A 56,176-nucleotide genomic window follows, 5' to 3' on the forward strand; every position below is an offset into this window, starting at 1 on the left:
ATCCCCATAAATATATAAGCCGGTCTGACAACATGTCGGTATGACTCTAGAGGACGACTCACTGGAGTATCACGAGGCCGATCCGCCGGGAAAAATCGAGATCGCGACCACGAAACCGACGAACACGCAGCGTGACCTCTCGCTCGCGTACTCGCCCGGCGTAGCGGGGCCGTGTCGGAAGATCGCGGAGTCGCCGGAGAAGGCGTACGACTACACCGCGAAGGGGAACCTCGTCGGTGTCGTCTCGAACGGGTCGGCGGTGCTCGGACTCGGAGACATCGGTGCCACGGCGTCGAAGCCCGTCATGGAGGGAAAAGGCGTGCTGTTCAAGCGGTTCGCTGACGTCGACGTGTTCGACGTGGAACTCGACATCGACGACACCGACGCCTTCTGTGAGGCCGTCGCCGCGATGGAGCCGACCTTCGGCGGGATCAACCTCGAAGACATCAAGGCACCCGAGTGCTTCCAGATCGAAGACCGACTCCAAGACGAGATGGACATTCCCGTGTTCCACGACGACCAGCACGGAACCGCCATCATCAACGGATCCGGGCTCATCAACGCGGCCGAGATCGTCGACAAGGACCTCGGCGACATGAAGATCGTGTTCTCCGGGGCCGGCGCATCGGCGCTCGCAACCGCACACTTCTACATCTCGTTGGGAGTCGACCCCGACAACATCGTGCTCTGTGACTCGACGGGCATCATCACCGAGGAGCGCGCCGAGGCCGGCGACATCAACGAGTACAAACAGGCCTTCGCTCGGGATATCGAGGGCGGCGATCTCGCCGACGCAATGGAAGACGCGGACGTGCTCGTCGGGCTCTCAGCCGGCGGCATCGTCTCGCAGGACATGGTCCGATCGATGGCTGAGAATCCGATCATCTTCGCGATGGCGAATCCCACCCCCGAGATCGGCTACGAGGAGGGGAAAAACGCCCGCGACGACACGGTGATCATGGCCACGGGCCGCTCGGACTACCCGAACCAGGTGAACAACGTCCTCGGGTTCCCGTTCATCTTCCGCGGCGCACTCGACGTGCGCGCCTCGGAGATCAACGAGGAGATGAAAGTCGCCTGCGCGGAGGCGCTCGCGGAACTCGCCCGCCAAGACGTTCCCGACGCGGTGTTGAAGGCGTATGGTGACGAGCCGCTCCAGTTCGGCCCCGAGTACATCCTGCCGAAGCCCGTCGACCCGCGCGTCCTCTTCGAGGTCGCGCCGGCGGTCGCCGAGGCGGCGATGGAGTCCGGTGCGGCGCGAGAAGAGGTCGATCTGGACGAGTATCGCGACGCCCTAGAGGCGCGCGTGGGCAAGTCCCGCGAGATGATGCGGATCGTCTTCAACAAGGCCAAACAGGACCCGAAGCGCATCGCGCTCGCGGAGGGCGAAGACGAGAAGATGATCCGCGCGGCCTACCAACTCTCCGAGCAGGGGATCGCAGAGCCCGTACTGTTGGGCGATCAGGACGCGATCACGGCCACAATAGACGAGCTTGGCCTCGACTACGAGCCGGCGGTTAACGACCCGACGACGGCGGAGTACGACGCGTACGCGGACCGACTGCACGAACTCCGCAAGCGCAAGGGGATCACCCGGAGTGAGGCGGGCGAACTGGTCCGGACCAGCACCAACTACCTCGGCAGTGTGATGGTCGACCAGAACGACGCGGACGCCCTGTTGACGGGCCTGACACACCACTACCCCTCGGCGCTTCGCCCGCCGCTACAGGTCATCGGGACCGCAGACGACGCCGAGTACGTCTCCGGCGTCTACATGCTGACGATCGGGAACCGCGTCGTGTTCTTCGCGGACGTCACCGTCAACCGCGACACCGACGCCGACGTGCTCGCCGAGACGACGCGACACACCGCGGAACTGGCCCGGCAGTTCAACGTCGAGCCGCGCGCGGCGCTACTCTCGTACTCCAACTTCGGGAGCGTCGAGGGCGAAGAGACACAGGCACCGCGGGACGCCGCGGCCATGCTCCGTGCGGACTCCGCGGTCGACTTCCCGGTCGACGGCGAGATGCAGGCGGACACGGCGCTCGTCGAGGAGATGCTCACCGACACCTACGAGTTCTCCGACCTCGACGAGCCTGCGAACGTCCTCGTGTTCCCGAACCTCGAATCCGGGAACATCGGGTACAAGCTGCTCCAGCGGCTCGGCGACGCCGAGGCGATCGGTCCGATGCTCGTCGGCATGGACGAGCCGGTCCACGTGCTCCAGCGCGGCGACGAGGTGAAAGATATCGTCAACCTCGCCGCCGTCGCCGTCGTCGACGCTCAGGAGCGCGAGTAATCGGCGCTCGCGGATCCACCGGTTCCGGATCTCGGATCGCGATATCCCTTTCGTCGCGGCTGGAGTGCTCGTGTCGGTCTGCCTGGTGCTCGCCGTCGACACGTGGAACTGTCTCGTCTGTCGCGGCGGTCGGTCACGCTATCGGTGTCTGTTGACGCGTAACATTCATACCTCCACCACACCGAGAGACGATAATACGACCGAGATACAGATGGCTTCCAAGAACACACCTCCCGATCCATCCACAGATCCGCGAACGAACTACGACTACCGCAGCGAAGACGGCACTGACCCGGGGCTCGTCTCGGCCCTTGACGGGCTCGTCGAGGGCGACGTACGCTTCGACGAATACTCGAAACAGATGTACGCCACGGACGCCTCGGCGTACGAAGTGACGCCCATCGGGGTCGTGTACCCGACCTCGACCGCCGACGTGGCGGCCGTAATTGAGTACTGCGCCGGTGAGGAGATCCCCGTGTTGCCCCGCGGCGGTGGGACGAGCCTCGCCGGCCAGTCGGTCAACGAGGCGGTCGTCCTGGATTTCACCCGGTACATGACCGACATCCTCGATGTCGATCCCGACGGCCGCCGGGCCCGAGCGATGACCGGGATCACGCTCGGCGAACTCAACCGCACGCTCGAACCGCACGATCTGAAGTTCGCTCCCGACCCGTCGACCGCGGACCGGAGCGCGCTCGGCGGCGCGATCGGGAACAACACGACCGGCGCGCACTCGCTGAAGTACGGGAAGACCGACGCCTACGTCGAGGAGGTCGAGGCCGTGCTGGCTGACGGGAGCGTCGAGACGTTCGGCGAGATCGCGGTGTCGGAACTGCGCGAGGGTGCAGACCCCGACGGCGAACTGCTCGAACGGATCTACGCCGAAGTCGTCCGGATCCTCGACGAGGAGGCCGACGAGATCGACGACCGGTACCCGGACCTCAAGCGGAACGTCTCGGGGTACAACCTCGACGTGCTCGTTGAGGAGTCCGAGTCCGGGACGGTGAACCTCGCAAAGCTTCTCGTCGGCAGCGAGGGGACGCTCGCCATCGTCACCGAGGCAGAGGTGAGCTTGGAGCCGATCCCGGAGACGAAGGGGGTCGGCCTCCTCACCTATCATAACCTGCTCGACGCGATGGAGGACGTCGGGCCGATCCTCGAACACGACGCGGCCGCGGTCGAGGTGCTCGACGGCGTGCTCGTCGACCTCGCGCGGGATCTGGAGGAGTTCAAAGACGTCATCGGCATGTTGCCCGACGAGACGGACACGTTCCTCTTGGTCGAGTTCTACGCCGACGACGACGAGGAGGCCAAACAGCAGGTCGACGATCTGCTCGACGACCGCGTCGGCGATCTGGCGTTCGACGGGATGACGGCGTACGACGAGGAGACGCAAAAGAAGTTCTGGAAGATGCGGAAGGCCTCGACGCCGATCCTGCTCTCGCGGACCGGTGACGACAAGCACATCGCGTTCATCGAGGATCTCGCGATCCCGCCGGAGCACCTGCCCGAGTACACGAGAGAGTTCAAGAAGATCTTCGAGGACCACGACACGTTCGGGAGCTTCTACGCGCACGCCGGACCGGGATGCATGCACGTCCGGCCGCTCATCAACACGAAGACGGCCGAGGGGACGGAAACCATGGAATCCATCTCCGACGCCGCGACCGATCTGGCCGTGCGCCTCGGTGGGTCGGTGTCAGGCGAACACGGTGACGGCCGCGCGCGGACCCAGTGGAACCGGAAGCTGTACGGCGACCGGCTCTGGCACGTGTTCCGGAACCTGAAGACCGCCTTCGACCCCGACTGGCTGCTGAATCCCGGAACCGTCTGCGGAGACCACGACATGACCGAGAACCTCCGGTTCGGCGAAGAGTACGAGTTCGACGCCGGGTTCGAACCCGCCTTAGAGTGGGAAAACGAGAACGGGTTCCAAGGAATGGCCGAGCTCTGTCACGGCTGCGGCGGGTGCCGCACGAGCCAAGACGGAGACGGCGGCGTGATGTGCCCGACCTACCGCGCCTCGCAGGAAGAGATTACGAGCACGCGTGGCCGTGCGAACCTCCTCCGGCAGGCGATGAGCGGCGACCTCGACGACGACGAGCAGTTCGACACGGAGTTCATGCACGAGGTGCTCGACCTCTGTGTCGGCTGTAAGGGCTGTTCGATCGACTGCCCGAGCGAGGTGGATATGGCGAAGATGAAAGTCGAGGTCGAGAACGCCCATCACGAGAAACACGGCGCGGACCTCCGCTCGAAGCTGTTCGCCAACGTCGAGACGCTCTCGAAACTGGGGAGTGCGACCGCACCGCTCTCGAATCTCGGGACGAAGATTCCGGGGGCACGCGCGGTCATGGAGAAGACGATCGGGATCGCCAAGGAACGCTCGCTCCCGACGTTCCATCGCGAGACGTTCGTCGACTGGTGGACGGCCCGCGGCGGGTCGACGGTGAGCGAGGCGGCCGCGGAGCGCCGCGTCGTTCTCGTACCCGACACGGTCACGAACTACAACAACCCCGACGCCGGCAAGGCCGCGGTGCGAGTGCTCGAAGCCGCGGGTGTCCACGTCGAGGTCGCCGAGGACATCGCCGACAGCGGCCGGCCAGCCCACTCGAAGGGGCTGTTGACCAAGGCGCGCGAAACCGCAGAAGCCAACGTCGAAGCCCTAGCACCGCGCGTCGCGGATGGCCGCGACGTGGTCGTCGTCGAGCCCTCCGACGCCGTCATGTTCCAGTCCGACTACCTCGACCTCCTCTCCTCTGACGACGCGGCCAGCGTCGCGGACAACACCTACGGCGTGTTGGAGTACGTCGACGTGCACCGGCTCGACGAGTCGCTCGACGCTGACGGCGGCGCGGAGCGGCTCACGTACCACGGTCACTGTCACCAGAAGTCCGTGAAGAAGGACCACCACGCGGTCGGGGTGCTCCGCCGAACCGGGTTCCGGGTCGACCCGCTCGATACGAGCTGCTGCGGGATGGCGGGGACGTTCGGCTACGAGGCCGAACACTACTCGATGAGTCAGGCGATCGGGTCGATGCTGTTCGACCGGATCGACGACAGCGACGGCGAGAGCGTCGTCGCGCCCGGCGCGTCCTGCCGGACGCAGATCGGCGACGAGTACGACGAAAAACCGCCGCACCCGATCGAGAAGCTCGCCGACTCGCTCGCGTAGGACGCGAGCGGGGTCGTCCGTTTTCACACACAGACGAGCGACAGCGATCGTGGTCAATCGATCGAACGCAAAAAAAGCTCGTCCGCCTTACTCGTCGCCGAACGCGCCGTCGTCGCGCCACTCGTCGAGCGTGGTCTGGTCGCCGGCAACTTCGGCAAAAACAGACTCCGTGTGCTCGCCGAGCCGCGGTGCGGGCGAGCGCACGATGTCGTCGTGGTCGGGGAAGTTGATCGGGTGGCCGGGCAGGAGACACTCACCCCAGTCGGGGTCGTCGTGTTCGACGACCAGATCCCGCGCCCGCGTCTGGTCGTAGTTGACGACGTCTTCGACGTCGTTGATGGGCCCACACGGGAATCCGTACTCGATGAGGCGATCGAGCCAGTACTCCGTGGACTCCGTCTCAAACTCCTCTTCGATAATTCCGACGACGGTGTCGGCATGCTCGAACCGGTCGTCGTTCGTCGGGTACTCGGCCAGTTCCTCGCGTCCGACGAGTTCGACGAAGTCGTCCCACCGGTCATCGCTCGGAACGCCGGTGACGAGCGCGCCGTCTTCGGTCTCGAACCGCTGGTAGGGCACGAGCGTCTGGTGGGAGGTCCCCTGCGGTCCGGGGACCGACCCGTCCATCGAGTAGGAGGTGAGGTACTCGTTCATCAGCGTCACGATCGAGTCGAACAGCCCCACGTCGAACTTCCCGTTGAACGACTCTGCGTCCGCGTCGCCGAGATGACCCCGCTCGTAGAGCCGGGCGAGCAGCCCGATGGCGGTGAACATCCCCGTCGTGAGGTCGCCGATGGCCTGTCCGACCTTGACCGGTTCGCCGCCCTCCGGACCGGTGACGCTCATGATCCCGCCTTCCGCCTGCAGGATGAGGTCGAGACCGGCCTGTTTCTTGCGCGGGCCGGTCTCGCCGTAGCCCTTAATGCTGGCGTAGACGATCTCCGGATTCCGATCGGTCACGTCCTCGTAGCCGACGCCCAGTTTGTCCGTGACGCCGTACCCGAAGTTCTCGATGAACACGTCGGCCTCCTCTAACAGCGACAGCGCGGCCTCGGTGCCGGCGTCGGATTTGAGGTCGAGCGTGACGGAGCGTTTGTTCCGGTTGTTCGCCATGAAGTAGCCGGACTTGCCGTCGGGTCCGATACCTTGGTGACGGGCGGGGTCGCCCACGCCGGGTCGTTCGATCTTCACCACGTCGGCACCCATGTCGGCGAGCAGCGCCCCGCAGAAGGGGCCCGCTCGGTGACCGGTCATCTCCACGACCGTGAGGTCTGCGAGTGGTCCTCCCGTCATTCGTCGTTGAACTCGTCCACGAGGCGCTCTCGTTCGTCGGTCGCGAACTGTTCCCACCAGACCTCGGATTCGAACTCGCGGTTCTCCTCGGCATCGTGAGCGTCGACCGCGTAGTTGAACGCGCGCTTGGAATTCTTCACCGCCGACCGGCCCGTGCTCTGGATCGCCTCGACGATCTCGTCGACCGTCTCATCGAGTTCCTCCCGCGGGACGGCGTGGTTGACGAGACCGATCCGCTCGGCCTCGTCGGCACCGATCATGCCGGCCGTGTAGACGAGCTCTTTCGCCTTCGCCTCACCGACGAGTTCGATCGCGCGCCACGTGGAGTTGCCCGTCGGGATCTGTCCGATGTCGGTTACCGGAACGCCGAACTTGGCGTTGTCGACCGCGATCCGCATGTCACAGTACATTGCGAAGATGAGTCCGCCGCCGACGCAGTAGCCGTTAACCTTCGCGATCACGGGCGCGTGGCACTCGAACGGTTTACGGTACATCTCGTAGAACAGCTCTTGGCGGTCCTTCTGTCGCGGGTCGTGTTCCTCAGCCGTTCCCGCATACTGGGAGATGTCTGCACCCGCGGAGAACGCGTCATCGCCCTCGCCGGTGATCACGACAACATCGATGGACCGGTCGAGCTGAATCTCGTCGAACGCGCGGAGCAGGTCCAGCATGACCGTATCGTTGAGCGCGTTGTACACATCGGGCCTGTGGAACTCGATCGTCGCCACGCCGTCCGTGACGTCGAGCGAGATACTCTCGTAGGCTGTCTCGCTTACCATGCACCCACATACCATGAAGGTCCTAAAAAGGATTGTGAGTCTCGGACGCTCCCGGGCAAATCGTGTCACGTACCAAAGTATTTACTACATGTGACCGAATTCCGAAGGCATGTCGTACAAGATAGCGACGATACCAGGCGATGGTATCGGACCAGAAGTCGTCGATGAAACCCTGCCACTGCTCCATGAAGTCGCGTCGCGACACGGCGTCGACATGGAGTTCACCGAGTACGATTGGGGCACAGAACGATATCTGGAGACGGGCGAAATGATGCCTGACGACGCGCTCGATCAGATCGTCGACGCGGACTCGATTCTACTCGGTGCGGTCGGTCACCCCGACGTTCGGGATCACATCACGCTTCACGGGCTCCTCCTACCGATTCGGAAGGGATTCAACCAGCAGGTGTGCAAGCGGCCGTCGATCCTCTTCGACGGCGTCGAGAGCCCGCTTCGAGGGTACGAGAGCGGCGACATCGACTTCGTCGTGTTCCGTGAGAACACCGAGGGCGAGTACTCCGACGCGGGCGGACGGATTCACGAGGGGTTTGAACACGAGGTGGCCGTCCAGAGCGCGGTCCACACGCGCGAGGGCACGGAAACGATCGTCCGAGCGGCGTTCGAGGCCGCGACCGAGCGCGACGGACACCTGACGAGCATCACGAAGTCCAACGCGCAGGCGTTCAGCATGACCTTCTGGGACGATGTCGTCGGAGAAATCGCGCCGGAGTACCCCGACGTGGAAGTCGAATCGCTGCTCGTCGACGCCGCGAGTATGGACTTGGTGCGTCGGCCGGATCAGTTCGACGTGCTCGTCGCCTCCAACCTGTTCGGCGACATCCTGACCGATATTGGTGCGATCGTCAGTGGCAGCATGGGGCTCGCCCCGTCCGGCAACATCAACGTCGACGACGAGTATCCCTCGATGTTCGAACCGGTCCACGGGAGCGCCCCCGACATCGTCGGCCAAGGCGTCGCGAATCCGATGGCGACGGTGCTGTCTGCGGCCATGATGTTCGAGAATCTCGGCGAGGACGCGGTCAGCGACGCACTCTGGAGCGCCGTCCGAGCGGTGCTGGCGGACGACGATGCGCCGGTGACGCCGGACCTCGGTGGATCGGCGTCGACCGGTGAGGTCGTCGACGCGATCGAAGAACGGCTGTAAGCGTCGGCGAACCGCTGACAATCGGGTGTTGGATCGATCTCGCGATCACGCTTTTGGAACAGTTCGAGTCTCGTGATCACGCGCGGGCGAGAGGAGAGCACACGGTAGCGTGACAGTGACGGCGCTGAACGAAGGGTCGGATCCGACGCTACTCTTTTGACGACGCGAAACGTTCGCTACCGTTCGTCACCACGACGCCGAGTTTCCCGGGCTCGAACCCTCGGTTCTTTCGTTTGACACACGAGGCCCCCACGAGGCCTCTGATCGGAACCGGAGTTCGAACAGCGCGGCTTTCTGCTCTCGAGTTTGCGTTACTCGGCGCGGATCGAGACGACGGGAACGTCCGATTCGAGCATCACGGTCTGGACGGTGCTGCCGAAGAGCGCCTTTCCGACCGGGGACCGCTTGCGGCCGGCGATGACGAGGTACCGGGCGTCGTTGGATTCGGCGTAGCTGACGACTTCCTCGGCCGGGTCGCCGAGGAGGCCGACGGGCGACACGTCGACCGCGGACGACTCGTCGATCACTTCCTGTGCGATATCCTCGGCGATTTCGAGGATATCGTCAGTCGGGATCGTATGTCCCGTGTCGCTGACGCTTGTTCGTTCGAGTTCGACGAACCGCTGTCGTGTCAAGACGTGCACGACCTCGACGGGCTCGTCGAACGCCTCACCGAGTTCGACTGCCTCTTCGACAACTGACGGGGCCCGTTCTGACCGATCGACGGCTGCAACGATAACCATACGAACAGTATTCAACCCTGATATATAAAATATGCCACCGGCCGCCGACGCAGTCACCGACGGCCGAACTTGTCATTTGCGCGGCAGCCCGCGCGATCATCTCATGAGATCGACGCTACAGCGTTCGACGCTTCGCGCGTTGATCGAAGACCTCCATATCTCTCGGCACACCCATGTACTGGTACCGCAATGTGGGGAAACATTTATGATAATCCCTTCTAATGTCACTGTTGGACACGGCAAAGGCAATCCCAAGAAGGCAGTTCCGGCCGAGAAACCAACTATCGAAACCACGTGACAAGATGACAGAAGACACAGTAGACGACATGGGCGAATCGAGTTCGAACACACGACGGCGGTTCCTGCAGGCGGTCGGTGCGACGTCGGCCGTCTCCCTCGCCGGCTGTTCCGGAAACGGCGGCGATGGCGGCGACGGCTCCGACGGGAGCGACGGATCTGACGGAAGCGACGGCTCCGACGGGAGCGACGGATCTGACGGAAGCGACGGCTCCGACGGTGGCGACGGATGGTCGCCGGACGGAACCGTTCGCTACATCGTCCCGTACGACGAGGGCGGCGGAACGGACACGTACGCTCGCGGTATCCAGGAAGGGTTCCAAGAGGAACTCGGCGAGTCGCTGCAGATCGACAACATTCCGGGTGCCGGCGGACTGAACGGCCTCGGTGAGCTGTACCGCGCGGACCCCGACGGAATGACCATCGCGGGTAACGCAGGCCCGCTCGAAGTGGCTCCGCAGCTGCTCAACGAGCCGAGCTTCGACATCCGCGACCTCACCGGACTCGGCGTGGTCGGGCAGTCGACGTGGACGCTCGTCGTCAACGAGGAATACGAGGGCGAAGTCGAGACCTTCGACGACGTTCTCGCGAAGTACGAGAGCGGCGAGTGGGAGGACATCGGCGTTCAGTCGTCCGGGAGTTCCCAGGACATCATTGTCCTGCTGTACAAGTACCAGTACGAAGACGAAGTCGGCTGGAACTGGCAGAACCGCGTGCAGTACACCGGAACCGGTCCGGTGGCGCAGGCGGTCGCGAGCGGAGAGGTCCCGTGTGGTATCGGGACCGACGCCGGTACCCAGTCCGTGGTTAACACCGGCCGTATCTTCCCCGTCACGACGTTCTACGGGCCCGGTACGGAGGTCTACCCGGACATCGACTCCGTCACCGACCTCGGCTACCCGCAGATCGACTTCGTCGGCGGTGTCTGGCGTGGCATGTACGGCCCGCCGGAAATGGACCAAGAGATCGTCGACTTCTACGCCGACGTGCTGGAGCGCACCACCGAGAACGAGGCCACGCAGGCGTGGAGTGACGAGACGGGGAACCCGGTCGTGTTCGAAGGGCCGGAAGCCGCCGAACAGAACTTCGAGGACGCCTTCTCCCAGTACGAGGAGCTCGAAATTCTAGACTTGGTCAACGAAAACCAGCCCTGAACCGGTCGGGGCCCTGCGGCGCGTCGGTACTTAATTTATTTATACTTGGAGTACACCGGTTGAGACACCACTGTCATGGTCAATTACTCAAAACGCCTTGAAGGCATTACAGCAGAGCACGTACTGCTCGTAACGTTACTCGGGCTGTCCGTCGTGTTTTACGTCGACCCGATTCTCAAGGACTATCCGACCAACGCGACGGTCTTCCCACAGCTGATGGCACAGGTCGTCGGGATCGGATCGTTCCTCCTCCTCATACAGAACTACCTCCCGGGACCGATCCGGACGTTCGTCGCTGAGGAGGTGAGCATGACGGAGAGCCTCGAGGAGGAACGCACCGAAGGCGTCGAGGCCGTCGATGAGAACGACGACAACGATATCGACGAGAAGTACGTCGACACCGGCGGCGAGGACGCCGACGAAGCAGACACCAAACGCCCGCCGCTCCACGAGAAATGGGGCGTCAACATCAACAACACCGTGATCATGATCGTCTTCTCGAGCGTTTACTTCGCGCTCGGGTGGGCGGCTGGGTTCCTCTACGTAACGCCGCTGTTCGTGTTTTCGTACACGACATGGTTCAGGGTGAACGTATTCAAGGGAGCGTTCCTCGCCGCACTCGCGACGGCCATCGTCTACGGATTCATCGTCTTCCTGCTCATGCCGTTCGACCAAGGAGCCATAGTCTTCACGGGGGGGCTCTAAATGGCGGTCGGTAGCCTCGTCGAAGGGATCCAGATCGCGGTCAGTTGGCCGGTCATCGGGTGGATGGCCGCCGGGCTGCTCGCCGGGATCGTTCTGGGAGCACTGCCGGGGATCGGGTCGCCGGTCGGGATGGCGATCGTTCTGCCGCTCACCGTGCCGCTCGATCCGACGCCTGCCCTCATCCTCCTGATATCCATTTATAGTGGTGCGATGTTCGGCGGGAGTATCGCCGCGATCCTGTTGAACGCACCCGGTACCGAGTCGGCCGCCGCGACGACGCTCGACGGTTATCCGATGGCGAAGAAGGGACTCGCGAAGAACGCACTCGCGATCGCGACAACCGCCTCCGCGCTGAACGGGTTCGTCGCCGCGATTTTGTTAGTGCTCATCTCACCGGTCCTCATCGAGGTTGTCCTCTTGTTCGGATCGGTCGAGTACTTCTTGCTCGCGATCTTGGGGATATCGCTCATCACAATCGTCGCGGACGGGTCGATCGTCAAGGGAATCGTGGCGGGCGCGTTCGGCTTCATGATCTCGACGATCGGCGTCGCGATCATGGCACCGACTCCCCGCTACGCGTTCGGACAACTCGCGCTGTACGAGGGGCTCAACTTCGTCGCCGCCCTGATCGGGATGTTCGCCTTCGCGGAGATGATGAAGCTCGCGGTCCAAGACCAGATCGCGGAGGACGCGGTCGGCATCACGGGCAGCATCACCGACGGGATCAAGACGGTGTTCCAGTACCCCAAGACGACGATAAAAGCGGGTATGATCGGGATGCTGATCGGTGCGGTCCCCGGTTCCGGTGCGACCACATCGACGTTCGTCGCGTACGCGGAGGAGGCGCGTTCCTCGGCGGCCGACGGTATCTTTGGTGAGGGTGACCCCCGCGGGATCATCGCCCCCGAAGGAGCGAACAACCCGACTGTCAGCGGATCGCTGGTTCCGACGCTCTCGTTCGGTATTCCCGGGAGCGGATCGACGGCGGTGTTCCTCGGTGGCATCCTGATGCACGGGCTCCAGCCTGGTCCGCAACTGTTCGGCGAACAGCTCCACATCACGTACGCGCTGTTCGTCTCGGTATTCCTCGGCAACATCCTCATCCTCGCGGTCGGGTACTCCGTCATTCCGTACGCGAGCGCGATCACGAAGATCGACACCGACGTCATCATCCCGATGGTCATCGTCCTCTCCTTTATCGGAGCGTTCAGTCTCCGACGGAACTGGTTCGACGCCTTCGGTGTGCTGGCACTCGGGATCATCGGCTACTACATGGTGAAGTACAAGTACTCGGTCATCGCGTTCGTCCTCGGGATCGTTCTGGGGCCGATTGCCGAGGAGAACTTCTTCCGCTCGCTACAGCTGTCTGGCGGCGGGTACGGGATCTTCGTCGATCCGAGCCGACCGCTTACGCTCAGTATCTCTATCCTGATCATCGTGGTGCTGATCGGGCCGTTCGTCGGGCCGTACGTGAAGGATGCGGTGAACAATCTCCGGTAGCACGGCGTGAGTCGTATCGCCTCGGAGCAGTCGGCTCCGAGCGACTGGCCGAATCTGTTTTTAGTTCTGCTTTCGCGCGACACGCGGGAACGTTTCTCCGACGAGGCGCAGTCCGTGCGGAAGGTGTCCTCTACGTAGACCGTCACAGCGGAGACGACGGACTGGCTCTCCGCCTGTAACTATCAGAGACAATAGTGATTGACCAGCGTAATCCAGTTGTGGGGATTCTCCGATGGACTCCCGCAACGGCCACTCATATCTACGACTGCACACGCGTCAGCCGACGAGCCGGTAGTAACGATCCGTAACGATCCAGAGGAATATAACCACATACGTATAAATACGTGTCGACGACTGACGATTCAGTGAAGGCGACCGGCGCGTGCACGGGCGTATCTGGCTGCGCCAGTAAACAATAGAGGCCTCTCGATGCCTCAGTTCGCGGTGCTACGGCGGTCCATTCTGAAAATACCAGTCTGGCAGATACCGCAGTCGTGAACAATGACGACAGCGCCGATAGCACACGTGAATTCTGCGCCACGCGACCTGTTGTTGCCCGCGGTGGCACGAACAATACTTATATACATACTTGGTTGCAACTTCCGTATACACGATGACTGCCCAGCACCGAGACGCCGGGGTGCCAGACGCATCACCCGCTCTCGATGACCCCCCGGGTATCGCCGGCGTCGGTATGACGGAATTCGCGAGCGCGGACGACCGCTCACTCGTCGACCTCCTCCTCACCGCCGCCGAACGCGCGCTCTCCGACGCCGAGCGCGACGCGTCGGCGGTCGACTCGGTCCACGTGGGAAACATGGCCGCGGAGGCGTTCAACGAGCGCTCGGGGCTCGCCAACGCGCTCACCGGCAGCCTCGGACTGACCGGCGTCACGGCTCGCCGAATCGAAAATACGAGCGCGAGCGGCGCGAGCGCCGTCCAGAGTGCGTTCGAGGCGGTCGCCGGCGGACACAGCGCGTGTGCGCTGGCCGTCGGCGGCGAGAAGATGTCGAGCGCGGACACCGCGACGGCGACCGAGATAATCAGCCGGATCACGCACGACCGCGAGTACGAGCAGGGCGTCACGCTGCCGTCGTTCGGCGGGCTCGCGGCGGCCGCGTACCTCGACGCCACCGACGCGGACCGACGCGATCTGGCGCAGGTCTCGGTGAAGAACCACGCTAACGCGTTCGAGAACGACTACGCGCAGTTCAGAAAGCAGATTGACGTCGACGATGTCCTCGACTCGCCGGCGGTCGCCGCGCCGCTGCGGCTCTACGACTGTTGCCCGACGAGCGACGGTGCCGCCGCGGTGCTTTTCACTGCTGAGCCGGCGGCCGACGCGGTGACCGTGGCGGCCTGCGAGAGCGCGACGGGCACCCACGCGGTGGCGGACAGAACGGATCCCCTCGAAATCGAGAGCGTCCGACTTGCCGGCGAGTACGCGTACGATACCGCGGGGTTTGGCCCGGAGGCCATCGATGTCGCCTGTATCCACGACGCGTTCAGCATCCTCGAATGGCTGGAGATGGAAGAGTTGGGGCTCGCGCCCGCAGGCGAGGCGTGGCGTCTCACCCGTGAGGGGCAGACGACACTCAACGGGACGCTTCCCGTCAACCCCGGGGGCGGGCTGAAGGCCCGAGGGCATCCACTGGGTGCGACCGGCGTCTCGCAGATCGTCGAACTCGTCTGGCAGCTCCGCGGCGACCTTCCCGACGAGCGAGCCGTCGGCGAAGCAGAGCACGGACTAGCGGTGAACGTCGCCGGCTTCGGGAACAACGCCGTCTGCACGCTCTTGGAGGTGGACGCATGACGGAGTTACTGGAGTGTCGCGACTGCGGTCGCCGCACCTACTATCAGAAGCGCCGATGTCTGGAGTGCGGCGGCTCGACGTTCGATCGCGTCGACGCCGGCCGCGGCGAACTCCGGTCCGTGACGACCGTTCACGTCACGCCGGAGGGCGTCCGCGAGCCGAACCGACTCGGGCTCGCGTCGTTTCCCGGCGGCGCAAACGTGATCGCACAGCTCGACGAGGACCTCGGGATCGGCGACGCGGTTCGGCTGGAAGGCGACCACGACCTCCGCGTCACGGCTGACGGGGCTCTGCGGGGCGCTCGGCTCGTCGCCGCGGAGTGACGCGGTCGCGCTGTCACCGGGCGAACGAAGACATTTCTGTGCTCGATCGACGTTTTATTCCGCTACGTCGTACCGCCCGAGTTCGACGAGGTTCCCGTCCGGGTCGCGGACGTACACCGACTCCATGCGTCCGCGCGCGCCGACCTTCTCGACGGGACCGTGAACGATCGCCACTCCGTACTCGCGCAGTTCGCGTCGGAGTTCGTCGACCGGGTCGTCGACGAGGAGACACAGATCGCCGCTTCCCGCCGTCGGCTCCGTCGCGTGCGGCGTGAACTCCTCGCCAGCCCGGTGGAAGTTGATCTTCTGTTCGCCGAACGACACCGCTCGCCGCCCGCCGTCGAATGTCTCCGGTGTCCCGCCGAGGACGGTCCCGTAGAAGTAGACCGCTCGGTCGACATCCGTGACCGTCAACACGAGGTGGTCGAGCCCGCTGGCGTGCATATCATTCTTTTGGGAGTCATCACCAAAAATCCACCCCTCGGATAGTGTGTTCAGACCGCCGTCGATACCACAACGCTTTGGTTGCTGTTGTCATACTAGACGGTATGCGCGCCGTTCGCTACCACGAGTACGGAGGCAAGAGCGTACTGACCGCAGAGACCGTCGACACGCCGGAGCCCGCCCGCGGCGAGGCGTTGGTCAAGATCGAGGCCGCGAGCGTGAACCCGATCGACACGTACGTTCGCGAGGGGAACGTGCGCCCGCCGTCCGGGTTACCGCACGTCGGCGGTTCGGATCTCGCGGGAGTCGTCGAGGCCGTCGGTGCGGGCGTGACAGCGGTCGAATCGGGAGACCGCGTGTTCGCGACCGGGCTCGGCGTGTTCTCGCCGGGCACGTACGCGGAGTACACCGTGGCACCGGTCGACCAACTCGCGCCGCTGCCGGAGGGCGTCTCGTTCGAGGAGGGGGCGGCCGCGGCGATGGCGTTCGCGACCGCGTGGCGCGCGCTCGTGACGCGCGGCGACCTCCGTCTCGGTGAGACTGCGGTCGTCCACGGCGCGTCCGGCGGCGTGGGACACGCCGCGGTACAGATCGCGGCCGCGGCGGGCGCGACCGTCGTCGGCACGGCCCGCGAGGGCGAACCGGCGTCGTTCGCGCGGTCGATGGGAGCCGACGCGGTCGTCGACTACCGGAGCGACGACCTCGCCGGCGATATCGACGCGGCGCTCGACGGTCGCGGCGTCGACGTGGTGTTTGAACCCCACGCCGACGCGCATCTCGACGCGAACCTCGACTGCCTCTCGCGCGGCGGACGGGTCGTCGTCATCGGCGAAGAGGGACCGATAACGCTGGACGGCGGGCTGCCGATGGCGGCGAAACAGGCGGACGCGGATATCCGGTTCATGTCGATCGTGGCCTCGCCAGACGATCAGGCCGCGATTCTCGAACGAGTCGGCGAGCGGCTCGCCGACGGCACGTTTTCGGTCGAAATCGACTCCGTCTTCGGGCTCGACGCGGTTCCGGAGGCGCTCGCTCGGCTGTCGGCTTCGGGGACGTTCGGAAAAGTGGTGCTCGATACGACGCGGTGACCGGTCGCGGTCAGGGCTCGGGGATCACGTCGTTTTCGACCAGTTCCGCGATGCGGTCGTCGTCGTAGCCGACCGCCTGCAGCACGCGAACCGTGTCTTCTCCGAGCAGCGGCGGGGCCTTGTCGAAGCCGGCGTCCGCCTCCGCGTAGTTGAGCGGGTGCTCGATGACGGGGATCTCGCCGGCTGCAGGGTGATCGATCGAGTCGACGACGCCGCGGGCGTTCACCTGCTCGTTGTCGAGCGCCTCGTCGACATCGAAGACGGGACCAACGGGGAGGCCCCGCTCTTCGGCCAGTAGCTCGACCCACTCGTCGGTCGTCTTCGTTTCGAGGACAGCCGACAGCTCCGCTTCCAACTCGTCCATGTTGTTCACGCGGGCGGAGTTCGTCTCGAACCGGTTGTCCGTCGCGAGTTCCTCGCGACCGATACCGGCACAAAACTCCTCCCAGAGCTTCTGGTTACCGCAGGCGACGTTTAGGTAGCCGTCGGCCGTCGAGTACATCTGATAGGGGGCGAGGACCGGGTCTTTCGTGCCCATTCGCGATGTCTCCTCGCCGACGAAGCTTTTGCCCGCCTGTTTCGTCAGCCACGGAAGCGCGGCGTCGAGCATGCCCAGTTCGACGCGCTCGCCCTCCCCGGTGCGCTCGCGGTTGTACAGCGACGTGACGATGCCGAACGCCGACCACATCGCCGTGATCAGGTCTGTCTGCGGAAGGCCGACCTTCGCCGGCGGTGCGTCGGGGTACCCGGTGACGTTCATCATCCCGCTCATCCCTTGGACGAGCAGGTCGTATCCGGGGCGGTCACTCCACGGACCCGTCTCGCCGAACGCCGATATCGAACAGTAGACGAGGTCGTCGTTGTGCTCTTGAAGCGTCTCGTAGTCGACGCCGAGCCGCGCTGCCGTCCCGGGTCGGAAGTTCTCGACGACGACGTCCGCCTCGGCCACGAGGTCGTACAGCGCCTGAATGCCCTCGTCTTTCTTCAGGTTCAGTTCGATGCTCTGTTTACCGTAGTTGACCGTCCAGAAGTACGGTGACTCGCCCTCGTCGGCCGCGGCCCGTCCGGGACCCTCGTAGTCGTCGACGTCGACGAACGGCGGTCCCGAATACCGGCTGTCGTCGCCGACTCCGGGGCGCTCGACTTTGATCACTTCTGCGCCCTGGTTCGCCAACATCATCGTCGCGAAGCCGCCGGTGACGAACGTCGTCAGGTCGACCACGACGATCTCCTCTAGTAAACGCCGTTGCTTGTCGGTTGAGCTCACGTTCGATACTCCGTAGATGACGTGATAAATGTTGGGAGGACTGCTCGGGAGGCCTTCGAGAGGGCGGTCGCGAGGCCTACACTCGCCGCAGCGCGACCACGGTGAGCGCCCCGAGTCCGGCGACACCGCCGAGCACGGCGAACAGCACGGCACTGGACGCGTTCGTGAGCACGAACCCGGCGATTGACGCTCCGAGTGCCCCGACACCGAACATCGCGAGATACGTGAACCCGTAGGAGAGCCCCTGCACTTCGTCGGGCGCTTCCTCCGAGACAACCACTTGGTAGACCGGAGCGGTCCCGTACACGAAGAAGCCGAGCAGCAGGCAGATTCCGACGAGTGGGACGGTCCCCGCCTCTCGAACTATCGGAAACGCCAGCGCGAGCACGGCGAGCGCGGTAAAGAATCCGAGGAACGCCGTGAGGCTCGGGACGCGGTCGGTGAGCCGGCCGCCCACGTACTGGCCGCCGATACCGACGGTCAACAGCGCGGTGTACACGTACTGGGACGGCTGGACCGTCTGTCCGAGCAGTTCGACGGGGGCGAGCGCCGGCGACTCGGCGAGCACGTCGGGAAGGAACGTCAGCAGTCCGCGGTAGTACACGCCGTACAACAGGATGGCTCCGAACGCAACGGTGAACGCCACGCCGAACAGCGCGCGCGAGTCCGTGACCATCTGTCGGAGCTCGTCGCCGATCGACCCCGCCGTCCCGTCGGGATCGGTTCCGTCCGCGTCCGATCTAGCCGTATCGTTCTCGTCTGCCTCGTCTGCCTCGTCGTCGGCCGCTCCGGTGTCGAACTCGATCTGCGTCCCTGCCACGCCGACGAGCACCGCGACGACAGAGAGCACGCCGGCCGCGAACCGCCAGTCGACGAACATCAGCATGAGCGCCGTGAGGAGCGGTCCGAACGCGGTGCCGACGTTACCGCCCGCGCCGTGGTACGCGAACACTGTCCCGCGAGCCTCGGCCGTCCGGCTGATGAGCGAGAGCCCGGCGGGGTGGTAGATGCTCGCGAAACACCCCCACAGCAGCACAGCGGCCCCGAGCGTGATCGGCCCCCGTGCGAGCGCGACGACGCCGAAGCCGATCCCCATGCCGATGACGGCAGCAGATATCAGTCGGCGCGCGTCGAACCGGTCCGAGAGCACACCGCTCACCGGCGCGCCGACGCCGATGACGCCGTATCCGACGCTCACAACCGCACCGATGACCGCGGCAGAGACGCCGAACTCCGCCATCCAGAGGCCGACGAAGAGCGGAATCGAGAGTTCGTACGTGTGAAAAAGCCCGTGTGCGAGGGCGGTGAACTGCACGAGCGCGCGGTCGTTTGTGTTCATTGATCCAACGACCACCGAGCAAGTAGATAAAAGTCAGGGCACCGTCAAAATGTCAGGGAAGTACAGTTCCGCGTAATGCAAGGTGGACCTCCGACCTCAAGGAGCGAGCGTAGCGAGCGAGTAGGTCGGAGAGGAAACCGACATGATGCGACACCAACCACGCTCGATGGCTGGCCGACTCCCCTACCGAACCGCTACTGATATAAAGACATGGATATACATCTGAAACACGGATGGAGGTACGTCGCACCGTCCCCGTCAAACTCAACGTGGCCGACGGCGACGCCGACCTCCTCCACGAAACCATCTCCGAGTTCCTGTGGGCCGCCAACTACGTCGTAGACCATGCGTGGCAAGGCGAGTATAAGACCACGAGCAAAGCCGAGCTCCAACGCGAAACCTACGACGATGTGCGTGCCGAGACGCGTCTCCAAACGAATCTCGTCCAGAACGCTCGCAACAAGGCCGCCGACGCCGTACAGAGCATCGTCGCTCGGTGGAAGCAAGGCGACTACGCGGGGAAGCCGCACTTCTCCGCGCCGACGCTCGTCTACGACAAGCGGTGTGCGACGTTCAATGACGACCACGCGACGCTCTCGACCGTCGAAGGTCGTATCACTGCCGAGTACGTCCTTCCCGACGAGAGCCGCGAAACGCCCCACTCGGAGTACCTGTTCACCGACGACTACGAAGTGACGGGCGGGGAACTCCACTACCGCGACGGTGAGTTCTACCTTCACGTCCGAACAACGGCGGACGTGGAGTTCGAGACTGCCGACGACGGCAACGACGAGCACAACACAGTCCTCGGCGTTGACCTCGGCATCGAAAACGTCGCCGTTACCTCGACAGGTGCGTTCTGGAACGGGTCAGAGTTGACCCACTGGCACCGCGAGTTCGAGAAACGACGCGGCTCGCTTCAACAGCGTGGAACGCGGGCCGCTCACGAAACCATCCAGTCGGTTGGACGTACCGAGACGGGTCGCTACGACCACTTCTTACACACCGTCTCGAAAGAACTCGTCGCGGAAGCCGTCGAAAACGGCTGTAGCGTGATTGCCTTTGAGAACCTGACAGGGATTCGTGAGCGGATGCCGAACGTCAAGAAGTTCCACGCATGGGCGTTCCGACGTTTGTTCGAGTACGTCGAATACAAAGCCGAGATGTTCGGTATCTCGGTCGAACAGGTGAGTCCTGCGTACACGAGCCAGCGGTGTTCTAAGTGCGGGACGACGCTCCGAGAGAACCGCCAGACGCAAGAGCGATTCTGTTGTGTGAAGTGTGGCTACGAAGTGAACGCCGACTACAACGCGGCGAAGAACATCGGTCTGAAGAATCTCCGCGCGGCGCAAACGTCGTCGGGCGGAGGCGCACCCGTAGGCGTGCGCTTGAATCGCGGGACGTTGAACGTGAACGGCGATTACGAGTCTGCCGCCGACGGCGGCCAGAACGGGAGTCCACGCGAAAGCCCCACCCTCAACGAAGCGAACGGCGAAGCCGTGAGCGAGTAGGGTGGGGTAGTTTACACGGAGTGTTCGATGTACAGTTCCAGTTCGTTCACCGCACCGAGAATCCGCTCCGGAAGCGCCTCGGTGAATCGGTCGTCCGTGATACGACTCGCCGGGCCGGCCACGCTCAGCGCGCCTATTACCTCGCCGTCGGCCGTGACGGGCGCGCCGACCGCGTGAACACCTGCCGTCGTCTCCTGTCGGTTGAACGCGTAGCCGCGATCGCGCACGTGTTCGAGTTCGTCGAACAACTCCTCGCGGGTGACGCTGCCGCCGTGGACGCCGCCGAGTCCACGAGTGTCGATGATCGCTTCGACACGGTCCGTGTCGTAGTCCGCGAGAATCGCCTTTCCCGCCGCGCTCGTGTGGAGTGGACCGCGTTTACCGACATGTGCGCCGGTCTGAACCGCGCTCTGTCCCACCTCCGTGTAGAGGTACACCCGCTGTCCGTTCTCCTCGACGAGGAACTGCGCGCGTTCTCCGGTCTCCTCGGCGAGCGCGTCGACCTTCTCCTTGATCATCGGATACGCCGTCACGCGCCGTTGGATCTGCCCCCCGACCGTGAGAAACTGGAGGCCGAGCGCGTACACGTCGCCGTCGTGGATCACGTATCCGTGTTTCTTGAGCGTCGTGAGGTGTCGATGAACCGTGCTCGGTGCCAATTCGAGATGTTCGGATAGCTCGGCGATCGTCATCCCGTCAGTTCCACGCAGTGTCTCGACGAGCTGTAACGACGTTTCAGTCGTTTTGGCGACCGATTTAGGCGCGTTTTCCATACGACTTCTATCGCAAGGTACTACTTAACTTCCCGGTAACTCGGAGAGTACGTAACTTTTCACGGATTTCTGGAAAATAGAGACACCGATATCACCGCGTGGTTCAGCCTGATTCGAGTATACAGAATAAATGAGGGTGCGACGTGGCTCGTTGAGAGTCGTGATCAGCAACGTCTCACAAACGCGAAGCGCGGCAGCAGACGCGGTTCTCTCCGGCCAGCAGAACCATGCAGAATTACAGACATATGTGTGTAATTACGTGGTGTTCCTACCAACGGAAATTCGCTGCCAACGTCACGGATGATTGCCAGATGTACGCAGCCGAGGAACGACCGATAGCTCATTTCGCTATATGGGAGAACGGGCGAATGATCCGTACACTCATCGACGAACGGGACGGCCGGCCGTGACCGGCAGGCCTCCCTAGAGTATCGATCGGACTGCGGTTACTCGGGCACGACGAGCACTCTGAGGTCGTTGACGTTGGTGCCTGTCACTCCCGAGATCAGGAGCGCGTCGCGTTCGTCGAGGAACGGATACACGTCGTTGCCGGCGAGCGCGGCGGTAGCCGCACGCGCGTCCTCGCTCCCCGCGATCGTCTCGGCGGTGACGAGTGCTCCAGCGGCGTCCGTCGCGCCGTCGATACCGTCGGTGTCGACGGCACCGAGCACCACATCGTCCGGGAGATCGAGCGCAGCGCTCACGGCGAACTCTTGGTTCGGGCCGCCGGTCCCGTCGCCGTGAACCGTCACCGTCGTCTCGCCGCCGGAGAGGATGACGGCCGGGGGCTCGATCGGGTTCCCGGTTATTCGTGCCTCCTCCGCGAGCGCGACGTGCGTCTTCGCGGCCTCGCGTGCCTCACCGCGGACCGACCGCGACAGGATCATCGTCTCGTATCCGGCGTCGTCGCACGCCGCGGCCGCGGCCGAAAGCGCCGTGAATCCGTCGGCGAGAATGTGGACGGACACGCGGTCGAATACCGCCGATGGATCGGTAGCCACGTTCTCGTCGGTCGAGTCGTCGTCGTCGACCGATCCGTCGCTCGCAGCTGATTTCGACTCGAGATAGTTGACGACGGCGCTCGGCGCGTCGACGTCGTAGTCGCCGAGGACGTCGAGAGCGTCGCTCGCGGTGGTCGGGTTCGGAGATAGCGGTCCGCTGGCGACGACCGCCGGATCGTCCGAGGTGACGTCGCTGAACACGAGACCGATCGTCGTCGCGGGCGCGAGCGCCGCGGCCAGACCGCCGCCTTTCACGTCCGAGACGGCGCGCCGGACCGTGTTTATCGCCTCGATCGGCGCGCCGCTCCGGAGCAGCGAGTCGGTGAGTTCCGTGAGCGCGTCCAGACCGATGTCGCCGCTCGGAGCCGTGAGAAGCGCGCTCCCGCCGCCACTGACCGCGACGAGCGCGAGCGTGTCCGCGTCGCACTCGCGGGCGCGGTCGAGAAGCCGACGCGTACCACTCACGTTCGACTCGCTCGGGAGCGGGTGGGTTCCCTCCACCATCTCGACTGCTCCCGCCGGAGCCGGGTCGTCGGTGACGACGACCCCGCTGTCGATGCGGTCACCGAGACGGTCGTGGAGCGCGGCCGCGACCCGGCCGGCTGCGTTGCCGCCGCCGAACACGAGGATCTCGTCGTACGCCGAGAGGTCGACGGTCTGGTCGGCAATTTGCAGCGTTTCGACGTCGATCGTCACGTCCGACGCGATCACCGATCGCGGGTGCGCCGCGTCGATACCGGTTTCGAGCGCGTCGAGCGCGACTCGGCGGGGCGATCGCTTTCCCCCGCTCCCTGCGGGGTCTCCGTCGTCGGTGTCGTACTCGCGGTCAAACATACCGGCCTTTCCGCGGGTCACCCTATAAACGTTGACCCTCGTACGAGTGTCGCCGTCCGCCGAGCGATTTTCGAGCGACTTCGACCGCATCTCGACGTGTCCCCCACGTTTATATCGGGCGCGTCGGAGGCGTAGGCATGGACACACTCGACGACCTCGTTGTGCCCGAGGCGACCGTCCTCGAAGCCTGCGGCGACACGCCGCTGCCGGAGTTCGGCCTGATCGAGCGCGCCTGGGACACCGACCCGATCCCGAGCGACCGCGTCGAATCAGCCGCGACCGAGGCGGTCGCGTCACTCGACTTCGACGGCGTTCCCGAAGGCGGAGCGGTCGCCGTCGGGGCGGGGAGCCGCGGGATCGACAACCTCCCGTCGATCGTGCGCGGAGTCGTCACGGGAATCGAAGCGGCGGGATACGACCCGTTCGTGTTTCCGGCGATGGGGAGCCACGGCGGCGCGACCGGCGAGGGCCAGCGCGAGATGCTCGAATCGCTCGGCGTGACCGAGGCGGCGATCGGCTGTGAGATCCGATCGAGCATGGATGTCGTATTGGTCGGTGAGACCGCAGATCGCGGCGTCCCCGTGTACGCGGACGCACACGCGGTCGAGGCCGACGCTATCGTCCCGGTCAACCGGGTGAAACCGCACACTGACTACGACGGGCCCGTCGAGAGCGGCCTCTCGAAGATGCTCGTGATCGGCATGGGGAAACAACGCGGTGCGAAAACGGCCCACGAGTGGGCGATAGACTGGAGCTTCCGGAACATGATCCCGGAGATCGCGGAGAAACTGCTCAGCGAGTTGCCGGTCGCGGGTGGGGTCGCCGTCGTCGAAGACCAGTTCGACGACACCACGCTGATCGAGGGAGTCCCGCCGTCCGGCTTTCTGGACCGCGAGGCCGAACTGCTGAAACGCGCGTACGACCTCCTCCCGACCGTTCCGTTCGACGACGTAGACGTATTGGTCCTCGATCGGCAGGGGAAAGACGTCAGCGGACAGGGAATGGACACGAACGTGATCGGCCGGCGACCGTTCGCGATCAATGAACCGGCACCCGAGCAACCGGACATCAAGCGGATCTACGTGCGGGGACTGACCGAGACGACCCACGGGAACGCGATGGGGATGGGGTCGGCGGACTTCGTCCATCGAGACCTCGCGGCCGACCTCGACAGTTCGACCTCGCTTATCAACGCGATCACGGCGAGCACGACGCGCGGCGTCCGCCTCCCCCCGGTCGTGGAAACCGACCGCGCCGGACTCGTCGCGTCGCTGTCGACGGTCGGCGTCGTCGATCCCGACACGGTACGAGTGCTCCGCGCCACTGATACGATGCGGCTCGACCGGCTGTACGCCTCGCCCGCGCTCGTCGACGCAGCTCGCGAGCGCTCGGACCTGCGTGTTGTCGCCGAGCCGTCGCCGATCGCGTTCGACGACGGAGGGTTCGCGGCACCGACTCCCCACGAGACGAGCGACGACAGCTGAAAACCCATCCAGATCGATCGCTCACACCCACACCGGACAGAAGTATCAGAATAAAATATACATATTATAATTGAGTATTCGGGAGTGGAGAGGCGTTCGTGATGTAACCGAGAGCGCGGCATCGCTTTGCCTGTATAGAAACGCTTTCCCACACAACTCCGGACAATGGAACTGATATGGACCTAGCCATCGACGGCAACGCGGCACTCGTCACCGCGTCGTCAAGCGGACTCGGCAAGGCGTCGGCGAAGGCGCTCGCTCGCGAGGGGGCAAACGTTGTGATCAACGGCCGCGACGAGGACCGACTCGACGCCGCGCTCGAAGAGGTGGAAGCGGTAGCGTCAGGAGAAGTCGTCGCCCAGTCCGGCGATCTGACCGACCCGGAGGACATCGAGACGCTCGTCGAGACGACCGTCGACGAGTTCGGGACCATCGACCACCTCGTCACCAGCGCGGGCGGACCGCCGTCGGGCGCGTTCCTCGACACCGACGACGACGACTGGGAGGACGCCTACGAGCTGCTCGTGATGAGCGTCGTGCGGCTCGCACGCGAAGCCGAGCCGTACCTCAGCGAGGGCGACGGCGGGACGATCGTCACCATCACGTCGAGCAGCGTCAAGGAGGCGATCGACAGCCTCGTCCTGTCGAACTCCGTCCGCATGGGCGTCATCGGCCTCGAAAAGACGCTCTCGAAGGAGTTCGCGCCCGAGGTGCGCGCGAACGCCGTGCTCCCCGGCTCTCACGAGACCTCGCGGATCGAGAACCTCGTCAACGCCGCGCTCGAACGCGGCGAGTACGACTCCTACGAGGAGGGGCTCGACGAGTGGGCGCAGAATCCGCTCGAACGCGTCGGCGACCCGATGGAACTCGGTAACACTGTCGCGTTCCTCTCATCGCCGAAATCCGGCTACATCAACGGTGCCGCCCTGCCCATCGACGGCGGCTCGACGCAGTCGAACCTCTAACGGTCGAAAGGCGGCCCGCATTCCGGCCGGACTGGAGGCGACCCGCGTTCTCGGTGCGCTCCGGCACTCTTTTGTCGTGGCACACGATCGGGTGTCACCGGAAGGAGCTATCGCCGACCAAGTCGATCGTCCTCAAATTTGTTTCGAGTATAGTATGATTTCTACTACATGAAAATATTTGTATATTACGCGGTAGTCACTCGAAGGACGGGTCGCGTTTCTCCAAGAAGGCCCGCATCCCCTCGCGCTGGTCGTGCGTGCCGAACAGCCCCGACCACGCGCGTCGCTCCACGGTAAGTCCCGTCGCCGCGGAGCCGTCACCGGCCGCGTTCAGGGCCTCCTTGGCGGCGCGCATCGCCGTCGCCGACTGTGCCGCGAGCCGCTCGGACAGTTCGTCGATCCGGTCGTCAAACGCGTCGTCGTCGACGACCTCGCCGACCAGACCGATGTCGGCAGCCGCGATCGCGTCGATCCGCTCGCCGAGGAAGATCAGTCGGCGGGCCGTCTCGTCGCCGACGAGCGCGGGGAGCCGCTGGGTTCCGCCCCATCCGGGTATGATCCCGAGGTCGATCTCGGTCTGTCCGAAGACGGCGCTTTCGGCGGCGACCCGCAGGTCACAGGCGAGCGCGAGCTCGCAGCCACCGCCGAGCGCGTAGCCGTCGACGGCGGCGATCACGGGCGCGGGGAACGACTCGATCGCGTCGGAGACCCGATGGCCGAGCTCGGCGTACGCCTGTGCCTCCGGCGTCGACAGGTCGACCATGTAGGAGATGTCCGCGCCCGCGACGAAGGCGTCGTCGCCCGCGCCGGCGAGGACGACCGCGCGCGCGTCTTCGGCCGCTGCCGTCGCGAGCCCCTCCTCGATCGCTTCGAGCGTGTCGACCGTGAGAGCGTTGAGCTGTTCGGGTCGGTCGATGGTCAGGGTCGCCACGTCGCTGTCAGTGTCGATGTCGACTGTGATCGTGTCCCACGTCATATCCACCCCTCACGGAGGAGCGTGAAAACCGTTCGCCAGCCGGAACTCGCCGGCCGGGTGACCTCCGCCCGGTTGGTTCCCCGGTCACGACCGCACCGGGAGTCAGATCTCCTCGCGGCTGTCGATCTCGGTGTAAATGAACCACGCGGCCGTGTACGCGCCCATGAAAAGCAGATAGCCGAACACGAGCCCAACGAGCTGTCGGGACCCGAGCCCGCCCGGCAGCGTCCGCGAGAGAATTCCCAGCGCGACGGCGAACACGACGAGTGAGAACACTCCAGAGAGGGCGTACACGCCGAGGTCGGAGGTGAGGCGATCGCGCACGACTCGGTCTACGGAGCCGATTGATAAACAGTCGTCGGTCGCTTCGTTGCCGCTCGGTGGCTCGCCCGTCTCAGTTGCACGGATTGCAACCCATATATGCCCCCCGGGCATACGTGGGAGTATGAACGGGAACCGGTTCGGTCGACTCTTCCAAGTGACCACCTACGGCGAGAGCCACGGCGACGCGATGGGCGTGACGGTGTCGGGCGTGCCAGCGGGCGTCGAACTCGACGAGGAAGCGATTCAGGCACAGCTTGACCGGCGCAAACCGGGCCAGTCGATGATCACGACCTCGCGGGGCGAACCCGACGAGGTCGTCGTCAACTCCGGCGTGCAGGACGGATACACGACCGGAACGCCGATCGGGATGGTGATCCAGAACAAGGACGCACGCTCTGGCAAGTACGAGCCGTACGTCACCGCGCCGCGCCCCTCGCACGGCGATTACACCTACTCCGCGAAGTTCGGCACGCGCAACTGGGGCGGCGGCGGGCGCTCGTCTGCGCGTGAGACGGTGAACTGGGTCGCCGCCGGCGCGGTCGCAGAGCAGGCGCTCGACGCCTCCGACTACGACGTGGAGATCAAAGCCCACGTGAACCGGATCGGCGACGTCGAGGCCGACGAGGTAAGCTTCGAGCAGATTCTGGAGCACTCGGAGGAGAACGACGTGCGGTGTGCAGACCCCGAGGCGGCAGCCGAGATGCAGGAGCTGATCGAGCGGTACCAAGAGGAGGGAGACTCCATCGGCGGCTCCATCTACTTCGAGTGTCGGGGTGTCCCGCGCGGGCTCGGCGCGCCGCGCTTCGACGGCTTCCCGAGCCGGCTCGGGCAAGCGATGTTCTCGATCCCGGCGACGACGGGCGTCGAGTTCGGGCTCGGCACGGACGCGGTCGACGTGGCCGGAAGCGAGCGCAACGAGGACTGGACGTTCGACGACGGCGAGTCGTTCGACCACGTCGAGAGCGAGGAAGGCGACCCGGTCCCTGTCGGCAACGACCACGGCGGGCTCCAGGGCGGGATCACCACCGGCGAGCCCATCTACGGCGAGGCGACGTGGCACGCGCCCACCTCGATCCCCAAGAAGCAGCGTTCCGCCGACTGGGAGACAGGGGAGGAGAAGGAGGTCCAAGTCGTCGGCCGACACGATCCCGTGCTCCCGCCGCGGGCCGTCCCCGTCGTGGAGGCGATGTTGTACTGTACCGTCCTCGACTTCATGCTGCTCGCCGGCCGGATCAACCCCGACCGCGTCGACGGCAATCCCGGACAGTTCGACACCGACTACCACCCGAGCAGTCCGGAGAACGAGTAGCGGAGACGCGCGGTGCCGTCGTGCCTCTCCCTATCCCGCCTCTCGCGTCGCCGGAGTGGTAGACCGGCGCGCGTGATCCGAGGGGCAGCGTCCCGAGGACGCGCGCGAGGGAGGCGAGGGGACCCGCCGGGACCGCCGGCGGGTCACCGAGACCGAGGCTGGGGAGGCGTGAGGTGCGGTCGTGGTCGTCCGTCTGCTCCCCCGATCTTATCTCTCAGGATCTCTCAGGCGACCACTCGCAGGCGTCGCCAGCGGTCAGGTCGTTTTCGTCGACGTACGTCGTGAGACACGCGTAGTTACAGAAGTACGTCGGCGAACCGCAGTCGTCGTCGCAGTCCCGCACGCAGATCGGATCGTGCTCGAAGATTCGCGATCCGCAGTGGGCGCACGTCTCGTCGGCCGAAGGCGTCGAACGAGTTGTAGACATGCTCAACCACAGAGCGTGCCGCGATGAAAGTGTGTCGCGGTCGCGTACGGCTCACACCACGATGACCGCGTCGACGACGACGAGCAGCACGAACCCGACGAGAAAGGCCGCGGTCGCGGCGTCGGCGTGGCCGTGACCGTGCGACGAGGGGATCAGCTCTCGAAACACGACCGCGAGCATCGCGCCCGCGGCGAACCCGGAGGCGACCGGGAACAGGCCGGTCGCGACCGAGACGAGCAGAAACCCGAAGGCGGAGGCGACTACCTGCGGCACGACGCCGGAGAGCATCGTGTACCAGACCACGCGCAGATTCGACATCCCGGTCTCCGCCATCGGCACCGCGAACGCGAACCCGTCTGGCACGTTCTGGAGCCCGATCACGACCGCGAGAAGCAGCGCGACTTCCTCCAGTCCGGAGGCGAACGCGACGCCGATAGCCAACCCCTCCGGCGCGTTGTGGAGCGTGATCGCGCCGCCGATGAGCAGTGCCTTCCGGAACGAGGTCTCGCGGGCCGAGTCGACGAGGCTCGTCGGATTCAGGCTCTCTGCGTCGTCCGCGGACGCACCACCCTCCGGTAGCCACGCGCGGTACTGCGCGTGGAGGTGCGGAATCGCGTAGTTGCCGACGAGGAGCCCGCCGCCGCCGACGAGCACGCCGGCCATCACCGCGGCGAGCGTCCCTTCTTCCATCCCCGGGAGAATCAGCCCGAAGACGCTCGCGGCGACCATCAGTCCGGCCGCGAGCCCGAGAGCCGCGTCGTAGACGCGGTGTGTGACGCGAGCGCGGACGAACACGGGCAGCGCACCGATTCCCGTCGCGACGCCCGCGATGCCGCTGATGGCGACGACGCCCGTGAGATCCGTCATGCCTCCGGGTCGTGCGGCCCTCCGCTTAAAAAACTCTGTCCCGGCAACAGTCTGTCGAACTCACGCGTCGACGATCCCGCGAAGGTCTCCGCCGTACACCCCGATCGCAACGGCCGCGGTCGCGAGCGCGCCGACGGGGATCACGGTGAGCCACCCCGCCGTCGTCCCGATGCCGAACCGCAGCGCGAGGCCGACCGACACCCACAGGGAGGCGGCCGCGGCGAGCGCGAGGAGCCCGCCGGTGACGCGTCGGTCTTCGCGGCCGAGCACGACGCCGGAGATCGCGCTCCCCGCGGCGAGGAGGTGAAAGCCGATGGCGAGCGGCCACGCTCGGATCGACGGCGGGAGCGACGAGAACGCCCGCGGCTGGTCGAGGAAGTAGCGCCACACTGGGTAGCCTGCGATATCACCAACACTGCCGATATCGCCGACACCGCTCGCACCGCCGGTCCCCGCCGCCCCGGTGATGTTGAGGAACCCCCAGAGGCTCACGACCGTGAGATCCTCACCGGGGATCACGGCCATCGGGACCACGAGAAGGGCAGCGGCGAAGAACGCTCCCGCGAGCGGCCCGCGCGCACGGAGCCGGCCGGCACGGGCGGAGCGGTCAGCGGGTGACGAACCCGTCATGGTTCGTCTCGGGCCTCTGCGGGTAAGTATAGTCCGGAGTGAGGCGTGACGCGAGGCGTCTGTCACAGCGTCCGTCGCAGTAGAGGGTCGCACCCGCGTGAACGCGCAACGCTCTTTATCGCGGGGACGACTCATCCGGTATGCGAGTCACCGTCGTCGGCAGCGGCTACGTCGGAACCACTCTCTCGGCCTGCCTCGCTGACGCGGGCCACGACGTGACCGCCGTCGACATCGATCCGGACGTGGTCGCGGCGCTCAACGACGGCCGCGCGGCGATCCACGAGCCGGGCCTCGACGACCTGCTGGCCAAGCACGTGGACGGTAGCCTCCGGGCGACGACCGCGTACGACAGCGTTCCCGACGCCGACGTGACGTTCTTGGCGATCGGCACGCCCTCGAACGCGGACGGCAGCATCGACCTTGGCGGCCTCACCGCGGCCGCCGAGATGACCGGCGAGGCGATCGCGGCGGGCTCCGACGCTGATCCGGATCGTGACACGGCGGCCCGCCACCTCGTCGTAGTCAAGAGCACGGTCACGCCGCCGGGAGTCGCCGAGATCAGAGCGGCGCTCCGAGCGGGTGCGGGCGAGGCCGCCGACCGCGTCGAGCTGGCGACCAACCCCGAGTTCCTCCGCGAGGGCTCCGCAGTCGACGACTTCCAGCACCCCGACAAGCTCGTCTTCGGGACCGACTCCGCGTGGGCGACGGAGCGGTTGGAGTCGCTGTACGACCCGATCGTCGCGGCGGCCGACGGCGACGTGCCGATCGTCCGCACCGATCCCGAGACGGCCGTGATGATCAAGTACGCCAACAACGCCTTCCTCGCGTCGAAGATATCGCTCGTGAACGACCTCGGAAACATCTGCAAGCGGTTCGGCATCGACGCCTACGAGGTGGCCGACGCGATCGGCCTCGACGACCGCATCGGGGCGAAATTCCTGCGTTCGGGCGTGGGGTACGGCGGCTCGTGTTTCCCCAAGGATGTCGACGCCATCCGCGCTGCGGCCCGCGAAGCGGGATACGAACCCGCACTGTTAGACGCGGCCGTCGCGGTGAACGACGGCCAGCCGGAGCGCATGCTCGACCTGCTCGACGCCCACGCCGATGTCGCCGGCGAGCGCGTCGCGGTGCTCGGGCTCGCGTTCAAGCCCGGCACCGACGACGTGCGCAACTCTAGGGCGATTCCCGTCATCGATGGCCTGCTGGAGCGCGGTGCGAACGTCGTCGGCTACGACCCGGTCGCAACCGAGAACATGCGGGAGCACTTCTCGGGCGAAGATATCGAGTACGCGGATTCGGCCGCGGCCGCGCTCGACGGGGCGGTCGCCGCGCTCGTCGTCACTGACTGGGACGAGTTCGCGGCGCTCGACGACGGGTTCGACGCGATGACGGCCGCGCCCGGATCGGCCGAACCGGTCGTCGTCGACGGCCGTCGGATCGTCGAGCGCCGGGACGGGATCGCGTACGAGGGATTGACGTGGTAGGTGTCGGTCGATCCCCTCCGATTTTATGTACCAGTGTCATGTACTCCCGCGTATGGCAGCCCTCCAATCGCTCCGACCGGCAGTCAGCAGCATCGTTCGGAATCCAATACTCGTCGGCGTCGCGGCACTGTTCGCCGTCGCACAGCTCCCGAGCCTCCTCGTTCCGCCGTCTCGGCCGGTGCTCTCGATGGCCGTCTCGCTCGGGATGTTCGGCGTGTACGTGCTCGTCCTCCCCTTCGCTCAGGGCGGCTTCCTCGGGATGGCGGACGAGGCGGTCGCCGGTCGGACCCGACTGGGAACGCTCGTCAGCGTCGGCAAGGAACACTACGTCTCCCTGTTGATCGGCTACCTCGTCCTCCTCGCGTTGAACTTCGCGTTCGGCTTCCTTGCCTTCTTCGGGGGCATGGCCGTCCTCATCGGCGGCGCGTACACCGCCGGCAGCGCGGGATCCGGAGGGTCGAACGCGGGGGGAACCGGGGGAATGGGTGGCGTCGAGGCGGGAGCCGGCGGCCTCGGCATTGATCCCGGCGTCCTCGCCGCGGCCGCGCTCGTCGGTCTCGGGCTCCTGCTCGTGTACTTCCTCGTGACGTTCTTCGTGCAGTTTTACGCGCACGCCGTCGTCCTCGACGACACCGACCTCGTCGCCGGGTTCCGGCGCAGCGCCGGACTCGTCCGGCACAACCTCCTCAGCGCCGCCGGCTACACTCTGCTCCTCCTCGTGGGAGGGACGGTCTTCGGTGGGATCGCTGCCGTCTCGTCATCCGTGGCCGCGGTCGTGTTCGGCGGCGGAATGCCCGAGGGCAGTCCGATCGCCGAGCTGCTCCCGACGGCGTCGCCGGTGATCGCGGGGGTCGGTCTGATCGTGTACGTCGTCCTCATCGGACTCGTCGGCGCGTTCTACGGAACGTACTCGGTCGCGTTCTATCGGTCGATCTCCGATTCCGCCGCGTGACACCGCCGGACTCCCACGGCAGCCCCCGATCGTTCCCGATGTTATTTATCGTGGCCTGCATTCTCTCGGAGATGCGCGGCCCATGAACTCATCCCCAGACGCGATCAGCGTTCTCCACGTCGAGGACGATCCGGAACTCGCAGAGATGGTGGCGACGTTCCTCGAACGCGAAGACGACCGGATCGCAGTCGAGACCGCGAGCAACGCGAGCGAGGGACTGGACCGCATCGACGGCGACATCGACTGCGTTGTCTCCGACTACGACATGCCCGGCCGGAACGGTATCGAGTTCCTCGAAGCCATCCGCGACGATCATCCGGACCTCCCCGTCATCCTCTACACGGGCAAGGGCAGCGAGGAGGTCGCGAGCGACGCGATCGCGGCCGGCGTCACGGATTACCTCCAGAAGGAGAGCGGAACCGGCCAGTACGCCGTCCTCGCGAACCGGATCACCAACGCGGTCGAGCAGTACCGCACCGGCCAGCGGGCCGCGGAACTCGACCGGATCCGCACGCTCGTAAGCGACATCAATCAGGCGATCGTGCGTGCGGACTCGCTGACGACGGTCAAAACGCGCGTCTGTGAGATCATCAGCGAGTCCGATCCCTATCTCTTCGCGTGGATCGGCGAGGTCGATCCCGAGACGAACCGTATCGAACCGCAGGTGTCCGCGGGCAAGGAACGCGGCTACCTCGACGAGATCACCATCACGGCCGACGAGAGCCCTACCGGACGGGGCCCCGCCGGCACGGCGATCCGCGAACGGCGGGTCGCCGTCTCGCAGAACGTCGCCGAAGATTCCGACTTCGAACCGTGGCAGGCGGACGCGATCGAGCGGGGGTTCCGAGCGGTCGCCGCCCTCCCGCTCGAATATCAGGACACCCTGTACGGCGTGCTCGCCGTCTACGCCGACCGCCCGAACGCCTTCGACGCGAGCGAGCGCGAACTCCTGGCCGAGCTCGGAGACGACGTGGGGCACGTCCTCCACTCGTTCGAGGTGCGATCGAGACTCCGCGCGGAGCGTGATTTCATCGAGCAGGCGCTCGACTCGCTCAACGACGTCTTCTACGTCATCAACACCGACGGGACGTTCCGCCGGTGGAACGATCACCTCACGGCGACCACCGGTTACACGGACGAGGCGCTCGAAGAACTGCAGGCGACCGATCTCTTCCCCGAGGACGAGCAAGCCCGGATCGCCGCGGCGATCGACGAGGTGTTCGCCACCGGCGAAACGACCGTCGAATCCGCGTTCCTGACCAAAGATGGAACACGCATCCCCTACGAGTTCACCGGGTCACGCCTGACCGACCGCGACGGCGACCTGATCGGACTCATCGGGATCGGCCGGGATCTCACGGAGCGCAAACACCGCGAACAGCAGTTGGCGCGACTCGTCGATAACCTTCCGGGAATGGTGTACCGATGTGAGAACGCACCCGGATGGCCCATGGAAGACCTCAGGGGCGAGGTGCGGGCCCTAACGGGCTATCACCCGTCCGAGTTGGAGACCCGATCAGACGTGTACGGTGAGAAAGTCATCCATCCCGACGATCGAGACGCGGTGTGGCGGACGATACAGGACGCGATCGACGGGCGCGAGCCGTTCGAGGTCACCTACCGAATCCGCACCAAAGACGGGGAGATCAAATTGGTGTGGGAACGCGGTCAGGGGGCGTATACCGACGACGGCGACGTGGAGGCACTGGAGGGGTTCGTTACGGACGTAACCAAGCGGGAACGGCACAGGCGAGCGATCAACGCGTTACACGAGACCGCGGAGTCGGTCATGCGCGCCGAGACGCCGGAGCGAGCCGCGGAGATCGCCGTCGACACCGTTCACGATGTCCTCGATATGCCGGCGAGCGCCGTCCACCTCTACGACGAGGCGGAAGACGAACTCGCGCCGGCGGCGTGGACGGCGCTGACCGAGGAGATCGTCGGCGAACCGCCGGTCTTCGCGTCCGGCGAGGGGCTCGCCGGAAAGGCGTTCGAGACGGGTGAATCGCTGATATACGGCGACATCTCGACGGCCCCCGAGCGCTTCAACCCCGACACTCCGGTCCGGAGCGAGATGCTCCTCCCGATCGACGACCACGGCGTGCTCCTGATCGGCTCGACCGAACTCGAAGCGTTCGACGAGGTGGACGTGTCGCTCGCGGAGACCGTCGCCGCGCACACGACGACCGCGCTCGATCGCATCGAACGCGAGTGCGAACTCGAACGGCAGAACGAACGGCTCGACGCGTTCGCCAGCATCGTTTCTCACGATCTGCGGAACCCGTTGAACGTGGCCAGCGGGTACCTCGAACTGTCCCGCGCCGAGTGTGACAGCGAGCATCTCGACGCGGTGGCCAAAGCGCACGATCGAATCGGATCGCTCATCGACGATCTGCTGGAGTTAGCGCGTGAGGGCGCGGCTGTGACCGATTCGGAGCCGGTGGATCTGGCCCGTCTCGCCGAGGACTGCTGGGAGAACGTAGACACCGCGTCGGCGACGTTACGGGTCGACGCCGACGCCACGTTGCGGGCCGATCGGAGCCGGCTCGCACAGGTGCTTGAGAACCTGATCCGGAACGGCGTCGAACACGGCGGCGACGACGTGACGATCGCGGTCGGCGGTCTCGACACCGGGTTTTACCTCGCGGACGACGGCCCCGGAATCCCCGAAGACGACCGCGAGCGGATCTTCGAGTCCGGGTACTCGACGCGTGCCGACGGAACCGGGTTCGGCCTCGCGATCGTTCGAGAGATAGTCGACGCACACGGCGCGGAGATCCGAGCCACCGAGAGCGAGACCGGCGGAGCCCGCTTCGAGATCACCGGTCTCGAACGGATCGAGTAGCCGAGGCGAGCGCGTCGGGACCGGGTTACGCCACCAGACTGTCGCCGTCAAGCGACTCGTCGACGTCGATGTCCATGAGATCGAGGATCGTCGGCGTCACGTCGAAGAGGTTCGCACCCTCGACGTCGATGTCGGGGTCGGTCGCGTACAGAAGCGAGTTCTCGAACTTGTGCATCCCGTTTCGCGGTCCCTCGGTGAAGACGGCCTCCTTCCCGGAGAAGCCGGACTTGAGGTCGAATCCGTCGGCGGGAATGACGACGAGGTCGGGCGCGATGTCGTCGTGGTCGCCGTCGAACACCGTCTCGCCTTTCACGATCCGCTTGCAGACCTGCCGGCCGTCGGGGCCGGTGAGCGACTCCAGGTCCTCGATGAGTTCCTCGCGCGTCGCCTCGTACTCGGACTCCGGAACCGAGCCGTTCGGTTCGCGGCCCTCCAGATTGAGGTAAAACCGGCCGGGAATGAGCGAGTACGCGCGGGCGTCGTCGCCGATGTCGACGAGCGCGTCGTGGTCATCGCCGTCGTAGGTGAGCCACCCCTCCTCGGCGAGGAACTGGTTGCAGTTCACTTCCCACTCCAGTTGGGTGAAGCCGTGATCCGAGGCGACGAGCAGCGTGGTGTCGTCGTCGAGCGCTTCACGGATTTCGCCGATGTACTCGTCGAGGGTTCGGTAGAATTCGAGGAACTCCGATTTGTACTCGCCGTCCGTCGCGTAGTCACCGAACAGGAAGTGGTTCACGCGGTCGGTGCTCATGAAGACGCCGAAAAACAGGTCCCAGTCGTCCTGGGCGAGGTAGTGCGAGAACGCCTCGTACCGCGCGTCGAGGGTCTCGTAGGCGTTCTCGACGAACGCGGTCTTGTCGTCGTGCCCGAGCTTGGCGTTAACGTCGATCCGGTAGTCGAGCCCGTCGAGGACGCGGCGGACGGAGTCGTCGCTCGACGCCGATTCGAGGTCGGGTGAGAGAAACCCAGAGACCTGTCGCTGGATCCGCGTCGAGGGCGGGAACGTGACCGGGACGTTAAGCACGGTCGCGTCGCGCCCAGCGTCGGTGACGCGGTCCCACACCCGAGTGGCCTTCACGTGTTGGCCCATCGGAACGTACGTCTCGTAGGAGCCGATCTCGCGGTCTTGGAATCCGTACACGCCGGTTTCGCCGGGGTTGACGCCGGTGGTGAGGCTCGGCCAGCACGCGCTCGACTCCGGCGGAACGATGCTTTCCAGTCGCCCGGAAGCGCCCGTCTGCGCGATGTCTGTCAGGTTTTCGAAGACATCGGGGTGGTCCTCGACGAGGTCGAGCGGTACGCCGTCGATCCCGAGGAAGACGACGCGCTCGTCGTCATCGCCGCTGAGCCGATCGAACAGTCCCATACTCGGAGGTTCGCTTCCGCCGACATATCGCTTGTGCTCTGGCGATTCACGCCGCATCGCCGGCGATCCGGCAGGAACCACCGGAGTCCCGGAGTAGCAGCGAACGCGGCCGCCGACCCGGAGCCATGGCGACTCCCGCCGCCGTCGCCGTCGAGTGGCAATCGCGACCGATTCAGAAGGCCTATTCACCTCGGCGGAGACATATTCGGCGTATGAGCGATGACTTCCCGGCGAACGTCGATGTCGACTACGACGACGGCGAGGGCGAAGACCCGTCCGACTACCCGTCGTTGCAGCACAAAATCGAGAAGGCGATCGAGGTCACCCGACGCGGGCTCGAAGAGTACGACAACCCCGCGGTGATGTGGACCGGCGGAAAAGACTCGACGCTGACGCTGTACTTCATCAACCAAGTGGCCGAAAAGTACGGCTACGAGAAGCCCACGGCGGTGTTCATCGATCACTACCAGCACTTCGATTCGATCACCGACTTCGTCGAGCACTGGGCCGACGAGTGGGACATCGACCTGGTGTACGCCCGCAACGACGACGTGGGCGCGTACGTCGACGAACACGACTTAGAGCCGGGCGACGACATCCCCGTCGACGCGCTCTCGGAGCACAACCAACACCACATCCGCGACATCTTGGAGTACGAGGAGGACACGTTCCCGTTCCTCTTGGACACGTACGTCGGGAACCACCTGCTGAAGACGGTCGCGCTCAACGACGCCTTGGAGGAGTACGACATCGACGGGGTCATCTCGGGCGTGCGCTGGGACGAACAGGAGGCGCGCGCGGACGAGACGTTCTTCTCGCCGCGACACGACCCGGATCTCTTCCCGCCGCACGACCGCATCCAGCCCATCCTGCAGTTCGCTGAGGCCGACGTGTGGGAGGCGTTCTGGAATTACGTGGTGCCGGACACGGTCGAGGCGTTCCCGGACGAGGGATACGTCCCGCAGGCCGACGACGACCTGCCCGAGGGCGTCACACAGGAGGACGTTCCCATCTCGCCGAAGTACTTCGCCGGGTTCCGGTCGCTCGGCAGCGAGGTCTCAACCGAGAAGACGACCGGAGAGCCCGCGTGGCTCCAGAACCTCGAAGACACGACCGAACGCGCCGGCCGTGCCCAAGACAAAGAGGACCTGATGGAGCGGCTACGCGACCTCGGCTACATGTGATCGTCACGGACGAGTAGACGCTCCCATCGACGCGAACGACCGCGACCGCGCCTGTAGTGCGAACCACCGCTGACGAGTCCGAGCGCCTCCGCTGACGAGTCCGATCCGGTGGCTTCACTTACGCCCCCGCCGACCGCGGCGTATGAACAAACGCGGCCACGTCCTCAACGCTCTCTTGCTCGCGCTCGGACTCGGCGTCGTCATCGAGCCCGGACTCGACGCGGCCACGGCGCGGACCACAGCGCAGATCACCGTTCCGATCGTGTTGGGCGCGCTGTTCCCCGACGTCGACACGGCGTTCGGTCGCCACCGAAAGACGCTCCACAGCCTGCCCGTGCTCGGTGTCTTCCTCGCGTACCCTATCGTCTTCGGCAACCTCCAGTACGTCTGGATCGGCGTGTTGACTCACTACGTGCTCGACGTGGTCGGGAGCCGGCGCGGCATCGCGCTGTTCCATCCGCTGTCGGACGCGGAATACGGGCTCCCATCTGGCGTGACGACGAGCAGCAAGTACGCCGACCTCGTCACGGTCGTCGTCACTGCGGTCGAACTCGCGGCCTTCTGGGCGCTTCACACCTACGTCGTCACGCTCGATCTCGACCTGTCGGCCGCCTCGGAGGCCGCGGCCGGGATCGGCATCTGACGGGACGAATCGAACGGAGAACGCGCCTTCGGTCGCCGCAGCCACATCCTCACTTCGGGCGGTAATCCGACAGCGTCCCGGAGTAGACGCTCACGTCGGTGAATCGTCCCTCGTAGGCGACGTTCGTCGGAAGCGTCGGCTCGTCGCCGGACAGGAACAGCCGGTCGAGCTTCTCCCACGTATTCTCGTACGCGAGGTGAGCGAACTCGACGAGTCCGCGGAGCTGATGTGCCGCGCCGCCGCGGTGGACGACCGTCCGCGACAACCCAGACCGGAACGCGTCGACGACATCCTCGACGCCGTCGAGAGCCCCGTCGAACTCGGTCCACGCCTCGCCGACCGTGCCACGCAGGTGAGAGTACGACGAGCCGAACCCCGGCTGGTCGGTCGCCTCGGCGATCCGTCGCGTCCTCGAGTTCTGGTGCGGGAGCAGCTTCGTGTTGTACGTCTCTATCGCGTCAAGCCTGTCGGCGTGCGCGGCTATCTCCGGACGGGTGAGCGAGATGGTCGCGAATCCAGGGTGTGGGACGAGCACGGCCGCGTCCTGTCGATCGAACTCGGCCATCGCCGCCTCGAAGGTGATGTAATCCGGAACGGGATCGGAGAGGCCGAGCGCGAGAACGTGACGTCTGTTGCCCCAGTCGCCGGTGAATACCTCGCGGGCGGGGACGACGGTAAGATCGTCGTCGGAGTACCGATCCGCACGGTCTCGTATCGTCGGCAGGCGGGTGAAGTGCGGCGCGTACACGAGCGCGTCGATCCCTCGTTCCTTCGCGAGGGCCACGACGTCGTCGTCGAGCACCTTCACGTGTGCGTCGACGCGCGTTCTCGTTGTGGTCACGAGTGGACGATGTGTATCACCGAGCAAAGGCGTATCGTTCGCGGTCGCTCATCGTCGGGGGAAACCGTTAATCCCCCTCGGCGGCGACACCACGGGTATGCCCCGCTGGACGTGCGGTATCGACGGCTGCGACGCCGCCTTCGACGACGTGGAATCGGCCATCGTCCACCAGACGAACGGCCACCAGCGCCACGAGTGTAAGGTGTGCGGAACGATCGTCCCCGACGGCTACTTCGCGATCCGGCACGCGTTCGACGAGCACACCCGCGCCGAGTTCGTCCGAGCGTACGACGCCGACTCCGCTGCCGTCCGTCGCCGCGAAGAGATCAAACGCGATATCGAGGGGGAGGCGGACTTACAGAGCGTCGTCGAACAGTTGGACCGCAACGAGTGAGATCCCTCCCGTCTGCGGTGCTCAAATCACCCGCTTTCCGAACGCACTCGCCGCGAGTTCCGTCGCGAGTTCGGCCGTCTCGTTGTGCTGGTCGAGCGTGGGGTTCACCTCGACGAGTTCCATCGACCTAAGCGACGCCGTCTCGTCGACGATCTCCATCGCGCTGTGTGCCTCTCGGTAGGTGACGCCGCCGCGGACGGGCGTCCCGACGCCGGGCGCTTCGTTGGGGTCGAGCCAGTCGAGATCGAGGCTGACGTGGACCCCGTCGACGCCCGCAGCGGCCGTCGCCATCGCCTCCTCCGTGACGGCCGTGATCCCCCGCTCGTCGATGTCTGACATCGTGTAGACGGCGAAGTCGCCCTCGCGGAGGAGGTCCGCCTCCGCGCCGTCGACGGACCGCAGTCCGACGAGCGCGACGTTCTCGGGCGAGAGTCCGGACGCGTTCGCCCACTCGGTGTCGGCGAACTCGCCGAGCCCGAGCGCCGCCGCGAGCGGCATCCCGTGGACGTTCCCCGACGGCGTCGTCGACGGGGTGTTGAGGTCGGCGTGGGCGTCGAACCACACCGCGCCGATCTCGGCGTCGCGCGCCGACCCGACGAGCGATCCGATGGCGATCGAGTGGTCGCCGCCGAGCGCGAGCGGGACGTTCCCGGCCGCGAGCGTCTCGTCCACCTCCTCGGCGAGGCGGCGACAGACGTCGGCCGTCTCGCGGAGGAACTTCGCGTTCCACTCGCTCGGGGCGTCAGCGTCCGGGTCGCGCTCTTCTGCGCGGGGAACGACGAGGTCTCCCGCGTCGACGGGATCGACTCCCGCGCTCGTCAGTTGGTCTGCGAGGCCGGCGTACCGGATGGCGGACGGTCCCATGTCGACGCCGCGCCGATTTGCCCCGTAGTCGGTCGGCGCGCCGATAATCCTGACTGTGGACATACCCGAACGCCGGACGTGCCGCGGCTTGAATGGTCGGGTTCACCGAGTTCGACGCCGCCGAACCGCCCACCGTTTTGACGCTGCGCACCGAACGCTGAGGTATGAGCGACGACGGGCGCGGCCCCGCCGAACGCACCAACGCAGCCGACGACGGTGCCGACGTTCGTGAGGAAGACGGCGAATACGATCCGACGGACATCGATCCGTCGTCGATCACGCCGATAGCGGGACTGATCGTCGTCGCGTTTACCGGGGCCGTGATCGGACTCGTCGGAGCCGCGGCATCAGTGTTCGTCGCGGACCTCGGACTGGCGCTCATCGGCGTCGGCGTCGTGGTCGCGCTGTCGAGTCCGATCGCGTACCTCCGGCTCCGCAGACGGCAGAGGCGCTAGCGTCGCGTACGGGCTTTTATAATGGGGTTCCATCGCATTTAAGCGGTACCGACCTGTATTCGCTCGTATGTCATCGATCGAACTCACGTCGAGTCAGAAGAGCATCCTCTCGGCCCTCATCAACCTGTACGGGGAACAGGAGGACGCCGTCAAAGGCGAGGCGATCGCCGAGGAGGTCGACCGAAATCCCGGAACGATCCGAAACCAGATGCAGAGCCTGAAGGCCCTCCAACTGGTCGAGGGCGTACCGGGGCCGAAAGGCGGCTACAAGCCCACCTCAAACGCGTACGAGGCGCTCGACATCCAGCGGATGGACGAGCCCGCCGACGTGCCGATCTTCCACGAGGGCGAGGAGCTGACCGGCGTCAACGTCGACGGGATCGACCTCTCCAGCGTGCACCACCCCGAGCTGTGCCGCGCGGAGATTCACGTCCAAGGCTCCGTCCGTGAGTTCCACGAGGGGGACTCGGTCACCGTCGGCCCGACGCCGCTCTCGAAACTCGTCATCGACGGTACCATCGACGGCAAAGATGACACCGCGAACGTTCTCATTCTCCGCATCGACGACATGCGCGCGCCGGACGAGCCGGCAGAGCACTGACGGAGAGCGAGACACGTCCCTCACAGGGCGCAATCGCTCCAAGCGATCCCGTACAGTCACGCGATCCGACCACCTTCTCTCTCGTTTTCTGCGGACTAGGACGCGCCGTTTGCGGCGCGGTCACGTCAGTCGCGGATGGAGCTGTCGCTGGTTTGTCGGTGGAATACGCAGAAATTTGGATCGAATTTCGCGGCCCGCGCCGAGTCTGTCTTTCGCTACTTACATGTCACCGAACGCGCTGACGCCGCGTCCGGTCGAGGAGACCTTGGCGATCCAGCGCGTGGCGATGGCCTTCTTGAGGAGCTTCGCTGGCGTGCCGCCGAACGTCCGGATCGGCATTCCCTTCACGTCGTGTGCGACCGCCTCCTCGCCGACGGAGATGACGGTGCCTTTGTCCTCGTGGGTCCAAGACTTGAGGGGCGCGCCGCGGGCGGCGCGCGCGAGGTTCTCGCCGGCGACCTCCGCGGCCTGCCAGGCGGCCTGTGCGGTCGGCGGGGCCACGTCGTCGTCGTCATCCTGCTCGACTAGGGCAGTATCGCCGATGGCGAACACGTGGTCGTCGCTCGTCGTGAAGTCGGAGCCTGCGTGGACGCGGTGTGAACGCTCGTCCTTCTCGACGTCGACGTCTTCGATCTCCGGCTGCCCGGTGATGCCGCCGGTCCAGACCAGCACGTCGTAGCCCAGTTCCTCGGATGCCTCATCCTCGCCGCCGCCGAGGTAGACGGCCTCTTCGTCAGCCTTCGAGATGAAGTCGCCGGTGCGGATCTCGATGTCGGCGTCCTCGATCCGCTGACGGAGCGCGCCTTGCACCTGCGGGTCGTTGTTGGGGAAGATTTCGTCGAGCCCCTCGACCAGCGTGATCTCGATCGGCGCGCGGTGTTTGTCGCGGTACTCGGCTATCTCGCCGGCGGTTTGGATACCCGAGAGGCCGGCCCCGCCCACGATGACCTCGACCGGGTCGGAGCGCGTCGCTTCCGCGGCGGCCGAGCGGATGTCCTCGTGGATCGCTTTCGCATCGTCGAGGCCCTTCAGCTGGTGGGCGTTCTCTTCTAAGCCCTCGATGCCGAAGAAGGCCGTCGTCGAGCCGACGGCCAGAAGGAGGAAGTCGTAGTTGACGGTCGTTCCGTCGTCGGTCTCGACGACTCGGTCGTCGGTGTCGACGTCGGCGACGCGTCCCTGCACGAACTCCGATTCGGGCGATTTGATCTCGTCGACCGGGATCGTGATCTTGTCTTCGACCGCCGGGGTGCGGATCGCGCGGTGGACCTCGTGGAGCACGAGGTGATAATCGTGTTCGGATATCCACGTGAGCTCTGCCTCGCCCTCGCCGACCTCCTCTTCGAACGCCTTCACCGCGCCTGCGCCGGCGTACCCGGAGCCGACGACGACGATCTGGGTAGTCATGCCTGCCAGTCCGACGCGCGCGGGTAAAGTCGCTTTGGAACGGTCGCGATTCGCCCGACTACAGCGACAGCCCGGCGTGCCAACGGTCCGCCCCGGCCTCGCGTTTAACCTCGTCCATGCGAGCGAGAAGTGCCACCGCGAGGCTCGCGGTCTCGGACGCGCGCGACTCGCCCTCAGTCCGGAACTCGCCCGTGATCCGGTTGGCGTAAACGGAGCAGACCGCGCCCGCGCGGAGGCCGTAGACGCTCGCGACCGTGAGGATCGCCGACGCCTCCATCTCGATGTTCTTCACGTTCGCGTCCTGTAGCTCCGCGACCAACTCGGCCGAGCCGGCCGCCTCAAACCCCTCGAATCCGAGGCGACCCTGTCCGGCGTAGAAGGAGTCGGCACTCATCGTGACGCCGGTGTGATAGTCGTATCCGAGCCGTTCCGCGGCGGCGACGAGCGCGGCGACGACCTCGCCGTCGGCCGCGGCCGGGTAGTCCTCGCGGACGTACTCGTCGCTCGTCCCCTCTTGTCTGACCGCGCCGGTCGTGATGACCAGATCGCCTACCTCCATCCCCGGTTGAATTGCACCGCAGGAGCCGACGCGAACGAAGGTGTCGACGCCGACTCTGGCGAGTTCCTCGACGGCGATGGCGGCGGAGGGGGAGCCGATCCCGGTGGAGGTCACGGAGATCGGCGTGTCGTCGTAGCTGCCGGTCGCGGTGCGGTACTCTCGGTGTGCGGCGACTTCTTCGTGGTCGTCCCACAGCGCGGTTATCGTGTCGACGCGCTCGGGGTTTCCGGGCAAGAGCACGGCGTCTGCCACGTCACCCGGCCCGACCTCGACGTGGTACTGGACCTCGTCGCCCGGGTCTTTGCTGTCGCCGCCCGTGCCCTTGATGCCCTCGGAGGTCTCGTCGGTCTCGTCGGTCATGTCCCCGACCTTCGAGGAGGCGTTTCAAAGCCGTTCCGCCTCGTTGCCGGTCGCACCGGGCCGCATTCGGTCGTCAGGTGCCTCGTGTGCGTCACTTGGTCTTGGCGTCGTCGAGCGTCCCCTCGTGTATCGCGTTCGGCAGCAGTTCGCCGAGCGTGTACTCGCTCGTCTCGTCGCCGCCCTCATCACAGACGACGACGAGGTCTGCGGCGGCGAACTCGCTGAGCGTCTGTCGGCACATCCCGCAGGGCGTGACGCCGTCGCGGACCCCGGAGGAGACGGCGATCCGATCGAACGTGCGGTGACCGTTCTTCACCGCCTCTGCGACGGCGACCTCCTCGGCGTGGAGGCTGTTGGAGTAGTTAGCGTTCTCGATGTTACAGCCCGTGTAGACGGTACCGTCGGCGGTCCGGAGCGCGGCACCGACGCGGTACTCGGAGTACGGGACGTGGGCATCGCGGAGCGCGTCGCGCGCGGCCTCGATCAGGTCGTCCATACGCGAAGTGGTCGGGCGGCGGGGCGATAACTGTGGTGTCCTCCGTGAGCTGATACTGACGGTCGAGTACGAGCGGCTACGATCGGTTTCGTCGCGGACGGCCACATCACGGAGCCTGCCGTGCAGTACGACCCGTGACCGCGGTCACCTGCCTGCGAGCCCCAGTGCCTGTATCGTCGGGAGTTCCCAGCCGTACGCAACCGCGGCGAGCCGCGTCCCGACGGTTACCGCTGCACACACCGCGGCGGCGGTGCTCCCCGGAAAGCCGGCGACTGAGGCGAGCCAGTACGCGCCGCCGCCCAACACCGCACAGCTCGCGTAGAAGTCGTCGAAGAGGATGAACGGGGACCGGTCGAGGAGGATGTCGGCGAACGCGCCCCCGCCGACCGCGTTGATCGTCGCGACGGCCACGACGCCGAAGGCCGACACGCCCGCGCCGGTCGCGACGATCGCGCCGGTCGTGGCGAACGCCCCGAGACCGACCGCGTCCGAGACGACCGTGATCGGGTGTGTGTCCGGAGACGCGAGCACGACGCGCAGCCCGATCGCGAAGGCGACGCCGAGCAGTCCCAGACCGATCTCGATCGGCGACTGCAGCGCCAGCGGCACGCGCGTCACGAGGAGGTCGCGCGTGACGCCCCCGACGAACGCCATGGCGAGTCCGACGACTGTGATACCGAACAGGTCGAACTCCTCGCGGATCGCCTTGGTCGACCCGACGAGCGCGAACGCGATCAGGCCGATGGTGTTCATGACGGCGAACGGGTCGCCAAAAAGCACCGTGATGAGATCCGGCGTCACTGGCCGCAACTCCGTGGACCGGCGTCTTGAAGGCTGTGTTCGGCGTCGAACGTCCCACACCGGATTTGACCGGTAACTACCTAGCCGCCTCACCGACCGGTGTCGTACTTGTATGTCGCCGAGTCGGGATCGATGCCGAAGTCCTCCGGTGACTCCGTCGCATCCGTCTCTCCGCCGTCTGCGGGCTCGGCGGCCTTGAACGCCTCGCGGAACCGGTCGTCCATCGAGAACTCATCGACGCCGAGTTCGAGTCCGACAACCCCGCCGCCGAGGAACTCCCGTTTCTCTGGCAGCCGGTCGGAGAGCGCCGGCGGGAGGTCGTCAGTGTCGACGCGCTCGAAACCGAACTGCGTCAGGTATTCGGGCTGGTCAGTGAGCACATACACCGTCTCGAACTCCTCGGCTGCGGCGGTGTCGACGAGCCGCTCGACGATGTGCGCGCCAACGCCGCGACCGCGCCACTCGGGGAGCACCCCGATCCCCGTGAGTTCGATCCGGTCCGCCTCGCCCTCGTCGCCGCGATGGAGCCGGAGGCGACCGAACCCCGCGCGGTCACCCGAGTCCTGATCGACCGCGATAACGTAGTCCCGCGACCGAAAGGCGACATCATCGAGCCCGAGTCGCTCAATCGCGTCCAGTAACCACGCCTCGTCACGGTTCTTGGCGTCGCGGACGTACATACCGGAACGTATGCGGGGCCACGTAAAAACAGTTCCCCGGTGGCATGGAACATTCTTTCTTGCGGTGCGAAACAAGTAGGAGAGGAACGCTCCGAATCAACCTCCTCAGAATCGCAAGGCGATTCTAATGTGCGGACGAGAACTCTGCTCTCGTCAACGCCTGTGGAGACTGCGCTCCCTACGGAAACCACTACGGTTCCTGCAACGCGCGTCGTGGAAACAGGAGGCCCCCGCTCAAGGAACGAACCGCTATCGCGGTGAGCGAGCGAGTAGGGTAGTTCACAGGGTTTGGGCGTATTCGAGTACCGCGTCTTCACGGAACGTACCGTCTTCGAGAACGGTGAAACCGTCGAAGGTGACCGTTGTCCGGGTGAGCGTCATATCGAGATGGAGATCGCACTCAACATTCCCACCGAGCGTGATATTGTCTCCAATCGCGATGTGCATCGTGCCCCGCTTCTTTTTATCGGTGGCCTGATTCCCCGTGAGTTGGACATCCGGGTTCGTACCGATAGACGGGGCTTCCGCGATGTTACGGGCGCAGTCGCCTGTGGATTCGACAAGCGTTGAAAGTTCGTCCGCCTGCGTTCCCCCAGCAATCCTCTTGACTTTCCCGTCCTCAATCGTGAGTTCCACCGGGCTGTCAAGTTGACCAATATTGTCGATAGAGTAATCTACGACAACAGTGCCTTGCGCACTCCCTTCGACCGGAGTGATCGCGGATTTTCCGGCAGGAAGGACGACGAGCCCTTGATCGAATCCGTCATCGATCGGGAATCCGCTGCGACCGTTCAGGTCGACGGTCAAATCCGTTCCCCTGTCGTTCGTTATCCGCGCGAACTCGGCGCTGGTTTGGATCTTGGCGACTGCCCTCGTCACGTCACTCAACGCGTCGTAGTCCGTGTCCATCTGATTGATCAGGATGTCCTCGGAGACAGCACGCATGAGAACAAAGCGCGTCCCGGCCGCCGATGCGTCTCTCCGGGCGTCCGTATGAGCGATATCGTATGTCCCAATATCGATGACAATATCGGCTTCTTTGAGTGCGCCGGCGACTACTGCTGGCTGCTCAACGTTGTGTCCAGTGAGTCTTGGCTTTACTACCAGTGAAGTCGTTGCCCCAACCGCTCGCGCGGCGCTTGCAAGCGGTCGAGCGACGTGTACCATTAACGGATCAGTGAGGACGACGACCTCTTCATCGGATTGCACCTCGCCCACATTCTCAATCACATCTCGACTGACATCGCTGTATTCGAGCTCTTTCACATCGTCAACATGGTGCATGATCTATAAGTTCTTTTGACGCTTCATGCGGATCGCCAGAGTCAGCTCGTGTTGACAGTCACCTCATCGCACCCGGCCCGCTTCTGCAAGACCCACCTCGTGACGAGCCGCGGGCCTCGACCCGACCTCGGTCGGGGAGTCCGTCCACGAAACGAGTCAGTTCGTGCTCGGTCCGTCGGCGTCCGCGTCGTCGAAGTCGTCTGCTCTCGTCGAAGCGTTCGCCTCCGACGGATCGTCTGCGGCGGCGAGACGGTATAGGCCGACGAGCGCGCCGGCGACGAAGACCGCTCCCTCGGCACGGGCACCGGCGTACACCCATTCGCGCGGTTCGACATCACCGGAGTTTCGGAACGCGACGCGAGTCCACGCGCGGACAACGAATCGCGGTGCGACGGTCTCGATCAGTCCGACGACGCCGGTCGCCAGCAGCAATAGGGCTTTCATAGCTGTCGTTCTCCCGGTGCGAACAAAAGCGATGCGGCGACTACGAGCGCTCGGGATCGACGGGCGGGCCGGAGGCGTCGGCCGCGGCCGAGACGTACCGCCGACAGACGCCGGCAGCCCACGACCGCACCTCCGGCGCGTCGGTCGTGAGGAGGGCGGCGAGTCCGTCCTCGTCGAACAGGCCGACCACCGCGCGCTCGCCGACGAGTAGCACCGCGATCGGTGAGTCGCCGTCGTGGACCGTCGCCTCGATCTCGTGTCTCGCGAGTGCCGCCCGAAGCACGTCTCCGGACATCCCCGACAGTCGCTCGGCCGCGGCCCCGGTGAACACGAGACGCACCGATCGGTCGGGGCCGGTCCCGTCGAGCGCGTCGCGGAGTCGCCGGACGGTCGACACCTCGATCCGCGGGATGACGCCGACGATCGATCTCTGGCGGCGGCCCGTAGCCGACGCGGTTCCGCCCACGACCGACGAGAGCACGTCGACGGGTTCCGGGTCACCGCCGCGTTCTGTGACGACGATTCGGTGGTCGTCGCTCCAGTGTTCTTCTCCGTTTGTCTCCCTGTCCGCGTCGACGGCGCGCGCGACGAGCGAACGGAGGACCGCGCCCGGACCGCTGTCTGCCATACAGCGAGTTCCGTCCCCGCGGAGGTAAACCCAAGGGCCGCCGCGCCGAGGAGCCGACATGGGCGAACGCGACGGGAACGGAGCGGCGGTGATCGGTGAATTACTCACTGACCGGGAGGAGACGCTGGCGGTCGCCGAGTCGCTGACCGGTGGCCTCCTCGGATCGCGAGTGACAGACGTGCCGGGTGCGAGCGCGTACTTCGACCGCGGATACGTCACGTACGCGTACGACGCCAAGCGCGAACTGCTCGGCGTGTCCCGCGAGTCGCTCGACGCGGACGGAGCGGTGAGCGCCGCCGTCGCGGAGGAGATGGCGGCCGGCGCGCGCGATCGCGCCGGCACGACGTGGGCGGTGTCGACGACCGGCATCGCGGGCCCCGACGGCGGAACCGCAATGAAGCCGGTCGGGCTGGTGTACGTCGGTGTCGCACACGCCGCCCCCTGGGGGACCGAGGCCTCGTTCGTCCGGAACGAGCGGTTCCGATTCGACGGCGACCGCGCCGCAGTGAGACGAAAGACTGTCGACGCGGCCCTCGACGTGCTCGATCGCGCGATCGGCGAGGTCGACGACGGAGTGTGACGAGACGGAACGGTGGCCACACGGATCTGACCTCGCCGAGCACGCGACAGCGGACTCGGTCCGGCGCGCGAGCGTTTATTTAACCACCCCGCGTACGGGAACGTATGATCGAGCGCGTGCTGGTGCCGATGGACGATTCCGAACTGTCCGAACGGGCGCTGCGGTACGCGCTCGACGTTCACGAGGGCGCAGAGATAACCGTGTTGCACGTCGTGGGTGAGCCCTCGCGGATGATGGGGGCGGCGACGGGGATCGCGCTCTCCGAGAACAGCGAGGAGACGATACGCGAGCTCGCGGCGGACGTGCTCGACCGCGCCGCCGAGATCGCGGACGAGTACGACGTGACCGTCGAGGGAGAGATCGAGGTCGGCCCGCCGGCGCGACGGATCCTCGATCGGGCCGAGGCGTTCGATGCGATAGTGATGGGAACCCACGGCGGGTCGCTCGCCGACAGGCTGCTCGTCGGCAACGTGGCTCAGACGGTGTTCCGTCGATCGTCGATTCCGGTGACCGTCGTGCGCTGAGATCAAACGAAACGGGCAGCGAGACGCTCACTCGAGGTATGCGTGGCCGGCGACCGCGACGAGCAGCGCGGCGACGACGATCCACGAGAGGGGCTCGGCCACGAGCAGCCTGATCGGGCGGGCGACCGACTCGTCGAATCCGAACAGCGCGCCGGCCGCTAGCGCGGCCGTCAGCACGAGCGCGGCGACGACGCCGGCGACGCCGACGAGCGCGGAGTCGGTCGAGTCCATACGGCCGAATGCGTGCGGAGAGCAAATAAATGGATCTGCGTGTCTCGTCGTGGCTGCCGAGCGGCCGAGCGGCCCGGCGGCCGCGGCAGAACGGGCACGCTTTTCACGCGACCGCCGCCAGATATCCGTATGGAAACGATCGAACGCGGGTCAGCGGGCGCGTCCCGCGTCGCGATCGTCGGCGGGATCCACGGAGACGAGCCCGCGGGCGAAGAGATTGTGCGACGACTCGCCGCGACGCTCGACGCGACGGGACCGGGGACCGGCACCGTCAGGCTCGTTATCGCCAACGAACCGGCGCTGGCGGCGGCGACGCGCTACACGGACACGGACCTGAACCGCGCGTTCCCGGGCGACGCCGAAAGCGACGAATACGAGCGCGCGCTCGCGCCCCGACTCGCCGCGGCCGTCGACGGGATGGACGCTGTGCTCGCGCTCCACACGTCACACAGCGCGCCGCCGCCGTTCGCTATCTACAGCGAGTTGACCCCGTCCGTGCGCCGCAGCGTGACCGGCATGCCGATCGATTACGTTCTCGACTCGGGGAATCTCCGGTCGACCACGCTCGACTCCGTCGTCCCGCACGCCGTCTCGATAGAGGTCGGGCGACAGGGGAGCGACGCCGCAGTCGAGTTCGGCTACGAGGCGTGTCTCGCATTCCTGCGGGCACACGGCGCGCTCAACGACGAGCCGCCGACGTTCACGGAGACGACGGTCGTCACGGGTGACGAGGAGGTTCCCAAAGGCGGCGGCGAGCCGCACGTCTACTTCGAGAACTTCGAGTCGATCCCCACCGATGCCGTGTTCGCGGAAGACGACGTGTACACGCACCGAGTCGATGAGGAGGGTGTCGTCCCAATCCTCGCGAGCGAGCACGGCTACGAGGAGATATTCGGGATCTACGGTCGCGTTCAAGGAACGCTGAAGCCGCCGGAACCAGCAGACGTTCGCGGATCGAGCGGGAGCGAAGAAGCCGGCTCGAAGAAGCGTAACACGGTGTCGAACGGTTCGCGGAACGGCGAGCCAGCGAGAGACGACTCTCACTAAGCGGAGACCGTTCGGTCTGATCAACGTTGGCCCGGACTCACTTCGCGGTCGGCGTCACGTCGCCGACGGCTTCCATCACCTGCATCGCGGCGCTCGCGGCGAGACCTCGCGCAACCTCATCGGTGTCGGCGTCGGCGATCCCGGCGTCCAGATCGTCGGGATCGGGAGTGAAGCCGGCCGAGACCGGATGCCCGGCTGGCGGGTTAACGGCGACGGTCGCCTGCGGCCCGTTCGTCCCGACTGATAGCTCGGAGCCGACGGCGTAGCTGTTGGGGAGATACGACTCGGTTCGCGAGACGATTCCGGCCACCGCGAGCCGGAGTCGCCGTTCTTGATCGGGGGTGAGGTCGACGGCCGCGGGCTCTCCCGCGTTCGTCACGCCCGGTGCCCCGGCATACGGGTTGTTGCCGTTCATCGAAGACACGCCGAATACGCGGAGCCCACTCAAAAAGGCGTCGGCGAAGTCAGCCGTAGATGCGCTCGGTCGCGATCGCGGCCCCCTCGTCGAGTGCGTCGAGTTTCGCCCACGCGATCTCGGGGTCGACCATGCCGATCCCGGCCTGCGTGCCGAAGCCGCAGTCGGGCGCGGCGACGAGCGAGGTCCCGTCTGGGACCGCGTCAGCGACGCGCTCCAACCGGTCCGCGATTGTCTCGGGGTGGTCGATGATGTTCGTCTTCACGTCGACGACGCCCGGAATCAGCGTCCACTCGTCCGGAACCGGATGCTCGGCGAACGCGCGGTACTCGTGCTGGTGACGGGAGTTGGCCTGCTCGACGCTGAGACCGGAGATGTCGGCCTCGTAGATCTCCGGGAGCATGTCCGAGAGATCCGTGTCGAGGTGGTGGGGTCCCTCGTAGCTCCCCCAGCAGGTGTGCAGGCGGACCTGCTCTTCGGGAATCCCGGAAAGCGCCTCGTTGAGCGCCTGCACGTGGAGCCGCGTAGCTCCCTTCACTTCTGCGAGAGGCTCGTCGACGTACGCCGCCGTGTGACCGACGGTCAGCAGTTCTGGCGCGTCGATCTGCAGGGTGAATCCCGCGTCGGCGACGATCTGATACTCCTCCGCCATGGCGTCGGCGACGGCGAAGAGGTACTCCTCGTAGTCGCCGTAGTGGTCGTCGACGTGCGTGGCGGTGACGACGCTCGGCGACGCCGCGGTGACGAACGTGTCCGCGAAGTCGGCGTCGACGGCGTCGAGCGCGTCGCGGAACTCGGCCAACTCGGCTTCGGCCTCGTCCCGGCCGGTGTACTCGACGGGGCCAGTCACGACGGGGTGTTCTGCGAGGTCGATAACGTCGGTCTTGAACGTCTCCTCGGCATAGTCGGGAAACTCTTGGAGGTCTGCCCACAGCTCCTGTTCGCGTTTCCCCTCGATACCGCTGAGCCGGTCCGCGACGTACCAGTTGAACGAGACGCGGGACTGTTCGCCGTTGTTGGCGATGTCGACGTCCGCCTCGGCCTGTCGCTCGACCACGTCGCGCGTGGCGGCCGCGACAGTCGCGTCCCACTCCGACTCATCCACTGGTTCGCCCTCCTGCCGCTGCGTGAGGAGATCGAGCAGTTCGGGCGGGCGCGGGAGGCTGCCGATATGCGTCGTCTGGATCCGGTCGTCGTTGGCCGTCATCGGTGTCGGTGTCTCGCCGCTCGTCGTGCGTAAAGGTCGCGAAACTCGCAGTTCGACTCGCTCGTCCGATTCGATCCGCGCGTTTTTGCTTTGCTCCCGTCCGATCTCTCCGGAACCGCCGGCCTACACATCGGCCGCCGAGAGGATCGCCTCTGACTCGCCGTACGCGGCGATCACGACCGCCGTCGTGTACCGGCCCGGCTCGGCAGCCGCGCTCTCGACGCAGAACGCTCGGTCTGGGAGGTCCCACTCGCGGAGATCGCTGCCTGCCGCGAGTCCCGCCTCGATGCGCTCGCGCACGTCGTCGGGGTCCTCGCCTGTCACCTCGTAGAAGAGGCCGGGGCCGGGGCCGGTCGCCCACCCGAGACCGGCCGCCACGTCGGGTCGGCGTCGGGGCGCGCGCTTCGATTCTGCGTCCTCCGCGCCGGCGCGGCCGCCCTCTCGAAAGTCGACCTCGTCTCGGGGGCCGACCGTCCGCCGCGCCTCGACCACCGTGAGGCGGTTGCCGGCGGGGCCGAGATTGGGGGCCTCGTCGATCGCGGTGACGGTTGCCTCGGCGGGAACGACGGAAGAGACGGCGACGAGGTTGTAGTTGTGGAGGTTCGCGTCGGCGAGCGCGGCGTCGTAGGAGGCCATCGCCGTGTCGGCGACGCCGACGCCGCCGGCGACGTGGATGGTGTTCATGACCCGTGATCCGCCGTCGGACCGCTAAGGGGTTACGAACCGGGCTCTGCAGACGGTGACCGATCAGTACTGGTAGTTGATTACCTGTTCTTCCGTCTGGTCGGCGTCTTGTAACTTCTCGCGGGCCGCCTCAAAGTCCGCTTGTGTCACCTCGGTGCGACCATCGCGGATGGCGAACATCCCGGCTTCTGTCGCCAGCGAGGCGATGTCGGCACCGCTGTACCCCTCCAGATCGGCCGCGACCTCGGTCACGTCCGTCCCGTCCGCGACGTTCACGTCTTGCGTATGGATCTCGAGGATGCGCGCGCGACCCTCGACATCCGGCTCCGGCACCTCGATGAGCCGGTCGAAGCGCCCGGGACGCAGGATGGCCTCGTCGAGCATGTCGAAGCGATTGGTCGCGGCCATGATGCGTATTTCGCCGCGCTCGTCGAAGCCGTCCATCTCACTAAGTAGTTGCATCATCGTCCGCTGAACCTCGGCGTCGCCGGAGGTCTTTGAGTCCGTCCGCTTGGCGGCGACTGCGTCAATCTCGTCGATGAAGATGACGGCCGGTTCGCGCTCGGCGGCGAGTTCGAAGAGATCGCGGACGAGTCGCGACCCCTCGCCGATGAACTTCCGAACCAGTTCGGAGCCGGCCATCTTGATGAACGTCGCGTCGGACTCGTTGGCGACCGCCTTCGCCAGCATCGTCTTCCCGGTACCCGGTGGGCCGTGCAGCAGCACGCCGCTCGGTGGTTCGACGCCGACGGCCTCGAACTGTTCGGGGTTCTCAAGTGGGTCTTCGACGGCCTCGCGCACCTCGCGGATCTGGTCGTCGATACCGCCGATATCCGCGTACTCCACGTCGGGCGATTCGGTGACTTCCATCGCCTGTGCGCGCGAGTCGGTCTCGTCGTCGAGCACCTGCTGGACCGCGAACGAATCGTTGATCGCGACGCGGTCGCCGGGACGGAGGTCCTCATCGAGCCGCGTGGCCGCCTGTGTCAACACCTCTTGGTTGTTGCCGTGCTGTTTGATCACGACGCCGTCGTCGGTGATCTCTTCGACGGAGGCGATGTACAGCGAAGAGGTCTTCAGCACCTCGTTTTCGCGCTTCAGATCGTCGACGTCGGTCTTCAGCTCGCCGCGGCGGTTCTGTGCGTCGTCAAGCCGGTCTTCCAGTTCGTCGTTCACCTGCAGGATCCGCTGGTAGTGCTGACGGATCGCCTCCAGCCGTTCCATCTCGCTCATCTCCGGATCGAGCTCCAAGCGAGGACGGTCGGGCAATGAGGGACTGTGAGACATTCGTTGCACCTCGCTACGGCTCGCGCGTAAATGTGCCTTTGGGTCACGACAGTCTGCCCGTCAGCTGCACGACCCATCTCGCCCGTGGGACGCCACGCACAGCCGCGTCTCGGATTCATTCGTTCAGATCTGTGAATACCGATTTTGATAATGCAAGCTCAAGACTTTAATTCAGGACGCGTCTTTTCGCTGTATATGACAGTATGCTCGCCTTCCGAACGCGTTTCAGCTAGCCTCGTCGAGCGTAGCCTCGTGGCGAGCGATTCTGCGGCGAGCAGTTCTGCCGCGCTCGATCCTCGAACCGAGGTCGACTGTTCATGAGTGGCGAGCAAACGCGCCACACGGTACTCGCGGTCGACGACGAGCCCGACCTCGCGGAGCTGTACCGGGTGTATCTCGACGGAGCCTACGACGTTCGGATCGCCACCGGCGGCGAAGAAGCACTTTCGAAGATGGACGACTCTGTCGAGGTCGTGCTACTGGACCGACGGATGCCCGACATGTCGGGGCACGAGATCCTCGAACAGATACACGCAGCGGGCTACGACGCCCGAATCGCGATGTTGACTGCGGTCGAACCGGACGTGGACATCGTCGACATGCCGTTCGACGACTACAAGACGAAGCCGGTGACCAAAGAAGACATCCTCACGCTGGTCGAGGTGTTGTTGCATCGGGCGAACTTCGACGAGCGCAGTCAGGAGTTCTTCGCGCTGGCGTCGAAGAAGGCGGCCTTGGAGGCGTCCGGCGCGACCGATTCGGAAGAGTACGAGGACCTCATCGAGAAGATGGAGGCGGTCCGAATCGAGGTCGACGACACGCTCGACCGGCTCTCGGCGCGCGACGCGTTCGTCGAGGTACCCGGCAGCGTTCCATAGCGGTCTCGCTTCGCTCGACCGGCAAAAATCTGCACCAAAAACCCCGCCGATCGAGGACGACGAACACCTCCCCTCAGAACCCGTCCTCGAACACGAACGTGCCATCGCGCTGCACGACCTCGCCGTCGACTTCGATCACGGAGTCGTCGCTCATGTCGACGATCATGTCGACGTGTTCGGCGGACTCGTTGACCACGTTCTCTCCGCCGACCGTCTCCGGGTACGCGGATCCGACCGCCATGTGGACCGTGTCTCCCATCTTCTCGTCGAACAGCATGTTGTAGGTGAACTGGTCGATCTGGCGGTTCATCCCGATCCCGAGCTCGCCGAGTCGCCGCGAGCCCTCGTCGGTGTCGAGGATACCCGTCAGGAGGTCCTCGTTGCGCTCGGCGGAGTGGGAAACGACCTCGCCGTCCTCGAACCGGAGTCTGACGCCCTCGATCTCACGACCGTAGCGATACAGGGGCAGGTCGAAGTACACCTCACCGTCGACGCCGTCGCGCACCGGTGCGGTGAACACCTCGCCGCCGGGGAGGTTCTTCTCGCCGTCGTC

General features: G+C 65.5%; 55 protein-coding genes (1 of these 55 running past the window's edge). 25 read left to right on the plus strand and 30 right to left on the minus strand.

Translation table 11 applies throughout. The annotated features are described in order from the left end of the window. The first annotated feature begins 40 nt into the window (after positions 1–40). Both NO887_RS07775 and NO887_RS07780 read left to right on the plus strand, forming a co-directional pair. The gene (locus tag NO887_RS07775) at positions 41–2,299 is read left to right on the plus strand and encodes an NADP-dependent malic enzyme (RefSeq protein WP_256417894.1); all 2,259 of its coding nucleotides are present in this window, start codon (positions 41–43) and stop codon (positions 2,297–2,299) included. 211 nt (positions 2,300–2,510) lie between these two features. Next, positions 2,511–5,474, plus strand: coding sequence for an FAD-binding and (Fe-S)-binding domain-containing protein (locus NO887_RS07780; RefSeq protein ID WP_256417895.1), 2,964 nt, complete (start codon positions 2,511–2,513; stop codon positions 5,472–5,474). Positions 5,475–5,561: 87 nt separating this feature from the next. Here the strand turns inward: NO887_RS07780 and NO887_RS07785 are convergent, their stop codons facing one another. Continuing rightward, on the minus strand, positions 5,562–6,767 hold the full coding sequence (locus NO887_RS07785) for a CaiB/BaiF CoA transferase family protein (RefSeq protein ID WP_256417896.1): 1,206 nt from the start codon (positions 6,765–6,767) through the stop codon (positions 5,562–5,564). Then, positions 6,764–7,546, minus strand: coding sequence for an enoyl-CoA hydratase/isomerase family protein (locus NO887_RS07790; RefSeq protein WP_256417897.1), 783 nt, complete (start codon positions 7,544–7,546; stop codon positions 6,764–6,766). Before NO887_RS07790 ends, NO887_RS07785 begins: the two co-directional genes overlap by 4 nt. Before the next feature lie 109 nt (positions 7,547–7,655). Here NO887_RS07790 and NO887_RS07795 point away from each other — a divergent pair, with 109 nt between their 5' ends. Continuing rightward, positions 7,656–8,711: a 3-isopropylmalate dehydrogenase gene (locus tag NO887_RS07795; RefSeq protein WP_256417898.1), complete on the plus strand. Its 1,056-nt coding sequence runs from the start codon at positions 7,656–7,658 to the stop codon at positions 8,709–8,711. Positions 8,712–9,022: 311 nt separating this feature from the next. Here NO887_RS07795 and NO887_RS07800 read toward each other — a convergent pair whose 3' ends face one another. Further along, a complete protein-coding gene (locus NO887_RS07800; RefSeq protein ID WP_256417899.1) occupies positions 9,023–9,454 on the minus strand; it encodes a universal stress protein in 432 nt (143 codons plus the stop codon). 302 nt (positions 9,455–9,756) lie between these two features. On the opposite strand from NO887_RS07800, the gene NO887_RS07805 reads away from it, so the two are divergent. The 5 genes from NO887_RS07805 to NO887_RS07825 all read left to right on the plus strand — a co-directional run bounded on the left by NO887_RS07805 (position 9,757) and on the right by NO887_RS07825 (position 15,246). After that, positions 9,757–10,905: a Bug family tripartite tricarboxylate transporter substrate binding protein gene (locus NO887_RS07805; protein ID WP_303652267.1), complete on the plus strand. Its 1,149-nt coding sequence runs from the start codon at positions 9,757–9,759 to the stop codon at positions 10,903–10,905. Positions 10,906–10,980: 75 nt separating this feature from the next. Next, positions 10,981–11,610 carry a tripartite tricarboxylate transporter TctB family protein gene (locus tag NO887_RS07810; protein WP_256417900.1) on the plus strand — a complete coding sequence of 210 codons (630 nt, stop codon included), beginning with the start codon at positions 10,981–10,983 and terminating at the stop codon, positions 11,608–11,610. Further along, the gene (locus NO887_RS07815) at positions 11,611–13,110 is read left to right on the plus strand and encodes a tripartite tricarboxylate transporter permease (RefSeq protein WP_256417901.1); all 1,500 of its coding nucleotides are present in this window, start codon (positions 11,611–11,613) and stop codon (positions 13,108–13,110) included. Positions 13,111–13,723: 613 nt separating this feature from the next. Then, positions 13,724–14,923: a thiolase family protein gene (locus NO887_RS07820; protein ID WP_345780158.1), complete on the plus strand. Its 1,200-nt coding sequence runs from the start codon at positions 13,724–13,726 to the stop codon at positions 14,921–14,923. Beyond that, complete coding sequence (locus NO887_RS07825) at positions 14,920–15,246, plus strand: Zn-ribbon domain-containing OB-fold protein (RefSeq protein WP_256417902.1); 327 nt, start codon at positions 14,920–14,922, stop codon at positions 15,244–15,246. The genes NO887_RS07820 and NO887_RS07825 overlap by 4 nt, the downstream gene beginning before the upstream one ends. Positions 15,247–15,300: 54 nt before the next feature. Here the strand turns inward: NO887_RS07825 and NO887_RS07830 are convergent, their stop codons facing one another. Beyond that, complete coding sequence (locus NO887_RS07830; RefSeq protein ID WP_256417903.1) at positions 15,301–15,690, minus strand: VOC family protein; 390 nt, start codon at positions 15,688–15,690, stop codon at positions 15,301–15,303. 104 nt (positions 15,691–15,794) lie between these two features. On the opposite strand from NO887_RS07830, the gene NO887_RS07835 reads away from it, so the two are divergent. Next, positions 15,795–16,778 (plus strand): NADPH:quinone reductase, encoded by a 984-nt coding sequence (locus NO887_RS07835; RefSeq protein ID WP_256417904.1) that lies wholly within the window; start codon positions 15,795–15,797, stop codon positions 16,776–16,778. A 10-nt stretch (positions 16,779–16,788) separates the two neighbouring features. Here the strand turns inward: NO887_RS07835 and NO887_RS07840 are convergent, their stop codons facing one another. Both NO887_RS07840 and NO887_RS07845 read right to left on the minus strand, forming a co-directional pair. After that, positions 16,789–18,045 (minus strand): CaiB/BaiF CoA transferase family protein, encoded by a 1,257-nt coding sequence (locus tag NO887_RS07840; protein ID WP_256417905.1) that lies wholly within the window; start codon positions 18,043–18,045, stop codon positions 16,789–16,791. A 76-nt stretch (positions 18,046–18,121) separates the two neighbouring features. Beyond that, positions 18,122–19,384 carry an MFS transporter gene (locus NO887_RS07845; RefSeq protein WP_256417906.1) on the minus strand — a complete coding sequence of 421 codons (1,263 nt, stop codon included), beginning with the start codon at positions 19,382–19,384 and terminating at the stop codon, positions 18,122–18,124. 233 nt (positions 19,385–19,617) lie between these two features. On the opposite strand from NO887_RS07845, the gene NO887_RS07850 reads away from it, so the two are divergent. After that, complete coding sequence (locus NO887_RS07850) at positions 19,618–20,895, plus strand: RNA-guided endonuclease InsQ/TnpB family protein (protein WP_256417907.1); 1,278 nt, start codon at positions 19,618–19,620, stop codon at positions 20,893–20,895. An 11-nt stretch (positions 20,896–20,906) separates the two neighbouring features. On the opposite strand, the gene NO887_RS07855 is transcribed toward NO887_RS07850, so the two are convergent. Both NO887_RS07855 and NO887_RS07860 read right to left on the minus strand, forming a co-directional pair. Beyond that, positions 20,907–21,668 carry an IclR family transcriptional regulator gene (locus tag NO887_RS07855; protein WP_256417908.1) on the minus strand — a complete coding sequence of 254 codons (762 nt, stop codon included), beginning with the start codon at positions 21,666–21,668 and terminating at the stop codon, positions 20,907–20,909. A 446-nt stretch (positions 21,669–22,114) separates the two neighbouring features. Continuing rightward, the gene (locus NO887_RS07860) at positions 22,115–23,503 is read right to left on the minus strand and encodes a glycerate kinase type-2 family protein (protein ID WP_256417909.1); all 1,389 of its coding nucleotides are present in this window, start codon (positions 23,501–23,503) and stop codon (positions 22,115–22,117) included. A gap of 137 nt (positions 23,504–23,640) precedes the next feature. On the opposite strand from NO887_RS07860, the gene NO887_RS07865 reads away from it, so the two are divergent. Both NO887_RS07865 and NO887_RS07870 read left to right on the plus strand, forming a co-directional pair. After that, positions 23,641–24,987 carry a nickel pincer cofactor-dependent isomerase, group 22 gene (locus NO887_RS07865; protein WP_256417910.1) on the plus strand — a complete coding sequence of 449 codons (1,347 nt, stop codon included), beginning with the start codon at positions 23,641–23,643 and terminating at the stop codon, positions 24,985–24,987. A 176-nt stretch (positions 24,988–25,163) separates the two neighbouring features. Then, positions 25,164–25,952 carry an SDR family oxidoreductase gene (locus NO887_RS07870; protein WP_256417911.1) on the plus strand — a complete coding sequence of 263 codons (789 nt, stop codon included), beginning with the start codon at positions 25,164–25,166 and terminating at the stop codon, positions 25,950–25,952. Between the two features lie 196 nt (positions 25,953–26,148). On the opposite strand, the gene NO887_RS07875 is transcribed toward NO887_RS07870, so the two are convergent. Then, a complete protein-coding gene (locus tag NO887_RS07875; protein ID WP_256417912.1) occupies positions 26,149–26,928 on the minus strand; it encodes an enoyl-CoA hydratase/isomerase family protein in 780 nt (259 codons plus the stop codon). Positions 26,929–27,030: 102 nt separating this feature from the next. After that, on the minus strand, positions 27,031–27,252 hold the full coding sequence (locus NO887_RS07880; RefSeq protein WP_256417913.1) for a hypothetical protein: 222 nt from the start codon (positions 27,250–27,252) through the stop codon (positions 27,031–27,033). A gap of 121 nt (positions 27,253–27,373) precedes the next feature. Here NO887_RS07880 and aroC point away from each other — a divergent pair, with 121 nt between their 5' ends. After that, complete coding sequence (gene aroC / locus NO887_RS07885; protein ID WP_256417914.1) at positions 27,374–28,561, plus strand: chorismate synthase; 1,188 nt, start codon at positions 27,374–27,376, stop codon at positions 28,559–28,561. Between the two features lie 214 nt (positions 28,562–28,775). Here the strand turns inward: aroC and NO887_RS07890 are convergent, their stop codons facing one another. Genes NO887_RS07890 through NO887_RS07900 form a run of 3 tightly spaced genes read right to left on the minus strand, consistent with a single transcriptional unit; the run spans position 28,776 to position 30,485 of the window. Next, positions 28,776–28,988, minus strand: coding sequence for a hypothetical protein (locus NO887_RS07890; protein WP_256417915.1), 213 nt, complete (start codon positions 28,986–28,988; stop codon positions 28,776–28,778). A gap of 51 nt (positions 28,989–29,039) precedes the next feature. Further along, positions 29,040–29,855 (minus strand): ZIP family metal transporter, encoded by an 816-nt coding sequence (locus tag NO887_RS07895; protein ID WP_256417916.1) that lies wholly within the window; start codon positions 29,853–29,855, stop codon positions 29,040–29,042. 60 nt (positions 29,856–29,915) lie between these two features. Beyond that, on the minus strand, positions 29,916–30,485 hold the full coding sequence (locus NO887_RS07900; protein WP_256417917.1) for a TIGR04206 family protein: 570 nt from the start codon (positions 30,483–30,485) through the stop codon (positions 29,916–29,918). A 140-nt stretch (positions 30,486–30,625) separates the two neighbouring features. Here NO887_RS07900 and aglM point away from each other — a divergent pair, with 140 nt between their 5' ends. The 3 genes from aglM (at position 30,626) to NO887_RS07915 (ending at position 35,766) form a co-directional block, all read left to right on the plus strand. Continuing rightward, positions 30,626–31,969 carry a UDP-glucose 6-dehydrogenase AglM gene (gene aglM, locus NO887_RS07905; RefSeq protein WP_256417918.1) on the plus strand — a complete coding sequence of 448 codons (1,344 nt, stop codon included), beginning with the start codon at positions 30,626–30,628 and terminating at the stop codon, positions 31,967–31,969. 52 nt (positions 31,970–32,021) lie between these two features. Continuing rightward, positions 32,022–32,921: a DUF7847 domain-containing protein gene (locus tag NO887_RS07910; protein ID WP_256417919.1), complete on the plus strand. Its 900-nt coding sequence runs from the start codon at positions 32,022–32,024 to the stop codon at positions 32,919–32,921. Positions 32,922–33,003: 82 nt separating this feature from the next. After that, positions 33,004–35,766 (plus strand): GAF domain-containing protein, encoded by a 2,763-nt coding sequence (locus tag NO887_RS07915; RefSeq protein WP_256417920.1) that lies wholly within the window; start codon positions 33,004–33,006, stop codon positions 35,764–35,766. A 25-nt stretch (positions 35,767–35,791) separates the two neighbouring features. Here the strand turns inward: NO887_RS07915 and NO887_RS07920 are convergent, their stop codons facing one another. Beyond that, positions 35,792–37,132 carry an alkaline phosphatase family protein gene (locus NO887_RS07920; protein ID WP_256417921.1) on the minus strand — a complete coding sequence of 447 codons (1,341 nt, stop codon included), beginning with the start codon at positions 37,130–37,132 and terminating at the stop codon, positions 35,792–35,794. 212 nt (positions 37,133–37,344) lie between these two features. Here NO887_RS07920 and NO887_RS07925 point away from each other — a divergent pair, with 212 nt between their 5' ends. Further along, on the plus strand, positions 37,345–38,316 hold the full coding sequence (locus NO887_RS07925; RefSeq protein WP_256417922.1) for a phosphoadenosine phosphosulfate reductase family protein: 972 nt from the start codon (positions 37,345–37,347) through the stop codon (positions 38,314–38,316). Between the two features lie 142 nt (positions 38,317–38,458). Then, the gene (locus NO887_RS07930) at positions 38,459–38,959 is read left to right on the plus strand and encodes a metal-dependent hydrolase (RefSeq protein ID WP_256417923.1); all 501 of its coding nucleotides are present in this window, start codon (positions 38,459–38,461) and stop codon (positions 38,957–38,959) included. A gap of 49 nt (positions 38,960–39,008) precedes the next feature. Here the strand turns inward: NO887_RS07930 and NO887_RS07935 are convergent, their stop codons facing one another. After that, positions 39,009–39,800, minus strand: coding sequence for a PHP-associated domain-containing protein (locus NO887_RS07935; RefSeq protein WP_256417924.1), 792 nt, complete (start codon positions 39,798–39,800; stop codon positions 39,009–39,011). A gap of 97 nt (positions 39,801–39,897) precedes the next feature. On the opposite strand from NO887_RS07935, the gene NO887_RS07940 reads away from it, so the two are divergent. Beyond that, the gene (locus tag NO887_RS07940; RefSeq protein ID WP_256417925.1) at positions 39,898–40,194 is read left to right on the plus strand and encodes a DUF7565 family protein; all 297 of its coding nucleotides are present in this window, start codon (positions 39,898–39,900) and stop codon (positions 40,192–40,194) included. Positions 40,195–40,215: 21 nt separating this feature from the next. Here NO887_RS07940 and rocF read toward each other — a convergent pair whose 3' ends face one another. Next, positions 40,216–41,121 carry an arginase gene (gene rocF / locus NO887_RS07945; RefSeq protein WP_256417926.1) on the minus strand — a complete coding sequence of 302 codons (906 nt, stop codon included), beginning with the start codon at positions 41,119–41,121 and terminating at the stop codon, positions 40,216–40,218. A 197-nt stretch (positions 41,122–41,318) separates the two neighbouring features. On the opposite strand from rocF, the gene NO887_RS07950 reads away from it, so the two are divergent. Next, entirely contained in the window at positions 41,319–41,513 is a 195-nt protein-coding gene (locus NO887_RS07950; protein WP_256418020.1) for a hypothetical protein, read from the plus strand. Positions 41,514–41,580: 67 nt separating this feature from the next. Beyond that, positions 41,581–42,114 carry an Rrf2 family transcriptional regulator gene (locus tag NO887_RS07955; protein ID WP_256417927.1) on the plus strand — a complete coding sequence of 178 codons (534 nt, stop codon included), beginning with the start codon at positions 41,581–41,583 and terminating at the stop codon, positions 42,112–42,114. 219 nt (positions 42,115–42,333) lie between these two features. On the opposite strand, the gene NO887_RS07960 is transcribed toward NO887_RS07955, so the two are convergent. The 8 genes from NO887_RS07960 to NO887_RS07995 form a co-directional block, all read right to left on the minus strand. Next, positions 42,334–43,518, minus strand: a complete 1,185-nt coding sequence (locus NO887_RS07960) for an NAD(P)/FAD-dependent oxidoreductase (protein WP_256417928.1) — start codon at positions 43,516–43,518, stop codon at positions 42,334–42,336. A gap of 58 nt (positions 43,519–43,576) precedes the next feature. Then, on the minus strand, positions 43,577–44,437 hold the full coding sequence (locus NO887_RS07965) for a nucleoside phosphorylase (RefSeq protein WP_256417929.1): 861 nt from the start codon (positions 44,435–44,437) through the stop codon (positions 43,577–43,579). A 91-nt stretch (positions 44,438–44,528) separates the two neighbouring features. Continuing rightward, entirely contained in the window at positions 44,529–44,933 is a 405-nt protein-coding gene (cdd, locus tag NO887_RS07970) for a cytidine deaminase (RefSeq protein WP_256417930.1), read from the minus strand. Between the two features lie 144 nt (positions 44,934–45,077). Further along, complete coding sequence (locus NO887_RS07975) at positions 45,078–45,734, minus strand: trimeric intracellular cation channel family protein (RefSeq protein WP_256417931.1); 657 nt, start codon at positions 45,732–45,734, stop codon at positions 45,078–45,080. Positions 45,735–45,823: 89 nt separating this feature from the next. Continuing rightward, a complete protein-coding gene (locus tag NO887_RS07980; protein WP_256417932.1) occupies positions 45,824–46,414 on the minus strand; it encodes a GNAT family N-acetyltransferase in 591 nt (196 codons plus the stop codon). Between the two features lie 279 nt (positions 46,415–46,693). Then, positions 46,694–47,680, minus strand: coding sequence for an aminopeptidase (locus NO887_RS18525; protein WP_256417933.1), 987 nt, complete (start codon positions 47,678–47,680; stop codon positions 46,694–46,696). A 174-nt stretch (positions 47,681–47,854) separates the two neighbouring features. Next, positions 47,855–48,142 (minus strand): DUF6199 family natural product biosynthesis protein, encoded by a 288-nt coding sequence (locus NO887_RS07990; protein ID WP_256417934.1) that lies wholly within the window; start codon positions 48,140–48,142, stop codon positions 47,855–47,857. Positions 48,143–48,182: 40 nt separating this feature from the next. Continuing rightward, positions 48,183–48,770 carry a transcriptional regulator FilR1 domain-containing protein gene (locus tag NO887_RS07995; RefSeq protein ID WP_256417935.1) on the minus strand — a complete coding sequence of 196 codons (588 nt, stop codon included), beginning with the start codon at positions 48,768–48,770 and terminating at the stop codon, positions 48,183–48,185. 58 nt (positions 48,771–48,828) lie between these two features. On the opposite strand from NO887_RS07995, the gene NO887_RS08000 reads away from it, so the two are divergent. Continuing rightward, entirely contained in the window at positions 48,829–49,350 is a 522-nt protein-coding gene (locus tag NO887_RS08000) for a CinA family protein (protein WP_256417936.1), read from the plus strand. A gap of 104 nt (positions 49,351–49,454) precedes the next feature. Further along, positions 49,455–49,874: a universal stress protein gene (locus NO887_RS08005; protein ID WP_256417937.1), complete on the plus strand. Its 420-nt coding sequence runs from the start codon at positions 49,455–49,457 to the stop codon at positions 49,872–49,874. A 27-nt stretch (positions 49,875–49,901) separates the two neighbouring features. On the opposite strand, the gene NO887_RS08010 is transcribed toward NO887_RS08005, so the two are convergent. Beyond that, entirely contained in the window at positions 49,902–50,105 is a 204-nt protein-coding gene (locus tag NO887_RS08010; protein WP_256417938.1) for a hypothetical protein, read from the minus strand. A gap of 129 nt (positions 50,106–50,234) precedes the next feature. On the opposite strand from NO887_RS08010, the gene NO887_RS08015 reads away from it, so the two are divergent. Further along, entirely contained in the window at positions 50,235–51,152 is a 918-nt protein-coding gene (locus NO887_RS08015; protein ID WP_256417939.1) for a M14 family metallopeptidase, read from the plus strand. A 37-nt stretch (positions 51,153–51,189) separates the two neighbouring features. On the opposite strand, the gene NO887_RS08020 is transcribed toward NO887_RS08015, so the two are convergent. The 4 genes from NO887_RS08020 to pan2 form a co-directional block, all read right to left on the minus strand. After that, positions 51,190–51,567, minus strand: a complete 378-nt coding sequence (locus NO887_RS08020; protein WP_256417940.1) for a DUF5811 family protein — start codon at positions 51,565–51,567, stop codon at positions 51,190–51,192. 49 nt (positions 51,568–51,616) lie between these two features. Further along, complete coding sequence (locus NO887_RS08025) at positions 51,617–52,774, minus strand: cobalamin-independent methionine synthase II family protein (protein WP_256417941.1); 1,158 nt, start codon at positions 52,772–52,774, stop codon at positions 51,617–51,619. A gap of 123 nt (positions 52,775–52,897) precedes the next feature. Beyond that, entirely contained in the window at positions 52,898–53,458 is a 561-nt protein-coding gene (locus tag NO887_RS08030) for a pyruvoyl-dependent arginine decarboxylase (protein ID WP_256417942.1), read from the minus strand. Positions 53,459–53,521: 63 nt separating this feature from the next. Next, positions 53,522–54,745: a proteasome-activating nucleotidase Pan2 gene (pan2, locus tag NO887_RS08035; RefSeq protein ID WP_256417943.1), complete on the minus strand. Its 1,224-nt coding sequence runs from the start codon at positions 54,743–54,745 to the stop codon at positions 53,522–53,524. Between the two features lie 317 nt (positions 54,746–55,062). Here pan2 and NO887_RS08040 point away from each other — a divergent pair, with 317 nt between their 5' ends. Then, complete coding sequence (locus tag NO887_RS08040; RefSeq protein ID WP_256417944.1) at positions 55,063–55,623, plus strand: response regulator; 561 nt, start codon at positions 55,063–55,065, stop codon at positions 55,621–55,623. 73 nt (positions 55,624–55,696) lie between these two features. Here the strand turns inward: NO887_RS08040 and NO887_RS08045 are convergent, their stop codons facing one another. Continuing rightward, positions 55,697–56,176, minus strand: partial view of an aminopeptidase gene (locus NO887_RS08045; protein WP_256417945.1) — the 3' portion only. It continues 600 nt past the right edge of the window; the window shows 480 of its 1,080 coding nt (coding positions 601–1,080); the start codon falls outside the window, past its right edge — the gene reads right to left on this strand; it ends in the stop codon at positions 55,697–55,699.

Origin of the sequence: Halorubrum laminariae (assembly GCF_024494655.1) — an archaeon.
In the GTDB taxonomy this organism is placed as follows: domain Archaea; phylum Halobacteriota; class Halobacteria; order Halobacteriales; family Haloferacaceae; genus Halorubrum; species Halorubrum laminariae.

What these genes read in the sequence shown, in the direction of transcription:
- NO887_RS07825 (WP_256417902.1), top strand. Translation starts at nt 14,920, where the DNA reads ATGACGGAGTTACTGGAGTGTCGCGACTGCGGTCGCCGCACCTACTAT.
- NO887_RS07790 (WP_256417897.1), bottom strand. Translation starts at nt 7,546, where the DNA reads ATGGTAAGCGAGACAGCCTACGAGAGTATCTCGCTCGACGTCACGGAC.
- NO887_RS08040 (WP_256417944.1), top strand. Translation starts at nt 55,063, where the DNA reads ATGAGTGGCGAGCAAACGCGCCACACGGTACTCGCGGTCGACGACGAG.
- aroC (WP_256417914.1), top strand. Translation starts at nt 27,374, where the DNA reads ATGAACGGGAACCGGTTCGGTCGACTCTTCCAAGTGACCACCTACGGC.
- NO887_RS07930 (WP_256417923.1), top strand. Translation starts at nt 38,459, where the DNA reads ATGAACAAACGCGGCCACGTCCTCAACGCTCTCTTGCTCGCGCTCGGA.
- NO887_RS07875 (WP_256417912.1), bottom strand. Translation starts at nt 26,928, where the DNA reads ATGACGTGGGACACGATCACAGTCGACATCGACACTGACAGCGACGTG.
- NO887_RS07775 (WP_256417894.1), top strand. Translation starts at nt 41, where the DNA reads ATGACTCTAGAGGACGACTCACTGGAGTATCACGAGGCCGATCCGCCG.
- NO887_RS07990 (WP_256417934.1), bottom strand. Translation starts at nt 48,142, where the DNA reads ATGAAAGCCCTATTGCTGCTGGCGACCGGCGTCGTCGGACTGATCGAG.
- NO887_RS07980 (WP_256417932.1), bottom strand. Translation starts at nt 46,414, where the DNA reads ATGTACGTCCGCGACGCCAAGAACCGTGACGAGGCGTGGTTACTGGAC.
- NO887_RS07895 (WP_256417916.1), bottom strand. Translation starts at nt 29,855, where the DNA reads ATGACGGATCTCACGGGCGTCGTCGCCATCAGCGGCATCGCGGGCGTC.
- cdd (WP_256417930.1), bottom strand. Translation starts at nt 44,933, where the DNA reads ATGGACGACCTGATCGAGGCCGCGCGCGACGCGCTCCGCGATGCCCAC.
- NO887_RS07800 (WP_256417899.1), bottom strand. Translation starts at nt 9,454, where the DNA reads ATGGTTATCGTTGCAGCCGTCGATCGGTCAGAACGGGCCCCGTCAGTT.
- NO887_RS07810 (WP_256417900.1), top strand. Translation starts at nt 10,981, where the DNA reads ATGGTCAATTACTCAAAACGCCTTGAAGGCATTACAGCAGAGCACGTA.
- NO887_RS07925 (WP_256417922.1), top strand. Translation starts at nt 37,345, where the DNA reads ATGAGCGATGACTTCCCGGCGAACGTCGATGTCGACTACGACGACGGC.
- NO887_RS07850 (WP_256417907.1), top strand. Translation starts at nt 19,618, where the DNA reads ATGGAGGTACGTCGCACCGTCCCCGTCAAACTCAACGTGGCCGACGGC.
- NO887_RS08020 (WP_256417940.1), bottom strand. Translation starts at nt 51,567, where the DNA reads ATGAACGGCAACAACCCGTATGCCGGGGCACCGGGCGTGACGAACGCG.
- NO887_RS08015 (WP_256417939.1), top strand. Translation starts at nt 50,235, where the DNA reads ATGGAAACGATCGAACGCGGGTCAGCGGGCGCGTCCCGCGTCGCGATC.
- NO887_RS07890 (WP_256417915.1), bottom strand. Translation starts at nt 28,988, where the DNA reads ATGTCTACAACTCGTTCGACGCCTTCGGCCGACGAGACGTGCGCCCAC.
- pan2 (WP_256417943.1), bottom strand. Translation starts at nt 54,745, where the DNA reads ATGTCTCACAGTCCCTCATTGCCCGACCGTCCTCGCTTGGAGCTCGAT.
- NO887_RS07835 (WP_256417904.1), top strand. Translation starts at nt 15,795, where the DNA reads ATGCGCGCCGTTCGCTACCACGAGTACGGAGGCAAGAGCGTACTGACC.
- NO887_RS07965 (WP_256417929.1), bottom strand. Translation starts at nt 44,437, where the DNA reads ATGACCGACGAGACCGACGAGACCTCCGAGGGCATCAAGGGCACGGGC.
- NO887_RS07795 (WP_256417898.1), top strand. Translation starts at nt 7,656, where the DNA reads ATGTCGTACAAGATAGCGACGATACCAGGCGATGGTATCGGACCAGAA.
- NO887_RS08005 (WP_256417937.1), top strand. Translation starts at nt 49,455, where the DNA reads ATGATCGAGCGCGTGCTGGTGCCGATGGACGATTCCGAACTGTCCGAA.
- NO887_RS07920 (WP_256417921.1), bottom strand. Translation starts at nt 37,132, where the DNA reads ATGGGACTGTTCGATCGGCTCAGCGGCGATGACGACGAGCGCGTCGTC.
- NO887_RS07865 (WP_256417910.1), top strand. Translation starts at nt 23,641, where the DNA reads ATGGACACACTCGACGACCTCGTTGTGCCCGAGGCGACCGTCCTCGAA.
- NO887_RS07995 (WP_256417935.1), bottom strand. Translation starts at nt 48,770, where the DNA reads ATGGCAGACAGCGGTCCGGGCGCGGTCCTCCGTTCGCTCGTCGCGCGC.
- NO887_RS07855 (WP_256417908.1), bottom strand. Translation starts at nt 21,668, where the DNA reads ATGGAAAACGCGCCTAAATCGGTCGCCAAAACGACTGAAACGTCGTTA.
- NO887_RS07830 (WP_256417903.1), bottom strand. Translation starts at nt 15,690, where the DNA reads ATGCACGCCAGCGGGCTCGACCACCTCGTGTTGACGGTCACGGATGTC.
- rocF (WP_256417926.1), bottom strand. Translation starts at nt 41,121, where the DNA reads ATGTCCACAGTCAGGATTATCGGCGCGCCGACCGACTACGGGGCAAAT.
- NO887_RS08025 (WP_256417941.1), bottom strand. Translation starts at nt 52,774, where the DNA reads ATGACGGCCAACGACGACCGGATCCAGACGACGCATATCGGCAGCCTC.
- NO887_RS07860 (WP_256417909.1), bottom strand. Translation starts at nt 23,503, where the DNA reads ATGTTTGACCGCGAGTACGACACCGACGACGGAGACCCCGCAGGGAGC.
- NO887_RS07780 (WP_256417895.1), top strand. Translation starts at nt 2,511, where the DNA reads ATGGCTTCCAAGAACACACCTCCCGATCCATCCACAGATCCGCGAACG.
- NO887_RS07785 (WP_256417896.1), bottom strand. Translation starts at nt 6,767, where the DNA reads ATGACGGGAGGACCACTCGCAGACCTCACGGTCGTGGAGATGACCGGT.
- NO887_RS07960 (WP_256417928.1), bottom strand. Translation starts at nt 43,518, where the DNA reads ATGACTACCCAGATCGTCGTCGTCGGCTCCGGGTACGCCGGCGCAGGC.
- NO887_RS07805 (WP_303652267.1), top strand. Translation starts at nt 9,757, where the DNA reads ATGACAGAAGACACAGTAGACGACATGGGCGAATCGAGTTCGAACACA.
- NO887_RS07815 (WP_256417901.1), top strand. Translation starts at nt 11,611, where the DNA reads ATGGCGGTCGGTAGCCTCGTCGAAGGGATCCAGATCGCGGTCAGTTGG.
- NO887_RS07910 (WP_256417919.1), top strand. Translation starts at nt 32,022, where the DNA reads ATGGCAGCCCTCCAATCGCTCCGACCGGCAGTCAGCAGCATCGTTCGG.
- NO887_RS08030 (WP_256417942.1), bottom strand. Translation starts at nt 53,458, where the DNA reads ATGAACACCATCCACGTCGCCGGCGGCGTCGGCGTCGCCGACACGGCG.
- NO887_RS07915 (WP_256417920.1), top strand. Translation starts at nt 33,004, where the DNA reads ATGAACTCATCCCCAGACGCGATCAGCGTTCTCCACGTCGAGGACGAT.
- NO887_RS07845 (WP_256417906.1), bottom strand. Translation starts at nt 19,384, where the DNA reads ATGAACACAAACGACCGCGCGCTCGTGCAGTTCACCGCCCTCGCACAC.
- NO887_RS07955 (WP_256417927.1), top strand. Translation starts at nt 41,581, where the DNA reads ATGTCATCGATCGAACTCACGTCGAGTCAGAAGAGCATCCTCTCGGCC.
- NO887_RS08000 (WP_256417936.1), top strand. Translation starts at nt 48,829, where the DNA reads ATGGGCGAACGCGACGGGAACGGAGCGGCGGTGATCGGTGAATTACTC.
- aglM (WP_256417918.1), top strand. Translation starts at nt 30,626, where the DNA reads ATGCGAGTCACCGTCGTCGGCAGCGGCTACGTCGGAACCACTCTCTCG.
- NO887_RS07820 (WP_345780158.1), top strand. Translation starts at nt 13,724, where the DNA reads ATGACTGCCCAGCACCGAGACGCCGGGGTGCCAGACGCATCACCCGCT.
- NO887_RS07870 (WP_256417911.1), top strand. Translation starts at nt 25,164, where the DNA reads ATGGACCTAGCCATCGACGGCAACGCGGCACTCGTCACCGCGTCGTCA.
- NO887_RS07900 (WP_256417917.1), bottom strand. Translation starts at nt 30,485, where the DNA reads ATGACGGGTTCGTCACCCGCTGACCGCTCCGCCCGTGCCGGCCGGCTC.
- NO887_RS07940 (WP_256417925.1), top strand. Translation starts at nt 39,898, where the DNA reads ATGCCCCGCTGGACGTGCGGTATCGACGGCTGCGACGCCGCCTTCGAC.
- NO887_RS08010 (WP_256417938.1), bottom strand. Translation starts at nt 50,105, where the DNA reads ATGGACTCGACCGACTCCGCGCTCGTCGGCGTCGCCGGCGTCGTCGCC.